We start from the raw sequence: 57,671 nt of genomic DNA on the forward strand, positions 1-57,671 counted from the left end.
AGAAAAAACTTCATTAAACCTTTGGCTGATTTCTTTAGTAGGCTCTTGTGTAGCATTGGTTTTTTCGACTGGTTCACTTTCCCCAGTCAAAATTGATTCGTTTACTGTTAAGTTGTTTGCTGTTAGTAATCGGCCATCAGCCGGGACTTGGTCTCCGGCGCTTAAGACGACGATATCGCCGACGACCAGATCTTTTGATTCAACTGTTTGCCGGATGTTGTCTCGGATCACAGTCGATTCACGAACATTCATGTCTTTTAAAGCGGCCAGTGCTTTTTCAGCACTCTTTTCTTGATAAATACTGATAGAGACATTTAAGACTAGGATACCACCGATAATAAGTGGTTGGCTCCATTTTTCAGAGCCGGTAGCTGCAAGGTAAGTGGATAAAATAACTGCGAAAAGCAATACAAGTGAAGCAACATCTGATAAATGATACACGACCTGTTTAAAGATATTGTCTTTTTTGCCTTCTTGCAGCTCATTGTAGCCTTTTTCTTGGCGCTGTGTTACTTGGTTAGCGCTTAATCCTTTCTCGCTTGTTTGGTACTGAGCAAGTATTTGGTCGTTAGAGGAATTTTGCTTCGTCATAGGATCATCCTTTCAATTTAAATAGTTGTTAAAATTTAAACCTTTCGTAAAGCTGTTAAAGCAAGGTAACAAAACTTGCTGAGCAGTAATAGGATCGGCAAAGTCAATCAGCCATTTTCATAAATTGAAACGGAAATTAAATACGATGAGAGAAATGTACTTGATCAAGTGCAATTAGTGAGCAGATGCTCAATGGTTATCTCAAGTAAAAAATTATGATCTTGGAAACTTGAGAAAAATATAACAGAGTATAAGAGTTGAATTTTTACTGTAGTGACTCCCAAAATTTTATTTTGACATCCAGCCTGATAGGAAGGTAAAATATACAGATTAGTTATTGTACTATTAACTCATTCTTAACCGGATCGCGTAAAAAAGCACACAAAAAATTGCAGGTATCTCATCTATCATTGAGATAAATATCTGTAAAAATAACTCTGTTAGAAAAGTAAACATAGCAAGAATTTGGTTGTAATGTGTGAATATTTACTACAAATTAATAGAAGTGCTATGTGTTATAAGATTACATTGAGATTGATCAATAGAAGTTAAATTGGTGTGATTTAATTCTTTTAATGAAAATGTTGAATCATATAAATGTGATTGGTCATGCATTAAATGCAGTAATCAAATTAGAAATGAAATAATTTCAGAAATGATTTGCAAGTCGTCCAATACTTTGAACAGCTTAGTAGTTGAAAGATACTCAACTTTACATAATTAAGCTTACCATAGTTCAGTGAATTAGGTCAAATTTTATGTTTAAAATTTGAGTCATATTCTCTGTTCTAATGGAATGATGGTAGTGCTGAATGTTGTGAAGATGTAATTTCTTTGAATCAGCAGAGATAAAATTAAACGAATGTATGTCTATAAGAAAATATCCCGTAAATATCAGTTTTTTGTCTGGTAATTACGGGATATTTTATCTCTGTATCCTTTTGATTTTAATTAATGATCACCGTTAAATCATTTCTTAGTTTTTGTCTAGGTCACGCAGTGCTTTTTGGGCGGCAACATTCATAATATTCCATGGACGGTCAAATCCTGGTTGGAAGAAGAAATCAGCATATGCGAGATCTTTCAAGGTCAATTTAGCCTGGATGGCTAAAGAGATGGCATTGATATTTTGCGTTACATCTTGAGTGGACAGGATCTGTGCACCCAAAATGCGAGTAGTTTGCGGATCGTAGGTCAACTTGAACCAAACCTTACCATTACCGTTTTCTGTCGGAACGAATGCTGGACGATAAGTGTCAGTAACTAAAGTGGATTTGGTTTCAATATTGAATTGATCTGCTGTACCTTCCTTGATCCCGGTAGAAGCAAATTTGTATTTGAAAATAGATAAAGCGCTTGAACCTGAAACAGCTGGAGTTTCAGCTTCGATACCGACAGCATTTTTACCGGCGATCCGACCTTGGCGACGAGCGTTTGTAGCCAGTGCGATCGGAGACTTCGTGCCATCTGTTGGTGCAAATTTGGCTAATGTTGCGTCACCAACAGCATAAATATCATCCTCGCTGGTCTTTTGATGGTCATCAACATTGATCATACCATGATCATCTAAATCGACTACGCCGGATAACCATGAAGTGTTTGGTCTGATACCAGTGGCAACTATCACTAGGTCTGCAGGGTAAGTTGCTTGATCGGTAACAACTTCCGTAACTTTACCATCCTGACCGGCAAATTTTTTAATAGCTTGGCCTGGAGCAGCCTTTATATCATGCTGTTCCATTTCTTTAGTAACTATATCTGTTAATTCCTCGTCTAGATATTTGGCCAATAAACGCGGCAGCATATCGACAACGGTTACGTGTTTACCAGCTTTTGCAAAAGTTTCTGCAGCTTCGATACCGATATAGCCTGCACCTATCACTACAACGTTTTGAACCCTTGGATCAACAGTTCTTTCTTTTAATTTAATTGCCCAGTCGCGTCCACGCATAGCATAGATATTCTTCAAGTCATTACCAGCCACTGGTAATGCAGCAGGTGTTGCACCAGAGCTGAGGATCAACTTGTCATAGTGCTCTTCACGTTTTTTACCGTTTGTGTGATCTATGACTTGAACGCTATGCTGTCTTGAATCAATTGAAGTGACTTCAGTTTCAGTAAAGACTGAAACTCCCTGAGCTCTCATACCTTCCGGTGTAGCATAACTAACGTCGTTAACATTTTTAACGACTCCTTCAAGGTAAAGCTGCATGCCACATGAGAGGAATGAAAGAAAGTCCCCTTTTTCATACCATTGAATTTCCGCATCTGGCTGATCTGCCAAGACCTCACGGACAGCTTCATAACCACCATGTGACGAACCTACTACAATAACTTTCATGAATAGAACTTCCTTTCTTTGAAAACAGAGTGAAGCGTGGCGCTCAGAAGACGAGCATTATCGGACTTGGACTTTATAGTGCGCAGTTTGCGCTGTGAAGTCCAAGTTAGATAAGCGAAATCTTCTGCCACGCGGAACTCGACTAAAAACAGAGTGAAATGTGACACAAATACTATTCATCATCTAAAATTCGTTCAAGACAAATTGTCCTTTTCTCACAAAATGATCAGTCTTGGAGAAAACTTAGTACTTTTCAAGAATTAAGCTTATACTCAAATGTTAAATAAACAGTTGCATCAATCACTAAAGGACGTCCAAATAAATAGATCATTAATGCTTTGTATGGTCTAAAAGTAACACATAAAATGTTTTAATTAAAGTAAAATAATCTATTAAATTTAAATTCACAAGTAACAAAATCTGGTTTAAAGTTGCGCGCAATATATTTTAAGGGACAGAAAAAAATTTTTGTGAAAAATAAAAGGCCTGCCGATTTGACAGACCTTTTATAAAATTTATAAGTTTGCAGGATTTTTATCCTGCAATTTTTATATTAGCTTTATCTTCTCGTACAATAACCTTTTCATAAACTAAGCACTCGTCGGTTGGAGTATAGATCCCGACTAATTCTCCAACTTGTGAGAAGCCAGCTTTAGTGATCACATGCTGCATAGCTTCATTTTTTTTATGCGTATCGATCCGGATACTATTGATCTGTGGATAATTGATAGATATTTCTTCGATGACTTTTTCGAAAAGTTGTGTCGCGTAGCCGTGTCCGCCATGGGCTGAATGAATAGCTACTCGATGGATCACTACATACCTATTAGAATCTGTTATCCAATGTCCCAACATATTGTCATAGACATGATCTGGGGCAGGAACTAGTGATAATGCTCCGACTGTTTGATGATCATTTGATTCAGCTAAAAAAGCAAAACCTTGTGCGATATCGTGTTCGATGTGTTCGCGGGAAGGGTATTCGCCTTGCCACTGATCGACACCCTTTTCAGCTAATTGATCACGTCCATCGGCTAAAATATCAACTATTTTGTCTAAGTCCTCCATTTTTGCTTGTCGCAGTTTCAATATTATTCCCTCTTTCTAAAATCGTCAGTCATAAGTCAGTTTAAGGTGAAAAATTTTGCTTATAAAAAATAAACTGTTTTTCGAGCCCGCCAGAGTGAGAGCAGGTAAAAAATGAACTCTTACGACTGCATGTTAAAACGCATAAAAATATTTTACTGAAAAAATGAATAGTTGCAAACAAATTATTACCGTTATTAGAAAAAATTAACGATGGTCTTCTTTTTTTCTATTTTTTTCGAGTAAACAAGGAAAACAGGCTAAAAGATTATAAAAAAATAGTTTTACGGTCTGGAGCAGTAAAAAATAACTAAAATGTGGTAAAATAATGATTGCGGTATCATTAGTGGCGAGTCAATGTTTATCATGAATTTATGAAAAGAGGGACTGGGTTATGGCGAGTAATGTATTTTTAGTGGCCCGTTGTGGTCGATTTAATTTACAATTAGATTTAAACAGCTTGATCCTTTCTCAAAATTTTCTAACTGATATTCATTGTGTTAGAAAGTTCCAACTTTCGATGCTTGAGGTTTTAAGTTTTTTGGACATAGTTGATAAATTTAATACAGAAAAATTTAAGGTCCACCAAGGGAACGGCGATCCTTATTGGTGTCATAGACTGTTAAGTTACATTGAAAAAAGTTATTTAGTCAAAGAAATCGAATTGCCTCAATGATGTAGATATTTTCCGTAAGAATTTTACTTTGCTGCTATTTGCATCATACGCCTTAGATTAATATTTTAAGGTCAATTACATAAAGCACGTCTTTCTTTGAGTGACTTAATTAGGTATTGGTTTGAAAGGGATCTTGATAATGGCTGGAGCGAATTACTTTAATTAAAATTTGCTCCAGTCTTTTTAAAATCTTGTTATCGGTAACATCGTTAATATAACGCTCACGTTGCTAGAATAGGTCGAAAAATAATTGTCCTTGGCTTTTGCCAATGCTATTATAAGCTGGTAAATATAGCGCTAACATGACTGTTTGATAATGATGTGGCAAATGAATAGGTGAGATTCAATTGCTTTTGAAAAAGTTAAAATGAGACAAGGAGGCAGGCGGCATGAAGCGAATTTTTGAAATCGACCCGTGGAAGATCGTTACTCATTCTTTGGATAAAGAAAATAAAAGACTGCAAGAAAGTATTACTAGTATTGGAAATGAATATATGGGAATGCGTGGAATGTTTGAAGAAAATTATTCTGGAGATACCCATCCGGGGATATACTTGGGTGGGATCTGGTATCCTGACAAAACCAGAGTAGGCTGGTGGAAAAACGGCTACCCCAGATATTTTGGCAAGGTGATCAATGCAGTTGATTTTGTCAGTCTCGATATTAAAATCAACGGGGGATCAATAGATTTAGCAAAAGATAAATTTTCGGATTTTTTATTAGAATTGGATATGAAACGTGGTCTGTTGACTCGAAGCTTTATTGTTTATAAAGGATCTGCCAAAGTCCAGGTAAAATCGGAAAGATTTGTTAGTGTGGCTTGTAAAGAGGTGTACGCTAACCGTTTAAAATTTAAAAACTTAGGCAATGAAGCGGTTGACATCAGTATTACTTCATTGATCGACGCCAACGTCTATAATGAGGATGCCAATTACGATGAACAGTTTTGGGGCGTTTTAGCTGCTGGATCTAGCCAAGAAAAGTTACAAATGACCGCACAAACTATTCCAAATGATTATGGGACACCTCGTTTTATGGTTGCTATGACTGCAGTTCACCATACTGACTTGCAGTATCAAACTCAATCAGAAGAAGTAAAAACTGTAAGTGCCAGTTGGGAAGGGCAGCTATCTGTAAATAAAGAGACGAGCTTTGAGAAAAAAGTAGTTGTGACGACTTCGAGAGATCACGCAGGACAAACACAGCTCGAAGAAGCAAATGCTGCTTTGGTTCAAAAACAGTCAAATGCACCATTTGAAAATTTGTTGGCAAAACACGTTGCGATTTGGGCTAAACGTTGGGAAAAATCTGATATTGTGATCGATGGTAATGAAGAGTCACAGCAGGGTATTCGTTTTAACTTATTCCAACTTTTTTCCACATACTATGGTAATGATAGTCGCTTGAATATCGGACCTAAAGGATTTACCGGAGAAAAATATGGCGGTGCAACGTATTGGGATACGGAAGCTTTTGCAGTACCGTTTTATTTAGGCGCAGCTCCTGCGATCGTTACGCGCAATTTGTTACAGTATCGGCATGATCAGTTAGGCGGTGCGTACCATAATGCTCAAGAACAAGGCTTAGAGGGAGCACTTTTCCCGATGGTGACCTTTAACGGGATCGAATGTCACAATGAGTGGGAGATCACATTCGAAGAGATCCACCGAAATGGTTCAGTTGCATATGCCATCTATAATTACACTCGTTATACTGGAGACCAAGAGTATGTTCATAATGATGGTTTTGATGTTTTAGTAGGCATTGCGCGTTTTTGGGCTGGCCGAGTCCACTTTTCTAAACGCCAGCAAAAATATATGATCCATGGCGTTACTGGACCGAACGAGTATGAGAATAACGTTAACAATAATTGGTATACGAATACTTTGGCCAAATGGTGCTTGGAATATACCGAACAAATTGCGCAAGAAGTTGAAGATAGAAAAATCCAAGACTTGCAGTTAACGAATGAAGAACGGCAAAAATGGCAAGAGATCAGTGAAAAGATGTATTTGCCATATGATGAAGAACTGGGGATCTTCGTCCAGCAAGATACATTTTTAGATAAAGATCTAACTCCAGCTAAATATTTACCACAAGAGCAATTGCCGCTTAATCAACATTGGTCTTGGGATCACATTTTGCGGTCACCGTATATTAAGCAAGCTGATGTTTTACAGGGGATCTATTATTTTATTGATCGATTTAGTGAGGACGAAAAAGAAAGGAACTTTGATTTTTATGAACCACTAACGGTTCATGAGTCAAGTTTATCAGCAGCAACTCATGCCGTCTTAGCTGCTGATCTGCACAAAGAAGAGAAAGCCTTTAAGATGTATTCACGAACTGCGCGCCTCGACCTGGACAACTATAATAACGATACTGATGACGGCTTGCACGTGACTTCAATGACCGGCTCATGGCTGGCGATAGTCCAAGGCTTTGCTGGAATGGGCGTTAAAGATGATCAGTTATTTTTTGCCCCATTTGTACCGCAACAGTGGGATGGATATTCCTTCAGACTAAATTTTAGAGGCAGGTTGCTTAGTGTCTCAGTGGACAAGCAGGGGACACACTTGAAATTAATGGCTGGTAAACCACTAGAAGTTATTTTAGCTGGTAAACCTGTGTCAGTTGAGATGGAGGTAGACGCAAAATGAAAGGTGTATTATTTGATTTAGATGGTATCTTGACTGATACTGCTAAATTTCATTTTGCTGCATGGAGCCGTCTTGCAAAAGAACAATTGTCAGTTGACCTGCCGGCAAAGTTTGAACAGGAATTAAAAGGCGTTAGTCGAGTCGATTCACTGGTGAGGATCATGACTTATGCGGGTATTAAAGATCGATATACCGATCAGCAAATCAAAAAGTTGGCTAATAAAAAGAATGGGTATTATGTTCAAGCAATTAGTGAATTAACTAAGACAGAAATTTTGCCGGGGATCGAAGGATTATTACAGGAATTGAAAGAACATCATGTTCTAACGGTGATCGCTTCGGCTTCGAAAAATGCGCCAATTATTTTGACTAAATTAGGGTTGAACGCATATTTCGATACGATAGTTGATCCAGCACAAATAGCTCACGGCAAACCTGCGCCTGATATTTTTTTGGCGGCTGCTGATTCATTAAATTTAGCACCTGATAAGTGTGTGGGGATAGAAGATGCAGTAGCCGGAGTAGCAGCAATTAAAGCAGCAGGATCAGTAGCAGTAGGTGTAGGAGATAAAGATGAACTTGCCCAAGCGGATATAGTTGTTTCTTCGACCACTGCTTTGAATTATTCATTATTAGAGAAAACTTTTTTAAAAAAACAACAAAAGTAATAGAAATTAACGTAGCTGGCAATATATGTTGCCAGCTAGTTTTTAATTTTCCCTTTTCTTATGAAGCTCGACTAAAAAAGGTGCAGCAAGCAGTAAAAAGTGAGAATTATCGTGAACTGGTAAATTAGTGTGGTTAAATCAGGATGGCTGAAACTTTCTGTTTTATGTAACCTGACTAAGAAATGAGATTGAAGAAAATAGCAAAAGAATCTATCATTATGTATGCATATAAGCGGAATTTATTATGGTGAAGAGCTAGGTATGACAGTAGGTGTTTTGAATGACCCGACAGAATTTGAAGATCCAAGTGCTTTAAGTTTCATGAAAACAGGGATAGAAAAAGGATTTGAGCCTGCTAAGTTACTTAAAAGTTTATCCGCAAGTCATAAAATGGGAGCTCGCAGCGTAATGCAGTGGACTGATGGGGTGAATGCCGGCTTTTCAGATCAGACTCCATGGTTAGATGCTAAGGGGAACGGAGTCAACGTTTTATTAGAAAAGAAAGATCCAAATAGTGTGTTGAATTTTTACTCTCAGGTATTGTTGCTTAAGAAAAAACAACTATATACAATCGGTCAAATAGTTTTTGATCTATCTGAGCCGGATGTTTATGTTTATCGGCGCTCTTTTGATACGCATCATGCTTATGTTTTTTGCAACATTTCTTCTAAAGAACAAGGACTAAAACTTCCGTTTACGAATTCAAGTCTACGGATAAAATTAAAAAATCAAGCTGAATTTAACCGTTCTACTGGCAAAATAAAGCTAGCAGCCTATGGTACACTTGTTTTAGAAAAATAGAAGGTATTGTATCGGTTGGAATTTAAAAACTACATTGAAACGGAAAAATTTTTTACTTACTTTTTTGACTAATTATTTTTGGAGGTAAATTATGGAAACTGCTGCATTATATCATCGTCCTGATAGTGAAATGGCTTATTTAAGAGACCACGAGCATTTTCAGATCCGGTTGAAAACAAAACATGATGATGTTAAGAAAGCCGAGTTGTTATATGGGGATCCCTATGGGACAAAAGTCAACGAAAAAGATGAGGGGCTGTGGGAGCATAAGACTGTTGAAATGAATCTTACACATGCCTCTAAGCAGCATGACTATTGGATCACTGAAGTTACGATGCCACTGAGAAGGCTGCAATATGCATTCCACGTTTATGGTAATGATGGGCAAGAATATCTTTACGATGATCGGCGGATTTATCGTTATAGTGAAGTGGGGATAGAAAAGTTATCCTGTTTTCGGATGCCTTATTTACATGAATGTGATCGGATAAAGACTCCAGAGTGGGTTGCTGACACTGTTTGGTATCAAATTTTTCCAGAAAGGTTTGCTAATGGCGATCATGCTAATGACCCAGAAGGAACTTTGAAGTGGGGTAGTACCGAACCGACTCCCGAGAATTTCTTCGGTGGTGATCTGCAAGGTATTATCGACCATTTAGATCACTTAGAAAACCTTGGGATCAATGGATTATATCTGTGCCCAATTTTTACAGCTCATTCTAATTATAAGTATGACACTATCGATTATTTTAACGTTGATCCTAATTTTGGAGATAAGGAGACACTGAAAGAGTTGATCGACAAAGCGCATGAGCGTGGAATGCATGTCATGTTAGATGCTGTTTTTAATCATATGGGCGATTTTTCTATGCAATGGCAGGATGTGCAAGAATATGGCAAAAATTCACGGTTTGCAAGCTGGTTTCACATTCGTGATTTCCCAGTTTCTTACGAAGAAACAGACAATTTTGAGTTTGCTAAAAATTTAAATTACGATGTTTTTGCCAATACACCCCATATGCCCAAAATTAATACGGCAGATCCAGCAGCAAGAGAATACTTACTGAACGTTGCCACTTATTGGATCGAACAATTTGATATTGATGGCTGGCGTCTTGATGTAGCTAATGAGATCGATCATGAATTTTGGCGGGATTTTTACGCAAGAACTCACGCGCTCAAAAATAATTTTTACGTACTGGGTGAAGTCTGGCATTCTGCACAAGAGTGGGTAGGACATAAGGAATTTGACGCTGTCATGAATTATTCCTATACTGAACCGATCATTTCACACTTTGTCAAAAAAGAATTAACTGCGGCTGAAATGGTTGACATATTGCAAGAGCAATTGATGTTGTATCGTGACCAGTCCAACCGTGTAATGTTTAATGCTTTAGATACACACGATACAGAGCGGATCTTAACGCTTTGTCAAGGGAATAAAGAACTCGAAAAACAAGTGTTGACCTTTATGTTTACTCAGGTAGGAGCACCTTGCTTATATTACGGAACAGAAGTAGGTATGGATGGGGGAGCTGATCCAGATTGCCGTAAGTGCATGGTTTGGGATAAACGCCAGCAAGATGAAGAGATGTTTCAGTTTAGCCAAAAGCTGGTAAAAATGCGGCGTGAATATACGCAATTGTGGTCTAAGGGGAGAATTGAATTTAACCCCTTGGATGAAATGTCAGACCTTATTATCTTTAAGCGACATTATCGCGATACTACAGTCACATGTGTTTTTAATACCGGGACACAGCCACAAAAATTCGTTTTAATGGATAGTGACAAAATAATCTTGCAACAAAATGTTACTGAAAGTTGTTATGTCGGACCTGATGGCTTTTGCATAATTCGAGAAAGTTAACGTTAAAAAGTGTTACCGGTAACATCGAGAAGAATGGGCTTTTAATATGGAAAAATGTTGACCTACACGGGATTATGAGAGTTGGACCCGCAAAAGAATTCGTACTATTCGAAAAAATTAAATAAATGAATTAAAATGAAGGTGTAAGGAATTATTAAATGGAAAGGGGTAAGTAGTTATGACAAAAACTGCTGCAGTAATGATAGCAGATGGGTGTGAAGAGGTTGAGGCCTTAAGTCCAGTTGATGTCCTTCGGCGTATAGGTGCGACGGTAGATATGGTCGGCTTAGGTAAATCTCAGATCACTAGTGCGCACGGCGTCACATTAACTTGTGACAAAGTTTTGGACGACAGTTTGTTAGATTATGATATAGTCATCTTCCCTGGTGGAACTACCGGGGCCAAGAATTTGCGTGATAATGATCAGTTGATGGGATTAATGCAAAAACGTGCTCAACAAAAGAAATGGAATGCGGCAATGTGCGCTGCTCCAACGGCATTTTCACGATATGGCTTGTTAGATGGCCATAATTATACGGTTTTTCCAGGACTTGAAGGACAGATCCAAGAAGAAGCTAAAAACGCAACGCATACCGACAATATTGTCGAAATTGACAGGGATGCTAACTTGGTAACGAGTCGTGGACCCGCAACTGCATTTGCTTATAGTTATGCAATTGCCGAAAGCCTTGGGTATGATACTACAGACGTAAGAGAGGCCATGCAATACAATTATTTGGTTGATAATATTAAATAATTATTTGTAAAGACTTTTGTTACCTGGCAAAATTTGGGGGCGTTCTATCATGAAAAAAACGATCCTAAGAGTAACAATTGCTTTCTTTGCCTTATCGCTAGCGGGCTGTGGAACGACGAATGATAATGCTAAAAGCAGCTCGACGACCAGTGTAAAGACAGAGCAAAAGAAAGACAAAAAGTCTGTTTCAAAAAGAAGTGCGCAAAAGAAGTCGGATAAAACAAGCAGTTCGCAAAGTAGTCTAGCTTCGTCTAGTGTGAGTTCGCAAAGTTCATCGTCCAGTAATGGACAACAAAGTGAACCGTCGACCAATGAACCACGCTTAGTTTCGCTTAATGGCGATTTAAATCGGAGTTTAGGCCACGTATTGTTACCTGAAAAAGATGGATTAGGACAAGGAAGCTCCAAGTTAAACATTAGATTTTCGGGAGATAGTGCGAACTATGTTATAAACTACAGTGTTGGTAGTAAGGCACGTCCTTTAAACGATCCAGCTCTTCAAAATGAAGTACCATATGCAACATTTACGAAAAAAACGTATGGTTCTTTTGATGATGCTAAAGCGGCTATCAATTATCATTCAGGTAGCGATGATCAGGGCTTACCCAAAGTTGGTTTAGGTCATAATATTTCTGGGGTGATCGATTCCGGTGCTGGTAATCGTTACTTACATTGGAATGAAGGTCAGTGGTCGTTCGTTGTTCATGCAGCTGCAGTGAATGGTGAAGATCCTACTTCAATGGCAAAACAGGTCGTAGAATTACTTGAAAGCTCATATTTACCAGCACCGAAGTCAGTAGGTGCAGGTGAGTTTGATGTCAGTGGTAACAATAAATTGACCTGGCAAGATGGGCAAACAGTCTATTCATTGACAGGCAAAAGCGCCCGGACGCTTATCACGATGGCTGCAAGTATGCAATAAGTAAATTGAAAGCTCAAAAGGTAGTGAAATTCCTGCCTCTTGAGCTTTTTCGGCATAGATTTAAAGTACAGCGATATAATTTAATAAAATGTGTCAGGTGCTGTTTCGTAATTGTTAAGGCATTAGGGTGCTTAAATTTAGTTGGTACTTTTCAATACTTTGAAGTAGTTACCGCACAGAGTACAAATTGAGAAAGGACACGAAAGCAATGATAGAATTTAGTGACTTTACTAAACAATATATCGCCGGCAAATGGGTCGATGGTAATGACACTGAACATGTCACGATCGATACTGATCCATATAACGGTGAACAATTAACGAAGATCCAAGGAGCTACTAAGGAAGATGTTGATCACGCTTATTCGAGTGCCATCGATGCGCAGACTAAATGGGGTGCATTGACTGCTGCCGAAAGAATAACAGTTTTGGAAAAGGCAATTTCATTTATGACAGAAAAGCATGACGAGATCGTCTCTTTGTTAATTAAGGAATCTGGTAGTACCCGTGTTAAAGCAGAGTTTGAGCTGTTTTCAGCGATCAATATTACCAAAGAGTCCTGTGATATTGCCCGTCACTCAGAAGGTAAAATAATGCAGCCAGCATACCCGGACCAAACGAACCTTGCTTTTCGTGAGCCTTTAGGAGTGATTGGTCTGATCAGTCCGTGGAACTTTCCGTTTCATCTGACAATGAGATCGCTAGCTCCTGCTTTAGCGTTAGGAAATAGTGTGGTCCTTAAACCAGCAAGTGATACCCCTGTTACTGGTGGTTTGATCTTCGGTAAGATTTTTGAGACAGCAGGACTACCTCAAGGAGTGCTTAATGTTACTGTTGGTGCTGGGTCTGTTATCGGTGACTATTTCGTTTTGCATCCAGTTCCAGGGTTAATTTCTTTTACGGGTTCTTCTGCAGTTGGCCGAGGGATCGGTCAAAAAGCAATGCAAGCGCCTGTTATTAAAAAGACTTCCCTCGAGCTCGGAGGGAATGCTCCGATCGTGATTTTAGATGATGCAAACTTAGATGATGCTGCTCATGGAGCCGCTGTTTCTAAGTTTTTGCACCAAGGGCAGATCTGTATGGCCGGCAATCGTTTGATCGTTGAAGAGAAGATATACGGCCAATTTATGTCTCTGTTAAAAAAGTATGTTGAAGATCTTAAGGTCGGTGACCCTAATGATCCACAAACAGTCGTGGGTCCGATCATTAACCAAAAGCAGACAAAAGATATTTTGAATAAGATCGACCAAGGAGTAAAAGACGGTGCAACAGAATTTATCAAGGGAAAACATGACGGAAATTTGATTTGGCCAACCGTTTTGACTGATGTTGATCCAGATTCTAAGTTAGCTCAAGAAGAAATTTTCGGGCCCGTTTTCCCAGTGATCAAAGTTCATGATGACGCTGAAGCATTACGTGTAGCAAACAACACTGAGTATGGTCTTTCAAGTACCGTTTACACTCAAAATATGGAACGTGGGATTAAATTTTCTCGTGAGATCGATGCAGGTATGACCCATATCAACGATGTTTCTACGGATGATCAGTCATATGTGCCATTTGGCGGCGAAAAGAATTCCGGCATTGGCCGTTTCAATGGTGAGTGGGTCTTAGATGAATTCACGCGGATGCATTGGATCACATATCAAAGCAAACCACATGACTATCCGTTTTAGTGTTAGTTAAATGAACACTTTTAGCAGGATTAAGGCTAGTTAAGTTAAAATAATTTTTTCATAGGGGCATCTTACCCCCAGTTTTACATAAAATTAAGGCTTACTGTGATCAGAAAACAGTAAGCTTTTTTGTTGATATCATGATTGTCCGAGGTACAAATTATGTTTCAAGATCATTTAGCGATTTATCTAAAGCTAAGGGATAAATACTTTTCAATTTGTCTCAAAAAAAGTTATAGCTAGTGAGTTTTCTTGGGTCCCTTTCTTGTGGGTAGGTCTAGGAATGACAACTGCTCTCATTTAAATTTAAAATATTAATCATCATCCTTATCTACTAAAACTACTCCTTCAGGGGGATTCTCATCGATGGCGCCCACGATTTTATGTGGGACGTAGAGTTCTTCAAGATAATTGATATCTTCAGCGGCTAATTTTAATTTAAAAGCACCAACTGCGTCATCCAAGTATTTTGCTTTCGTTGCACCAATGATCGGTGAAGTTACGCCTTTAGCCCATTGCCAAGCGATCGCTACCTGTGCCATAGTTACTCCATATTTGCCTGCGATCTCATACACACGTTTGGCAATTTTCTGGTCATTTTCTTGAGTGTGGTCATATTTGCCGCTCGCAACACGATCGGTTTTACTGCGTAACGTATCAGCTAACCAAGTTGGTCTGGCCAATCTGCCAGAGGCTAATGAACTGTATGGCATTAAAGAAACGTCCATTTGCTTGCAAATAGGGATCAACTCATGTTCATCCTCACGGTATAAAAGGTTATAATGATTTTCCATAGCCGAGAAAGGTGTCCACCCGTGGTCACGTGCTGCTAACTGCATGTTGTAAAACTGGTAACCATACATTGCGGATGCACCGATCGCACGAACTTTACCTTCTTTGACTAGTCCGTTTAAAGCTTCCATAGTTTCCTCGATCGGTGTTTCATAATCGAAACGGTGAATAAGATAAAGATCTAAATAATCTGTCCCTAATCGCTTTAAAGTTCCATCTATTTCACGATTAATTGCAGTTTTGGATAGGCGACCTGGATTAAAATATAGTTTAGAAGCGAGCACTACTTGATCACGAGCAACATTATTTTTGAGTGCTTTACCAAGATATTCTTCTCCCGTCCCTTTTGAATAACCATTAGCCGTGTCAAAAAAGTTGAATCCAAGATTTAAAGCATGTCTTACTATTTGGTCAGTTTGTGGTTGGTCTAAACTCCAGTCATGCATTGTTCCAGGTTTGCCGAAACTCATCCCACCAACACAAAGCTTGGACACTTTAAGATCTGTATTGCCGATATTTTCGTATTCCATCATTAACCCAGCTCCTTCTTTTATAATGCTTAGTCTTTTGATCTTAGGATAACTTGAGCGGTCTAATAATCTTTGCCGGCGTTCCTGCTACGATCATATTAGCTGGAACGTCTTTAGTTACGACTGCCCCTGCACCAACGATCGCATTCTCACCGACAGTTATTCCTGGAAGTACCGTAGCTCCTGCGCCGATCCAAGCTCCCTTTTTGATATGAATAGCTTTTAAAATCATATTCTGACGTTGTCCTGGTGCTTTTTCATGGTTAATAGAAAGCAGCGACACACGCGCAGCCAACAAAACGTTATCTTCCAAATAGATCCCGCCAAGGTCCATGAACATACAATCACGGTTAATAAATACATTATCACCAATAAAGGTATGGGCTCCAAGGTCGACTTGAAAAGGAGGATTGATCCTGAAGGACCTTGGGATAGGGTAGCGTAAAATTTTCTCCATTGCTTTGAGTTGTTCTTCTTTAGCAGCAGCTTGGTTAAGTTTCAACAAATTAACTGTTGTTTGTGAAACAATATCATCTACTTGTTTTTGTAGTGAACTCGTGAAAACAACTTTACCCCCATCAATTAGCCCTTTTAAAATAGGTTCTTCCATAATTGTCTGACCACTCCTTTAGTATTATTTTAAGCGGTTACCATCATGATGTCTAATACCTATTATTTATGGTATATTATACTTCAAAAGCATAGGAGTTGATATAATGGAATTACGCGTGTTGCGCTACTTTTTGGCAATTTTAGATTCAGGTAATATTTCGCAAGCTTCAAAGAAGTTACATCTTTCTCAACCAACTATTTCGCGCCAAATTACAAATTTAGAACAGGAGTTAGGAACACTGCTTTTTATTCGGAAGCAACGTACAATGATCTTGACTGCGGCAGGAGAATACTTTGCTAAACAAGCACGTCAGATTTTGGCTTTAGCAGATAAAACTAAGGCAAATATTCATAAAAAGCAGGAGATTTCTGGTACTATCTCGATCGGCTGCGCGGAAACTCCGATGTTTACTACTATCGCACGTTGTATTAAACGACTACGCACTAAATTTCCGAAGGTAAAGGTCACTATTCACGGTACAGATGCTGATTCAACCTATAAATATTTAAAAAATGGGATCTTTGATTTTGGATTGATTATGGAACCTAGCGATAAATCTAACTATAACTTTATGACCTTACCTGGAAAAACTGAGTGGGGTGTGCTAACTCGGAAAGATTCAAATCTTGGGAACAAGGAAACTATAACTGCACAGGACTTGAACCGCCAAGAGATGATTTTACCCCGGCAGCATAGTGAACAACCGCAATTTAGTGATTGGGCAGGAAATAATAAGAGTAAATTCAAACGAGTTGCGACATATAATCTGTTAAATAATGCGGCGCTCCTTGTTCAAGAAAGAGTGGGGCATGCTTTATGTTTGGCTCATGTTGTCAATACCGCTCAGTCAGAGTTAACCTTTGTTCCACTAGCGCCTACTCTAACTGCGAAAGCCAGTTTGATTTGGCCTAAGGAAGTTTTGTTGTCAGATGCAAGTAGGCTTCTTTTACAAGAGCTGCAGGCTAGTGACTAAAAAGTATTTATGAGATCTGAAAATATTATACTTTTAGTCGTGAATTTGGAAGACGATAATAATAGAAAAGCGGTGGTCTGTGTATGAAAATAGCTGTTGTGACTGATTCAGCTAGTTGTTTAACAGATGAGGAAATTCAAAAATATAATATAAGGGTAGTTCCTATCACGGTAATTTTTGAACGACAAACTTACTTAGAAAATGTAGATCTTACGGCGACTGAATTTTATGACAAGATGAAGAATGAAACTACCTTACCGACAACGACCCAAATCACGCCTGCTCAAATGCAGGAAACTTATGATCAGTTAGCTGCTGAGGGGTATGATGCTGTGATCAGTATTCATTTGTCATCAGGAATTACCTCATTTTACGAAAATTTGCTTAATTATTTACCTGAAATAACGAATATTAAAGTATATCCGTTCGATTCACGACTTGCTGCAGCGGCAGAAGGTGGGATGGCAAAATTGGCAGTCCGATTAGCTGGTGCGGGTTATTCACCAGAAGATATTATTCATGAGTTAGAAAAATTTCGTGAAACCACCAAAGCATACTTGGTAGTTGATGACCTTTCACATTTGGTAAGAACTGGGCGTTTGTCTAATGCTTCAAGATTTGTTGGAAGTTTGCTTAAGATCAAACCGGTTTTGACTTTTACAAAAGAAGGACAGATCTTGGCACTTGAAAAAGAACGGACAATGAAAAAAGCCTATGGCTCGATCAAAGATAAATTTGCCAATGCTAATGCAAAAGCACAGATGCCTTTACGGTTAACGGTCATTCACGCGGGTGTTCCGGAGACAGAAAAAAGTTGGTATGATGATATGCGGCAAAGTTTTCCAGACGCAACGATGGAGACAAGTGAATTAGGACCAGTGATCGGTGTTCATGTCGGTCGAGGAACGATGGCTCTTTTATGGTGCTATGATTGGGAGCAGTGGCCGCTTGATCCTGAAAAATCTGAAGGATAAAAATTTGCATAAGAAAATCATTACTGAGCTTGGCGGGCAAAACCGGTAGTAAGGGAATTGTAGTTGAAGGGCGCATTTTCAGTTTAAATTTGATAGAATGTCAATGTAAGTAACTTATAAAAAGTTATTATTAAGGATTATAAAGGAGAAGCAAAATGGACAAAATTATTTCTTCATGTACAACGATCCTTGCTGGAAAAAAAGCAACGATCGATGGTTCTACTTTAGTGGCTCGGACAGAAGACCACAGTGATGACGCAGAACCGCAAAAATTCATCGTGGTTGAACCAAAAGATCAACCGAAACATTATTCTGCAAAACTTTCAAAGTTTGAGATCGACTTGCCTGATGACCCTATGCGCTATACAGCTACACCGGATTCCGATAACTCACATGGTATCTGGGCTGGTGCTGGGATCAACAGTGAAAATGTTGCGATGTCAGCCACTGAAACAATTACAACTAATTCACGTATCTTGGCTGTTGATCCACTGGTCAAAGATGGTTTTGGCGAAGAAGATATGCCAACGCTTGTTCTTCCGTATATCCATTCAGCTCGTGAAGGCGTTAAAAGAATGGGCGAACTCCTGACGCAATATGGAACGTACGAATCGAACGGAATGGCCTTTTCAGATAAGGATGAAATTTGGTATCTAGAAACATATGGTGGACATCATTGGGCTGCCATCCGTATCCCTGACGATGCTTATGTAGTTGCCCCTAATCGTTCAAATATCGATAACTTCGATTTTGGTTCGCCGGACGCAATGTATTCTGAAGATCTCGAACAACTGATCAATGACAACTTTATGAATCCAGATACAGAAGGATACAACTTCCGTCACATCTTTGGTTCAGCAACGGTCAAGGATACCCGTTACAACGACCCGCGTGCATGGTATATTCAATCATACTTTACGCCAAGCGTTGAACAGGACCCGCAAGATCAAGAACTGCCTTTCATTTGCCATGCTGACCGTAAATTGGCTATCGAAGACCTGAAGTGGGCTATGAGTTCTCACTATCAAAACACCGTCTTTGACCGTTATGGTGAAGGCGAATTAGAAGATAAGACACTTTTCCGTCCAGTTGGTATCAACCGGAATGAGGAAAGCCATATTTTGCAGATCAGAAACAATGTTCCTGAAGAAGTTGCAGCTATTCATTGGTTAGGTTTCGGACCGAATATCTTTAACTCATTTGTACCATTTCTGATAAACGTTACTGATACACCAGCTTCCTTCAAGAAAGCAACTGCAGAATATGATCCTAACACAGCTTACTGGTTGTCACGAACTCTGGGAACATTTGGCGATACAGACTTTTCATTATACAGCGATCTTGAATCCGACTTTGAACAAACAACTATGTCGCAGTGCCGTGCAGTTGTTGACCGTGTGACAAAAGAAGCTAAGGACGCTAAAGACATTGATGAATTATCAACTAAGGCTAACCAAGAAATGGCAGATATTTACATCAAGGAAAGTAAAAAACTCCTTGGTAAAATGGTTACAGTTGGTTCAGCACGCATGAAGTTGAAATTTTCCTTGCTTGACTAGTAGAACAAAATAAATAATTTAGAAACCTATCAGCTCCCCCATTTTAGCGAGGTGCCGATAGGTTTTTGTTGCGAAAAGAAGCAGCAAATCATTCCCAGGAGCTGTCACCTTTTTTTCTGTTTCTCAAGTGTTATGATACACATAGGGAGAGTTAAACAGAATAGGAGGCTTGTATCTTGACTAAATCAATCTCAGTAGAAAAATCAAGACAATTGGACCAAAAAACTATTAACGAGGTAGGTATTCCTTCGCTAGTTTTGATGGAACGTGCTGCCTTGAAGATATACGAGGATATGTTAGCAAATGATGCCCTTGATCTAACTAAAGTTCTGGTTATCGCCGGTAGCGGTAATAACGGGGGAGATGCTTTAGTGGTTGCGCGTCTTTTAGAAACACATGGCTTTGATACCAGCGTTTTGTTGGTAGGTAAACCAAAACATCGTAGTGAGCAGATGGAAAAGCAACTCCAGATATGCGATTACTACAACATTAAACATGTGTTTTTGGATGAAGATCTTAGTAAATATACTACGATAGTTGATGGTTTGTTTGGAAGCGGCCTTGCTCGTAATGTTGAAGGTGACTTTGCTACGGTGATAGATCATGCTAACGCTTCTGGCGTTAAGATCCATGCGATCGATATTCCATCAGGTCTAAATGGTGATACCGGTGAGGTGATGGGGACTGCAGTCAAAGCAACTAGTACTTCAACTTTGGCCTATGTAAAAGATGGCATGATCAAAGAAGGAACAAAAGAATATACCGGGCAAATTTTTATTGACGATATTGGCATCTATTTAAATGACCAGTATGACGGATAAAGAGCTCATTTTAAGGCTGTCGATCATTCGACGGTCTTTTTTTGCACTGATCAAAGTCGCTTATGACACAGAATGCAAGAGTGTGAGCTTTATCTAAGTCTTGACTTTTTTGCATCCGTTTAATATGATATATGTAACATACATCATATATATAAAGAACGGAGAATACGCGTGCAAATTAATGAACTTAATGAGAGCGATGCTGCTCGAGCGCAACAAATATTTAAGAGCCTGAGCAATCCAGTTAGAATGAAGCTTTTGTACGCTTTAGAAGAAGGCAAACAAAATGTTTCGACCATTTCAGAGCGCTTAGACCTAGAACAGTCCGTGGTATCACATCAATTGGCAACTCTAAGAAACAATCATTTGGTAGCTAGTGAACGGAGCGGTAAGCAAGTTTTTTATGAACTAGACGACCGCCATGTCCTGAGTATTCTAGATAGTGTTATGGAGCACGTCCAACATATTAAATAAAAGCTTTAGGAAGCCAAAACAGAGCGCAGCAAACCGCCTAGGCCTTGAGCATTATCGGAGGCAGGTACTATAGCGCGATTTTAAGCGATGTAGTACCTGCCTTGGATAAGCGAAAAGGCTTGGTTTGCGGAGCTCGACTATAAAAATAGAACGAAAGCAAGTCGGAAGAAAGTGAGCACTATCGAGTTCTGGCATTATATCACGATCCTCAGCTATGTGATGTCAGAGCTGGATAGACGGAACTTCTTGTCTTGTGTAGCTCGGCTAAAAGGAGTGACAGTTATGCATGAAATTGAGTCAGAAAAGCCGAAATTAACTAGTCGCAAATATCAAATCGGTATCTTCATCAATTTTGCTTTTATTATCATAGAGTTTATTTTTGGTGGGGTCGCAAATTCAATAGCCTTAGTTACTGATGCGGTACACAATATGGCGGATGTTTTATCTTTAGTGATATCTTTGGTCGCCATTTATTTGATGAAGAAAAAGCCAACAAAGCGGCATACTTATGGTTTTTATAACACAACGATCATGTCGGCTTTGACCAATTCGCTGATCTTATTTGTCAGTTTAGGGATCGTGATTTGGGAATCAATAGTTCGTCTAACCACTCAAGAAACTGGTGGTCAGCCTGTCGGGTGGTTAGTAGCAGTAGTTGCTATGAGTGGTGTAGTGATCAATGGATTGACAGCATTTTTAATGAATGGCAGTCAGGAGTTGAATGACCGTTCTAACTTTTGGCATTTCTTCGGAGATACTTTGTTGAGTTTGGTTGTTTTTGCTGCAGGTCTGGTCATAAGTTTCACTAGTTGGAGTTGGTTGGACCCGACGACTTCCATTCTCGCAGCTTCTTTTATTTTATTTAAATCCTGGAGCGTTTTGAAGGAATCTTTTGAAATGTCAACTAATGCTGTTCCTCAACGTTTAGAGAGTGCAGATATAGAAGGATATTTATTAAGGATCACACACGTGGTAGCGATCAACGACTTACACATTTGGCCATTGTCGACGACTGAAACTGCTTTGTCTGCACATATTGAGATCGATCAAAAGTCTGATTATTTTGAGACATTAGATCAAATAACAAATGGTATCAAAGAAAATTTTGCAATTGGCCATGTAACAATTCAATTGGAGACATGTGATAAAGAACATTGTGAGGCCAAAATTTAACAAGCACAGCAAGTTGGATAATTTGGTCAAAATAAAGTAGAAGTAAGCATGTAGGCAAAAAGATGCTCCTAGTTCCTCTAAAAATTTGGGACAGAAGTTTTACTGAATTTTAAGTCGAAATTTGCATAAATCAGTGTGGAATTTTTCTTAACTTTTTTTCAATTTTAGAAGAGTAGAAACATAAGTATTGGTTTTTTGTAAAAAATGATATATTTTATAAGGATGGATATTTGAAAAAGAGATTTTAATATACCATTATTTTGAGTTAAGAAGGTGCGGGCACTTTTATGGGCGCTAAAAAAAGAATACTATGGGTCGACTATGCAAAATGCATCGGTATTATCGCAGTGGTTGCTGGACATGCGATCAATAATGTTTCTGGAAAATCCTTAGATGTGGCCTATAATGCGATCTATTGGTGGCACATGCCATTGTTTTTCATGATGGGCGGCTTTTTTTTGAAGAAGATCTCCCTTGATCGAGATGGCTGGAGTTATTTGCTTGGACATCGAATCAGGCCCCTAGTTAAAGCGTATTTTTTAAATGGTGCAATTTTGATTCTTTTGAGCCATTTTTTTCGGCAACAATCCTGGGATTATACATTTTTATATTTTGCCAGGTTGATATACGGTGGCAGCACTTTAAATAATTATTTAAGTGTTTTTTGGTATATGACCACTTATGCTATTGCAGTTTTTTTGACGATCTTGTTGATCTCATGCGTAAAGCAGGTCTGGTTACAGTTCGTAATTGCAATAGCCAGCTTCTTTTTAGGGATAGCAGTTCAAGATGTGACGTTCTTTGGACGGGATTCTTTTCCTTGGAATGCCCAAATCGGACTATTAGCTGTTTTTTGGATGTTGTTAGGATATTATTTATTTAAGTTATTTCCGAAGATCCACTGGAATCATAAATTGGTTTATGCTGGGCTAGGTTTGATGTTCTTTGTTTTTCTGATATATTTGTATGCTAAAGGAAAGCTGGATTTCGTGTTGTGGCTTAAGTCCTCAACAGTCCACAGTGGGCTCCAAGCGTTTGCTATCCCACCGTTGTTATGTTTAGTCGTTTTTATTGTTTCTGAAGGGATCGAACGAGTCGGTGGTTTTATTCCAATGAAGTTTATTGGTCAAAATACCGATATTATCATGTTTTATCATAGAGCTGCGTTTGATATAACCACTTTAGCCTCTTTTATGGATAATTGGTATTTTAGGATCATAGTTGGATTAGCTACTCCGATCCTTTTAGCTTGGATAGTCCAGTGGTTTAAAAACAACAGGTTCAAAAAGAAGTCAACATCTGAGACGTAAAGTAGTCGTCGAAGTTATAAAGCACAAGTGGTTCACAATTTGTAAAAAGCAGTTAGGAAGGAAGAGTTATTCATTAGCAAGTGTAGTCAGTGGAGCAAAATCGGAATACTTGTAGGTGTGGGGCTCTTGTTTGCTGGTGCATTAGTTTGGTTTGGACATACTTATTCTGAAAGACAGAAATTAAGCAATTATAATATGTCATCTACACCAACTATTTTTATGCATGGTTGGTCCAGCAGTATTCGAGCTGAAGAACCATTAGTGAAGACAGCCGCAGAAAATCGGATCGTAACTGAAGAAGTAGTTGTGCATGTCACTAAGAACAATAAACTAAAGGTTGAGGGCAAACTGAAGAACAAAAAAAACAATCCCCTTATTTTAGTTCAATTTGATAATAATCGCGTGGGAGAATTTCGTTATGCGCGTGGTCTCCATCGGATAGTTATGTATTTGCAAAAGAAGTATGACCTTAAAGAATTTAATGTCGTGGGCCATTCTATGGGAGCTTATGCCTGGGTCTATTATGCGTTAAACTGGGGCAAAGACCCCAACTTGCCGCGCCTTAACAAAATGGTTGTGCTGGCAGGACCGTATGACGGGATCATAAACAAAGGACACGCCAATCAACCTGAGAATGGTGAACTAGCAGGTTTATGGGATGATTCACCGCGAGCAAACACGTTGAAGAAGAATGGTGAACCCAAAATAATTCATGATGAATATAAGACTTTGTTGAAACGGCGGAACGATTTTCCTAAAAATACAGAAGTGTTAAATATATATGGTGATCTAGGAGATGGGACTAAGTCCGATGGGTTGGTATCTGTGCCATCTGTCAGGTCATTACGGTACTTAGTCAATGGCCGTGCTAAATCATATGAGGAATATAAGGTCAAGGGTAAGCAAGGCCAACATAGTCGGTTGCACATTGACAACCCGGATGTCAGTGATAAATTAACTGATTATTTGTGGAAGAAAAAATAAGACACTAGTATTTGAGCGACAGCAAGCAAGAGAAAAATAAAAAATACCACCAGATTTCCAAAAAATACTGGAAATTTGGTGGTATTTTTTCAGGTTAAGTGACTTTTTGTCTCAGAATCATTTAGCAGCTATTTTAGATAATTAAATAGAGCAACGATTTTTCCAACTAGTAAAGCAGCTAGTATTGTTCCTTCACGAATTCCTGTAAGTGAATGAAAAACAATTAGAGAAATAGGCAAAGCAATCAGGACCATTCCGCTATCTACCCATATTTTAGTCGACGAAAAGGGCTTTTTTAGCCCAAGAGAGGTTGCTTTTGCTAGTCCTTCACCTGGTAAAACAATTGAGTGAGAAGAAATTTCTAGGTAAACACCAAAAGCTAAAATAACAACACTTAGTAGAGTTAGAACTAATTTTATTAAGTAGCTTTGTGCACTAACGAAAGAAAAAATTTGCATAAAAAGGTCGATAAAAAAACCAAATAGACAGCCAGGGATGATTTGCAAGAGATTAAGCAGGGAAAAATCTCTCCTTAAAAAAAGCGGTTCGATTGCAACAATGACTATCATAAAAAGAATTGTTAGAGTTCCGATCGAAATTGGAAAAATAAGGCTTAGGACATTAGGTATGCTAGCAATGGGGGAAGTACCCAAGCCAGCTATTTTGGATAAAGAAACTCCTGCTGCCATGAAAAATAAACCACTAATTAAAATGCAGATATTTTTAATTTTAAAAGCTTGTCGTAATTGAGTTTGCATAAATATGGCTGCACTTTATTTCACTGAGAAATTTTGTGGTGTTTGACCACCGTCTTTAATTGCAACGGGTTTTGACCTTTGACCCCTGGCCTCAATTATGCCGTCAATATTTAAATTGTGGACGATCCCTGTTTCTTCTACGATATAAGAGGTTACGGCTTCACCTAAAGTAGTAACATTATCTCCAATGTCTAACTGCTCGACCTCTCCGCCATTTTTAATGCTGAGTGCATAGGCTGGTAGTGAAACATTTACTCCCTTGACTAGAGAATTACCAATACTACCATGAGTAGTGATCCCCTTTTTGATTAAAATATCACCAACTTTTTTAGAGATCTGGACCCCCACAGAACCATCACCATAGGTAATGATCGAGTCAAAGACACCGTGTTTTAAAGTTCCGTCGTATTGATTATAACCACGTGCGCCTAAACCGAATGTTTTTAATGGGGCATGCATGATAAAGTTATTGACTACACCAAAATTAACAAAACCTACACCAGAAGGTCCATAAGAAATTATGGGAGCATTACTTATCCATGTATCCACTTCCCCCCAAGTATCTAAGACCATGTCGTTGACTCCATAAGTGACGACCTCACCATTATGCTTGATCGTTTTAGCATACGAACCGTTTAAGGTGAAAATCCCTGCAGTAATGATATCCGAAACTCCAAATGGAATTTTCCCGTTAGAATAAACGGAATTAGTCTCCAATTGCTCTATCAGAGTGCGCCCTCCTTCATCACCAAAGCCAGCAATAAAAATGCCTGAGCCGGTCACAGGTGAATTTCTGCGCCCTACTGAGATCCCAGTGGCATTGACGACAATTTTACTATGTGGCGAGGCGTTAAAATTGTAAATGGTAAGTGCGCCTTGTAAAGCATTGACTCCGTATTTTTGTGGCTATTCTAAAAAGGGGCGTGTATCAGCATTAACGATGTCGATATTTTGCAAAGATAAATTAGCAGTTTTACTTCCCGTACGCATAATAAATGAAAATTGTCCGGTTAAAGTTAAATTTTCGAAGCTAAAGTGGCCTAAATCGCCGCCTTGGTTAGAAAGAAAGAGAGCTCGGCTGCTAACCGGAGCCTGGATCGCTAAATCACGAACTGTGTTGTTTTTAGTTAGGCCTATGCCGTCACTATCTTGAAATGCGATCATTGGCAAGGAATCGTCCCCTTGCCTTTTACCTGTAAGTGAAGTGTTTTCGGGTAAAATAAGAGGGTAGTAAGCTAGAAAGCTACGAGTGATAATAATCTCTTTTTGTTGTTCTCTAACGGCTTGATATAATTCAGAAAAATTTTCAACATTAACCATAAAGTTATCTCCTTTGGTAAAATAATAATTGTAAACAATTATATTATAAACAAATTAATGGAGTTGTCCACTAAATTGTTTAAGGAGGTGTTAAAAATGAACTACTATTATCTCAGTAAGTTTATTGCCGGCATTTATCGCCGATCGAAAAATGAGTTTAACAAAGAGATCATTGATTTAAACGTTCGTGCAACTGAAAGTGATTTATTATTGTTTATTGCTGAAAACCCAAATTTAATGCAGCAAGAAATTGCTATAAAAATGGTTATTGACCCAAGCCTTTTAGCGAAAGATTTAAGGGGATTACAGCAAAAGGGAATGGTTACACGGAATGTCGATGTGGAGGATCGTCGTGTCAAGCGAATTACGACTACCGATAAAGGTGAAGAAACAGTGAAAAAGCTACAAGAAACTATGGAGCAATGGTGGCGCAAATTATTCATTAAAAATTCTGAATTGGATCCCCAAATATTTTATGATCAGTTATTAGCTGGGTATAACGCAATTACATTCGGAAAAGACAAACAAAAATAATTTGTTGATGTGTTTAAGTCTTTGTAAGGTAAGAGTTTAAAGCGTTTGCTAAATAGTAAAAACTGCGGTGTAATGAAAATCCATTATGCCGCAGTTTTTAACGTTATCACTAAGGTTTTTAAATGTTACGAGTTTTACCCAGTTTCTTTTTTGTCGTAGTGTTATTTTGTTTTATAAACAAGTGCTTCGTAAGGCTTAAGCTTTAAGTTTTCCGGTAATTCAAGTGATTTTGAACTTTGGACATAATTACTTAAGAAGACAGTTCCTTCTTGACCTACTAGTTCTTGGGGAAGTGTCACATGAGCAGTTTGTCCATAAAAGTTAATTAAGACTATTAGCTTGGCAGAAGTGTCGTCAAGCCATCTTTCATAGGCAAATACTTGCGGGTGGTCTGACAGTAATTGTTTAAAGTGACCATCAGAAATAAGTTTTTCTGACTTGCGAAGTTTTATCAACTGCTGATAATAATTAAAGATCACCCCATTAGCTAGTTCTTTTTTGACGTTGATCTGTTCCTGGTAAGTTGGTTTCAACCAAGGTGTTCCGGTTGAAAAGCCAGCATTTTTTGAAGCGTCCCAGTGCATTGGAACTCGTGAATTATCGCGAGCCTTTTTTTTGACACTTTCGAGTGCTTGTTCCGGAGTAAGACCCTGATCTTGTAAAGTATAATAAGCATTTAAAGCTTCAATGTCAACATAGTCTTCGATAGAGTCATAGTCTGGATCGATCATACCGATCTCTTCGCCCATGTAAATGTATGGAGTCCCACGAAGCAAATGCATGGCTGTTGCCAAAGCAGTAGCTGATTTTTCGCGATATTTGCCAGTATCCCCAAAACGATTCAAAGCCCAGGGTTGGTCATGGTTATTCCAAAATAAAGCATTCCAGCCGCCTTTTTGATCCATTGCCTCTTGCCATTCACATAATGTTTGTTTGAGTTTAGTGAAATCAAACGGAATGGTATCCCATTTATTGCCGTTTTTATAATCGACCTTTAAGTGATGGAAAGTGAAGATCATCGACAATTCATTTTCAGCTGGGATCGAATACCCAGCCGCAGTTTTGACATTAGCGGAAGACATTTCTCCAACTGTCACATTATTTTGGTCTTGACCAAAGCTGTTTTTATTAAGTTCTTTTAGATAATTATGAACTACTGGAGTATCAGTATATAATGCTTTTTCTTCATCAATATCGGTAGAGTCCACTAAATGTTCACTCTTACCGGTGACATTAATGACATCGAAACGAAAACCATGTACCCCCTTAGCTCGCCAAAAGTTGACGATTTTAGCCGCCTCTTGTCTGACTGCAGGATTGTGCCAATCAAGATCGGCCTGAGTTGGATCATACAAATGGAGATAGTACAGCCCAGTATCGCCAAATTTACTCCAAGCGGGACCACCAAATTTAGAACTCCAGTTAGTTGGCAGATCTCCGTTTGCTTTTGGAGGGCGCAGATAGAAATAATCTTGATATTTTTGTTCACCTGCTAGTGCTTTTTTAAACCATTCATTTTCTGTGGAACAGTGGTTTAAAACCATGTCTAGCATGACGTCAATTCCCATGTCTTTGAGCTTTGCGACTAGTTCTTCAAAGTCGGCCATTGTTCCGAATTGTGGGTCGATATGATAGTAATCAGCAATATCATAACCGTTGTCATTTTGAGGTGAAATAAAAAATGGGTTAAACCAGATCATATCAATATTTAATTTTGCGATATAGGGCAGCTTGTCAATGATCCCCCGCAAGTCGCCGATCCCGTCACCGTTACTATCATAAAATGACTTCGGGTAGATCTGATAGATCACTTGTTTTCCTAAGTCTGTCATAAATAAGACTCCTTTCAATAAAAATTCAGTAGTTATTTTTATATACGCTTTCTTCGTGCAAAGTCGATGAATTTAAATTTATCAGGCCGGTGGTAAGATTCTGTCAGTTGAATCAGCGTCGTGTCGTCTAGGTAAGTCATGCTGCGAACGGCAACAACCATTTCTTGGTCCGTTAAATTTAGCAACTTTTTTTGCTCAATGGTCGGCTTTTCAACGGTCACTTCTTTGGTTGCGTAAGAGATCTGCAGGTCAAGGTTGCCCTCAAGATATTCATATAATGAATCTTCAGCTTCTTTAGTAGGGATCCCATGGATCGGCGGGTCAAGCAGGTAATCTTTATCTAATACGGATGGTTCACCGTTGACAATACGTAAACGTTCCAAAAATGTCGCTCGCTGGTCTTTTTCAACTCCGCGAGCAAGAAAATATTCTGGGATCCGACTGGGTTTATTTTGCAAAACTTTAGTTTGGGCGTTCATTTCCTGCGAACTATTTAGTTCTTTAAAACTAGTGATCCCTGAGATAGGGAAGGTGTAGCGTTGAATATCTAGTACTATCGACCCTTTGCCTTTGATTTTCTGGATCAAGCCCAAGTCATTGAGCCCATTTAATGCTTTACGGATCGTTTCACGCGAGACCCCATACAGTTCCGTCAATTGATTTTCGCTGGGTAAGTATGTTCCAGGTCGATACTGCCCATATTTGATCTTAGAGATAATATCTCTAGCGATGATCAATTGCTTATTACGATTTGTTTTCAAAAATCACCACTTCCACTCTCCATTACTTGAGTTAAGCTAAAAGTTTTTAAGCTCTTGGTAAAATTATACACAAACTATTTCATTGCTAATTATATCAAATATGTATATACAAGCAATCATTTTAATGAATACGCTTAAAATAATTTAAAAATGTGGATAATAACTAGTTCTTGGGGTTATGATTTGCTTTCCTTGACACATGTATATACAAGCTGTAGTATTAACCTGACAATAAGAAAGCGATTTAATTTAGGAGGCGTTTTACGTGTTCGGATTCAAAAAGAAAAATTCTAATATAGAACTTTTAGCACCAGCAGCTGGTGAAGTTATGGATCTGTCTGACACTAAGGATCCTGTATTTTCTACTGGAGCAATGGGGATCGGTTTTGGCCTTGAGCCCACTGATTGCCAGATATACGCACCAGTTTCAGGTAAGGTGACTCTTTTGGCAGAAACTAAACATGCTATCGGATTTGAAACCAACGATGGATTGCAAGTGTTAGTACACTTAGGGATCGATACCGTAGAAATGAAGGGAGCGGGTTTTCGGCTTGATGTAGAACAAGGACAAAAAGTTAAAGCTCACGATAAATTAGGGATGATGGATCTGCAAAAAGTAAACGATGCAGGATATCAGTCGACGATCTTGACAGTGATCACTAATTCAGGCGATTTAGATCTTGATTTTGATCTGACGACTGGCGATACCCAAGATGGCCAGTCAGTTGCAGAGGTCACAAAAAAGTAGGAAGGTGATTAAATGGCAAAAAAAGATTATTCAAAATTAGCTGAAACGATCGTTGAAAATGTTGGTGGGCCAGCCAATATTAAAAGTTTGATCCATTGTATTTCACGGATACGCTTTTATTTGAAAGATGAATCAAAGGCTAATGATGATGTCTTAAAGAATACTCCTGGAGTGATCGATGTACTCCATGCTTCTGGCCAGTATCAAGTTGTGATCGGGACTGAGGTCGCCCACGTTTATGATGCTGTTATGAAAATTTTAGGTCCTGACTTTGCTGGAGATAGTGATGATTCGACCCAAGATTCAGAAACAACAGAGCAAGAGGGTACAAAACAGGGAAATGTGGTTAGTCGCGCACTCTCTAACTTGATCGGTTTTATCACGGGTTCAATGAGCCCAGTGATCGGTGTGATCGCTGCATCAGGTATTATTAAAGGATTACTATCATTACTGACCATGCCGCAGTTAGGTGAATTGCTTGATTCGTCCGGCACAGTCTACCAAACGATCAATGCGATGGCTGATTCAGCCTTTTATTTCTTACCGATCTTAGTCGGTTTTGCGGCTGCCAAAAAGTTGAATAGTGACCCAATAGTGACAGCGGTTATCGGTGGGGTATTAGCTTACCCGCAGATCGTTGATTGGGGTGGAAAATTCAAGACGATGTTCTCCATTGGCGGTTTCGATTTTCAATTTTTGAACTACACTTATTCGATTTTTCCGATGATCTTAGCTGCTTGGTTGGCAAAGCTGCTAGGCGATTGGCTCAATGATAACTTGCCAAGTTATTTGCAGATGATCTTCACTCCACTGATCACTATTTTAGTTGTGGCAACGATCACTTTGGTAGTTACTGGACCGATAATTCAAGGACTCGCTAATGGGTTGGCTGAATTGATCAATTGGTTAGTCAAAGCATCCGGCTGGGTCGGAGGCTTGATCATTGGTGGATTTTACCAGTTACTGGTTATTTTTGGACTCCATTGGGGCGTTGTTCCTTTGGTCACACAACAAATTTCTGGCAGTGGTCAAAGTATGTTGAACGCTATTATATCTGTAACGATGGTTTCTCAGGGTGCTGCTGTTTTGGCCGTTGCTGTCAAGTCTAAGAAAGAGGATCGTAAGACTTTGGGTATAGCAGCTGCAATTTCAGCATTCTGTGGTGTCACAGAACCAGCTATTTACGGTATTAACTTAAGATTCCGGCGCGTCTTTATTTCCGGTTTGATCGGGTCAGCATTCGGTGGCTTGATCACTGGACTAATGCACGGATCGATGTATGGTTTTACTGGATCTCTGATCGGGTTTTCGTCATTCTTCAACACGAAAAACCCTGGTGATCTGACCAGTTTCTATGCTTTCTTGATCTCAAGTGCAGTGGCGCTTGTTATTTCCTTCCTTGTAACCTGGTTCTGGGGTTACAACGACCAGATGGAAATGGACAAAAAGGTCGCTAAAAAGCAACGTCCGGGTTCAGCTAAGAAAGCTTAATTTAAATAAAATAAATACACTAGTGGCGATACAAAAAGGTCACTAGTGTATTTTTTGTCCCCCAATAGCTAATACAACTGATTTTCTATCAACTAATATGCGCCTGCAAACGCGCTATATAGCAAAATTATACCTGCAATGAGCATAATGATACCTAAGCAGATCCGTAACCAACTAACTGAAGCAGCCGGCTCGTTTGGACGCGGCTCATTATGAAACCTGCGTATTAGGCTGGTAAACCCCTTGAGGATCTGCCAACAACCGTCAACTATAAAAATCAGTGCGATCACGAATAACAGTATTTTGTGCGAAGTGTTTGAACTTTGCTCTTTCACTATTTGTTCTCCTTAGTTGTTTTAGAATAAATATTTATCAAACCTTGCGTTCCTTGATCACCCAAACCGTATACATCGACCATCACTTCATACAAACGTTTGGCATTGGCTGTCGCGGCGAGATCAAGTCCCATGCGGTCAGCTTCTTGTAAGGCGATCCGCAGATCTTTTAAGAAATGACGGGAAAAGAAGCCAGGTGTATAGTCGTCTTTAAGGACACGAGGACCATAGTTGGATAAGCTCCAATTTTGAGCTCCGCCCGCACTTAAAGCATCGAATACCTTATGAGGATCTAGACCGGCCGCTTTAGTATAAAGCAACGTTTCGGTTAGACCAGTCATGGTCCCGGCTATCATGATCTGATTAGCCATCTTTGCATGTTGGCCTGAACCTGCTGGTCCAAAAAGAGTAACTTTTTTGCTGATTTTTTCGAAAAGAGGTTTTACTTGTTGATAGGCCTCTTCACTTCCGCCGACCATGACGGTCAAAGTCGCATTTTTAGCACCGATATCACCGCCTGAAACAGGCGCATCTAAGACTTTGATGCCTCTTTTTTCACCATCATCAGCAATTTTTTGAGCTAGCGATGGTTGACTCGTCGTCATATCGATCAGGATCGTTTTATCATCACTCCCAGCGAATATTCCATCATCAGCAAAGTAAATTTGCTTAACGTCGCTTGGAAAACCGACCATCGAAAAAACTATGTCACTTACTTCGGCAACTTTTTTTGGAGTGGCGGCCCAAGTTGCGCCGCTTGCGACCAAGTCATCAGTTTTTGATTTTGTACGGTTAAATACAGTTAACTCATTTCCGGCTTTCATTAAGTTTGCAGCAATAGCAGCGCCCATGACGCCAGTTCCGATAAATCCAATTTTCATTTGTATATCCCACCTTATTTATCTAAGCTTTAAATGGTAACTAACACTATCATATACCGACGAACAGGACGCAAGCAAAAATTTTGCAGATGAAGCTGAATTTTCTTTGTGGACTTTCATCTTCTTTTGTTGTTATACTATTATGGTTAAACTTTCGGAAAGAATCATAAAAAAGTTAAAGGTTTATTTGTGTGTTAATGCACTTTGAAAAAATGAGATAGGAAATAAGTTCCTATCTATATTAATTACATTTAAGGGGGAGATCAGTTGTCAAAGACAGTCAAAAAAGCTATTTTTATTTTGATTTTTAGTGAATTCTTAATTTGTTTAGGGATCAGTATTGTAATTCCGGTTATGCCTTTTTTACGTAATGAATTGCATCTATCCGCTTTCAGTATGGGCGTTATGAATGCATTATTTGCTTTCGCACAATTTGTTGCTTCTCCTATCATCGGGCGTATATCTGATCGTATTGGACGTAAACCGATTTTAGTTTTAGGATTGCTGTTGTTTACAGTTTCAGAATACCTTTTTGCAGTTACTGATCAATTGGTTTTGTTCGATGTCTCTCGTGTGATCGGCGGGATCTCAGCAGCAATGGTCGTCCCGACTGAAATGGCTTTGGCGGCTGACATTACTACTAAAAAATACCGGGCAAGAGTCATTGGCTGGTTGTCTGCTGCTTTTTCGGGTGGCTTGATCCTTGGTCCTGGCCTAGGTGGTCTTTTGGCTAATGTAGATTATAAACTCCCATTTTGGACTGCTGGTACTTTGGGTATCGTTAGCATGGTTGCAATGTATTTTATGTTGCCTAAAAAACTGGAAGAACAAAATGCGGCCGAACAAGAACCAGTTACCGGTGTCGAAGGCGTGCTTGACCAGGACAATGATATGATGCAGATCCTTGGTAAATCGGGGATCATCTTATTCGTTTTGATCTTCATCTCCTCATTTGGTCTTCAAGGATTTGAAAGTATCTACAGCTTGTTTGTTAATCAGGTTTATCACTTTAGTTTGAATAACATTGCCTTAGTCCTGACTTTAAATGGGATCTTATCCTTATTTTTACAGGTCGCAATGTTTGACTGGCTAGTTTCTAAATTTAATGAAAAACGGTTGATCCGGTATTGTTTTTTGATCTCTTTGATCGGGACAATTTGGATATTACTGGCTAAGACAAAAGTTGGAGTTATTTTGGCAACATTGCTGGTTTTTGAAGCATTTGATCTGATCCGACCGGCAATTACGACTATGTTGACTAAGATCAGTCCTAAAAACCAGGGCTTTATTAATGGACTCAACATGTCTTTGACAAGTGTTGGCAATGTGATCGGGCCTTTAGTCGCAGGTGCCTTACTGGATCTGCACCCGAGTTATCCATATATGATCGTCGCTGTTTTCTTGGCGGCTTCGTATATTCTGACTTTCATGATCAGCTCACCGAAGGGCGGAGATGCCTTGGTTCGCTAACAAAAAATATCGTTAGTTATTAAAACGTTGGGTTCAAACCCAGCGTTTTTTGTTTTCACAAGTCTTTTATTTGAGTTTAGTAAGTTTCAAATGTAGTCTTGAATTGAGTACTGATTTCAGTCAAGAAAGGAGTCAATGTGATGAAGATGGATGAACATAACGAACATATGGGCATGGATAATTCACAGATGAATATGAACGAAGGAGAAATGGATCACAACGATATGATGATGCACGGCGGACATATGATGCATATGGGTAATTTGAAACAAAAGTTTTGGATATCACTCGTTTTAACTGTCCCTTTATTATTGATGTCTTCAATGATGGGAATGACACATCCTTTAATTGATTTTAAGGGTAGTGATTGGGTAGTTGCCATTATAGGGACTGCTATTTTCTTTTATGGTGGCAAGCCATTCTTTTCTGGAGCAAAAGGCGAACTAGCTGAAAAAAAGCCGGCAATGATGACTTTGATCACAATGGGGATTTCTGTGGCGTATGTTTATAGTATTTATTCTGTAATAGCTAATAATATTTTTAATGTAACTCCAAGTGTGATGGATTTTTTCTGGGAACTGGCTACTTTAGTTGATATTATGCTACTCGGTCATTGGATCGAAATGAATGCCGTGATGAACGCCGGATCGGCTTTGAATGAATTAGCTGAGCTGTTACCTAGTCAGGCACATTTGCTCGATGAACAGGGCCAAGTAAATGATGTTAAGCTGCAAGACGTTACTGAAGGAGACAATTTACTTGTCAGGGGTGGTGAAAAAATGCCCGCAGATGGCCAAGTGGTAGATGGAGAAACTGCCGTCAATGAGGCAATGGTCACGGGTGAATCTAGACTGGTGCAAAAAAAGACATCATCCAAGGTGTTTGGTGGATCAGTTAATGGTGATGGGACTATCAAGATCAAGGTTACCGGGACTGGTGAGAATGGCTTTTTGGCACAAGTGACCAAGATGGTACAGTCGGCTCAAAATGAAAGTTCAGGTCGTGAAAATTTAGCAGATAAAGTGGCGTCATGGTTATTTTATATCGCATTGACTATTGCTGTGGTCAGTTTTATTGCTTGGTGGCTTACCAATGATCTAGCAACTGCCTTACCTAGAGCAGTGACCGTATTGATCATAGCTTGTCCACACGCACTTGGCTTGGCCATTCCGTTAGTTGTTGCTAGAAGTACTTCTTTGGGAGCTAAGCAAGGTCTGTTGGTCCGTGACAGAAATGCCATGGAACAAGTTACAAACCTCAAATATGCTTTAATGGATAAGACAGGTACTTTGACGGAAGGTAATTTTAAAGTTACTGAATACGGCAGTCTAACGAAAGAAAAAAGCGATACGGAAATATTAAAAATTATGGCAAGTTTAGAATCCGGTTCGTCCCATCCTTTGGCAGCTGGGATCACACAGAAAGCGAAAGATGAAAAGATCTCATACAAAAGTATAAATAGTAGTCAAATTAAGGGGGTCGGCTTGAAAGGCGAGATCGCGGATACTAATTATTTGATCGTTTCTCCGCGTTACGTGGAGGAAAAAGGGTTTAGTATCGATAAGAAACGTTTTGATGCACTTGCTGGCGAAGGAAGATCATTGAGTTTTCTGGTAGAAAATGAGCAAGTTATCGGCTTTATTGCTCAGGGCGATCAAGTCAAGCCAGCGGCTAAAGAAATGATAAAAACCTTGCTACAACAAGGGATAACACCTGTTATGCTGACAGGTGATAATAAGCAAGCAGCAAAGGGAGTCGCTGATAAATTAGGGATCACGGAATTTCAGGCACAACTATTGCCTGCAGACAAAGAAAAGGCTGTACAACAGTACCAAAAACAGGGGAAAGTTATGATGATCGGCGATGGTGTTAATGATGCACCGAGTTTGGCACGAGCCGATGTTGGAGTGGCGATCGGCAGTGGAACAGATGTTGCGATCGAATCAGCTGATCTAGTTTTGGTTAAGAGTGATCCGCATGATATTATTGATTTTATTGAGTTAGCACGCAAGACAACTAACAAAATGACTCAAAACCTTTGGTGGGGTGCAGGTTACAATATTATTGCTCTACCACTGGCTGCAGGTGTCTTAGCTCCATTTGGTTTTGTTTTGAGCCCGATGGCCGGTGCAGTTTTAATGTCGTTGAGTACGGTCATAGTTGCGATCAACGCATTGACTTTGAAAATTTAAGCAAAATTAGAGATAATGGATAAGAAATAAAATGAGAAGACTAAAAGGTAAGCTGTATTGGATATTAACAAACTGTTGAGCTTGAATCGACTGACCTTTGACCATTGTTTTTCTCGCTGGACAAATATTTGGTGAATTTGTTTCACTTAGTAATTATTGCCCAGACCAATTAATTATAGACGAGGAGCGAAATAAATGTCACAAAAGATCGAAGAATTTGCAGCTGATCTGGCTTCAGCAACACCGACTCCAGGTGGAGGTTCTACGGCAGCTTTAGTAGGGGCTTTAAGTAGTGCTTTGGGGGAAATGGTAGGCCATATTCGGCAGGATAAACTTGACGAACCGCGTTTGACTGAATTAATAGCAGAGATGACCGTCAGTCGGACCAAAATGATCTCATTGATCCAAGAGGACGAAAATGCCTTTCAAACTTTTACGCAGGCTTTAAAACTCCCCAAAGAAACTGAGGAACAAAAAGATAAACGGGCAGCTGAGATGCTGCACGGTCTCATTGTTGCAGCTCAGCCACCATTAAAGATCGCGCAAACAGCAACTAAGATCTTACAACAACTTGATGAAATGAAGAGCTTCTCTTCCAAGTCTTTATTAAGTGATATCGGTAGTGGGACTGCCTTAGCTGAGGCAGCACTTAAAGCTTCTGTTTTAAATGTTTATGAAAACACTAGGATGATGAAAGATAAGGACCAGGCTGCTAGTTTGAACAAAATGACGGATGAAACTTTAGCTGAGGGGCTAAAGTTAAGTGAAAATTTGTATCCAGCTATGCAAAAAGCAGCTCGGGGTGAAAGTGCGTGAGCAAACTACTAAAGGGCAAACCGGTAGCAAACGATATCTTGCAACGGACCCAAAAGATAGTTGATTCGTTATTAGCCGTTCCACAGGTGACATTGGTCAGGGTGGGAGATGACCCAGCAGCTAAGGGTTACCAGAGAAGTGCAACTAAGGTTTTGCAACAAGCGAAAATAAAAGTTGAACCAGTAGTGCTTGATGATCAGCTAACTTTTAATGAGCTTAAAAGTCAAATAACGCGTTTGAATGAAAATACTCAAGTTGATGCTGTCTTATTGCTGGAGCCATTACCTGCAAATTTGCCTTTGAATGCTGTTCAAGATCTACTTGACCCAAAAAAAGATATAGATGGCATGACACGGACTAATCTGGGGCTGACTTTGTCTCCAAGGGCTAACGACCTAGTTCCATTGACAGCAGCAGCGGTGATGGAATTACTGAAGTTTTACGGAATTAAACTGCAAGGGACAAAAGTGGCTTTAGTCGGTGCTAGTCTGACTGTTGGACGGCCGTTGGCAAATTTGTTGTTAGCGCAAAATGCGACATTGATCATCTGTGACAAATATACTCAGGATCTTTCACAATTTACTGCTCAGTCTAAGATCGTGATCACAGCTGTAGGACAACCGGATTTGTTAACAGCTGAAATGGTCAACGAAAATGCAATAATTGTGGACGTTGGTACTAACTATGATGAATATGATCAACTTGTAGGTGATGCAGATTTTACGTCGCTTGCAAATAAAGTTCAGGCGATCACACCTGTCCCTGGTGGTGTTGGCGCGATCACGACTGCATTGTTGGCTTATCGAACGGCACAGATCGCCGCTGCTAATAAACAATAAAGAAAACTCTCGTAAAGTAGTGCAAATTAATTGCCATACTTTACGGGAGTTTTTAGTTTTTAGAAAAAATTCTATTAACGTGTAAGCACGATCTTACCGATACTGTGTCCTTCTTCGATCAGTGCATGTGCTTCCTTCAATTTATCTGCATTTATTCCTTGGAGTGTTTGGTACAATGTACTGCGCAACAGACCACTATCAAATAACTTGGCTGCCTGAGTTAAGATCTCATGTTGACTGTTCATATCGTATGTATGGTAAAAAGCTTTAGTAAACATCCATTCCCATGCGAAAGTCACACGTTTACGTTTCAGAACTGCCAAATCTAATGGCTTTGAATTACTGGTAATGGAGCACATTTTGCCATTAGGGCCGATCAATTCGACCATTTCGTCCCAGTGATTATCTAAGTTATTTAATTCAAAGACATAATCGACGTTCTCGTGACCTAACTGATGGACTTCATCTACTAAGTTTTTATGGTGATCGGCTACTTGATCGGCACCATGTTGCAATGCCCACTGTTTAGTTTCTTGACGAGATGCAGTAGCGATCACATGAAGACCAGCGTAATGTGCCAATTGGGTCGCGATCGAGCCAACACCTCCGGCACCGTTAATGATCAAGATAGTTTTGTCCGCATTAGCAGCATTGTTATCTGGGTTGATACCTAACTGTTCAAATAATGCTTCCCAGGCAGTCAAGGTCGTTAGCGGCATAGCTGCAGCATGAGCATCATCCAGTTTAGTTGGAGCAAGCGCTATGAGCCTTTCATCGACAAGTTCATAATCACTATAGCTTCCAGGACGGCTAAATGAACCGGCATAAAACACTCTGTCACCATTGTTGAATAATGTGACCTCTGAGCCAGTCTCAACGACAGTACCAACGGCATCAAAACCAAGTATTCGTGGCGTTTCGCTTTTACCACTACCATTTTTTCGCGTAGCAATATCGACCGGATTCACAGCGATTGCAGAAATTTTGACTAAAATGTCGTGTCCTTCAGCAACTGGACGATCAAGAGTAAGGTCGATAAGACTTTGCGAGTCATCAAGTGGCAAATGTTCATAAAAACCAACAGCATTCATTTTTTCAGACATGATAACATCTCCTTTTAACAAAGAGCGAAGTGTGGCGCTTAGAAGGTGAGCACTAGCAGATCTCTCCACAATATTGCGTTTTGGGCAATGTGATGGAGAAATTAACTAGGCGGAACCTTATGCCACACGAAACCCGACTACAAACACAGGGCGAAAGCAAGCGGGAAGAGCCCGATAGACGAAACTTCTTGCTTGCTGGAGCTCGACTACAAACACAGAGCGAAGAAACTCGGGAGACAACGAGCATTATCGGACTTAGACCTTATAGTGCGGTCTTGGCACTATGAGATCTGAGTTGATAAGCGGAGTTGTCTGAGTTTCGTAGCTCGACTAAACAAAGGGCGAGCTACGACGTTTAAAGCCCGATAAGGTTCGGGCTTTGCTGTATGGGTCTCACCTATAAAAGTAAATTTTTCCGTTTACTGCAACTCATTAACATGTCCCTTAGTTAATGATTCTCTTAGCTTGAAACGTTGTAATTTGCCGCTACTATTGTGTGGAAAACTTGTGATCAAGTAAAAGTTTTTAGGGACCTTGTAATGAGCCAGACGTTGGCGACCATAATCTATTAGGTCTTGAGCTAATAGGGTTTGTTCGTTTGGTACAATAAAAGCCACAGGTCGTTGTCCCCACTTATCATCGGTAATACCTAAAACAGCGATCTCTTCAACGAAAGGGCATGTAGCATAAGCAGCTTCGACTTCATCCGGAAAAATATTCTCCCCTCCTGAGATTATCATATCATCGCTGCGACCATTTACATACAAAAAACCATCGTCATCTAGTTGGCCAACATCGCCAGTTTTAAACCAACCATCTTCTGTTATTTTGGACGCATATTTTTTCGGTCGGCCAAGATAACCGGGGCTTAGAGCAGGAGTTTTAAGCTGAATCTCTCTTGTATTTGTGTCCAGCCGTAATTGCGTCAAGAAAAGCGGTTTCCCAGAAGAACCAATATGTTTTGCAGCATCGTCAAATGAAAGTGCTACTATCTGTGAACATGTTTCAGTCATTCCATATGACTGAACGACTGGCAAATAAAGCTCTTGGCATTGTTTTAAGGTCACGCGATCGATCGGACCACCTCCTAATAACATGCCGCGAAACTTATTCTGATAGACAGCACCAGTTTTTTGTTTGACAGCCAATAATTTTTTTAACATAAACGGCACGACTGAGATCATTGTGATCGGCTCATTTACTAGTATCTGCTGGATTTTTTGTGCATCGAACTGACTTACTAATCGAACGGTCATTCCATAGATCAAACCGCGCATCATAATTGAAAATCCGCTGATATGAAAGATCGGTACAATACATAACCACTCATCAGCGGGTGTGACACCTAAATTTAAGGCAGAAGCTGTGGCAGAACTAAAATGATTGCCAAATGTTTGAATAACACCTTTTGGGTCTCCGGTTGTGCCTGAAGTGTACATGATACTTGCCGCGTCTTTTGTGTTAAATGTTTGTTGACTGACAGATTCTTTTTCTGTAACTGAATCAAGTTTATCAAAAGATATCGTCCGGCATTTTAACTGGGAAACATCAAGCTTGTCTTCATATAAGCAGATGTCAACTTGACTATCTTCCAGCTGATAATTTAATTCGTGTGATGATAAACGACGATTCAACCAGACGATCGTACAGCCAGCGTTTAATACACCCATTGCTGCCAAATATCCGGCTAATGAATTGTTAGTCAAAATTGCGATCCGCTGATTTTTCAAAGCATCTAAACTGGCTAATTTATTGCTGAGACTATCGGCGTGAGCAGCGAGTTGTGCAAATGTGAGAGTTTCTTTCCCATCTGTGACAGCAGCCTTAGCTGGGGCTAAGGCTGCTTGTTTTTTTATCCAATTATCCATGATCATAACTGATATCGCTTATGGGAACTTAGGATATTTGTCAAAATCAGGTTTACGTTTTTCGTTGAAAGCGTTACGTCCCTCTTTACCTTCATCAGTTTGGTAAAATAACATCGTTGCGTCTCCGCCGAGTTGCTGGATCCCAGCTAATCCATCGGTATCGGCGTTCATTGCAGCCTTGATAAAACGTAGAGCTGTTGGTGATTTTTCAAGGATCTCATTACACCAGTCAAGGGTAACTGATTCAACATCTGCCAAAGGAACAACTTTGTTGATCCAATTCATTTGGTAGGCTTCATCTGCTGAATAAAAGTGATCAAGGAACCAGACTTCTTTAGCACGTTTGTGGCCGATCACGCGAGCAAGGTAACCTGAACCATAGCCGGCGTCGAAACTGCCTACTTTAGGGCCTGTTTGACCAAATTTAGCGTTATCAGCAGCGATAGTTAAATCACAAACCAGTTGCAAAATGTTCCCGCCACCGACAGACCAGCCTTTAACCATTGCGATCACTGGCTTAGGAATGATCCGGATCAGGTGTTGGAGATCCAAAACGTTTAAACGTGCTACTTTGTCTTTACCGACATAACCGCCGTTGCCACGCACACCTTGGTCACCACCGGATGAAAAGGCTAGGTCTCCAGCTCCAGTTAGAATTATTACCCCAATTGTGCTATCATCACGGCAGATAGTAAAAGCATCGATCATTTCTTCAACAGTAGTTGGGGTAAAAGCATTGCGCTTTTCTGGACGATTCATTGTGATTTTTGCAATTTTGTCGGCCCTTTCAAAGATTATTTCTTCATAATCTTTAACATTTTCCCAATTTACAGATGTCATTTAATTCAATCCTTTCGAAAGTTGGTAATTTTTATGTCAGATTTAGTGAATACTCTTGGAATCAAAGTTGTTTCTCTCTCATCTAACGAATCTATTATATCACTTGAGGTCTCTGATGAAATCAAACAGCCTCATGGAATTGTTCATGGTGGGATCAACGCAGTTTTGGCGGAAACAGCGGCTAGTTTAGCTGGAGAACAAAATGTACCAGAAGGGTCAGCTGTAGTTGGTGTTGATCTGACGACACATCATTTGCGGGCAGCCAAAAGGGGGACTTTGATCGCTAAGGCAACCCCTTTACATATTGGGGCCAATATCCAAACGTGGCAAGTGGAAATTCACAATGAAAAACGACTCACAAGTGTGAGCCAGGTAACCTTAAGTCGAGTGGGCGGTAACGGGTATCGTCATGAAAGTTAAATAAATAACACAGAATTAGTAATTTACCTAAAAAACAAAATACCGTCTACACTAAAGTTGGCAGCAACCTAGTGCAGGCGGTATTTTTTACTTATCATCATGTTCTTCATGCCATTTTTGAATATAAGCTAAACGTTTTTTAAAGCGCGTTTCGTTTCCTTGTTCAGTTGGTTCATAGTATTCATGTCCCTTTATTTCAGGTGGGGCGGTTTCCATGGAAGTTAGTTTGTCATTGCTTTTATGAGCATATTGATAGTTTTCGCCATACCCTAGGTCATCCATTAACTTAGTTGGGGCATTCCTGATCTGTAAAGGTACAGGAAGATTTCCAAAAGAACGAACATCTTTTTTTGCGGACAAGCGTGCCTTATATGCTGCGTTTGACTTAGGGGCGAGTGCCAGATAAATAACAGCCTCTGTCAGATGAACATCACATTCTGGCAAACCGATGAACTGACAAGCCTGAAAGACATTTACTGCTACATTTAAAGCATTAGTATCGGCTAGACCGATATCTTCACTGGCGAAACGGACTAACCGGCGAGCAATATAAAGAGGATCTTCACCGCCATCGATCATTCGCGACAACCAGTAAACGGCCGCGTCAACATCGCTGTTGCGCATTGATTTATGCAGGGCAGAAATAATATTATAATGCTCTTCGCCTTTTTTATCATAACGTAATGATTTTTTGCCTAGTAATTGGTGCAATGTCTGCTGGCCGATCGTAACTTCTTTATCTTTTCGTTCGCCATTAAGGACTGCCATTTCGAGCGTATTTAGTGCGTTACGTCCGTCACCATTAGCGAAGGTCGCAATTTCTTGCAGAGTATCGTTTGAAATGTGGATCGTTAGGTCTGGGAAACCTTGAGATGAGTGTAAAGCGTGTTTTAACAAAGCGACCAGTTCGTCTTGCTGTAATTCGTGTAAAACAAAGACTTTGCAACGAGAAAGCAGGGCGGAGTTTAACTCAAATGACGGATTTTCTGTCGTGGCACCGATCAAAATGATGCTGCCTTTTTCGACATAAGGTAAGAAAGCATCTTGTTGTGCCTTATTGAACCGATGGATCTCATCGACAAAAACGATCGTTCTTTCTCCCATTTCCCGGGCATCTTCTGCATCTTTCATGATCGATTTGATTTCTTTGATACTCGTAGTTACTGCACTAAAAGTTAGAAAATGGGCTTGGGTTTGTGCAGCAATTATTCGCGCTAAAGTGGTTTTACCGACTCCTGGCGGCCCCCAAAAGATCATGGACGAAAGCTGGTCGTTATCGATCAGCTCCTGTAAGACTTTGCCGTGACCTAACAGGTGAGTTTGTCCAAAGAACTCAGCTAAATTTTGCGGCCGTACCCGGTAGGCCAGTGGTGTATTGTTACTTTCATCTTGATCAAAAATAGAAGTTTGTTTCAAATGTTCTCCTCCTTTCATTATTAGGGTAACCACTATTTAAACACATTATGTAACGTAATTGCCGAAAAAGCAAACATATGTTTCAAAAGAGACAACAAAAGAGTCTGAAACAAATCACATTCATTTGTTTCAGACTCCTAGGTTACTGCCTGTGTTTCATTAAAATATAAACTCATCTAATTACCTAATTTTCCTTTGAAGTCAACTTAATTTTCCAACGTTTCGGGCGAATACTTTTAAGGTTCAGCCCCGCGATCTCACTCATACATATCATCTTGGAGGTTCACATGTTTCTCCTAAGATATTCACACATTAGGGGGTGCTGAACTTTGTTTTCTGTAAGGAAAGACCACATTTCAGCAACCCTAGTTGAGCAACCATCTTTTGCATTTTTTTCACTGAACTGCAACTGCTCCCTCACCTAGGCTTTGGTCAACACCAGTTTTTGAGATCTCATGACCAGCCTTTTGCGGGTTAACGGACCTAAAACGATTCATGTTGACTTCATCACTTCCGATCGACTAAATTTTCTGTGGTTGAAGCGCATCTCATGTTGGTTCAATCACCCTCTAAAGAAGAAATATTCTGTGTTTGGAACTTTTTTCATGTTGGTTCCGACACCTTCTATCATATCCTCTATTTTGATTAGATCTAGCGGATTTAATACGTTTGAAACTTTAATTATTTTGTTGCTATATTCAATTGTCTAACTCACTAACTGAGTCTTGATCTTTCCTTACACTTACTTTATAACACATCTCCAAGCTTAATGCAACCGTTTTCTCTTGGCAAAATTCACAAATTAGATGGGCTTACTTCCATCTCTTAAATCCTATTGTAGCAATGTTTTGAAGAAAAATAGTAAATTCAAATGCCAATTTGTACATAAAAAGCCTCGTATTCGAATTAAGGAATACGAGACGTATATTATTTAATTACTGAATTTCTATTTTATGAGTTTTACTTTGACCTTCAGTCGTCTTAGGCAAAGTAATTTCTAAAACGCCATCTTCATATTTAGCACCGATCTTCTCATGGTCTACATCAGGAAAATTATATTGACGAGTGAATCTGCCAGAGCTGCGTTCGCTGGAGATCATATTGCCGTCTTTGTCGCTTTGATCACTGAATGATTGACGTTTGGCAGAAACGGTCAATGTGTTGTCTTTGAAGTCGATCGAAATATCTTTCTTGTCAACACCAGGCACATCGATCGCCACGGTATAATCTGTATCAGTTTCTTGCACATCACTACGTAATTCTTTAAAAGAATCACTCATGTTCATAAACGGACGGCCAAAGTTTTTGAAAAATTCATCTCCTGAATCCATCAAATCATTGAAGCGATTAGAAATATCGTTAGCCATAACACCAAAACTTCCTTTCTATAATTGATAATTCGTTACCTACTTTGATGATAGTGTTAGGAATTACCTTCCTTCACTATTAATTTTATACGTTTTTAAAGTAGATGCAAAGAAAAACTACTGGAAAGGTCAAAAAAGGTCAAAATTTTATTGCCGACCGTTAAAGGTCTTTATTTCCTACGTTTAAACCGGGTCCACAAAGAGTTGAAGATCATAAAAACGATCACGATAAACGAAATAATGTAACCGGCAACTCCTAGTTTGAAAATTGCTGGATGCTCAGCGCTGCCTTGAACTAATAATGACGAGCCTAATATCAACGCGGCTAAAATGATCGAGATGACCAGCCTGTCGATTATCTTAGCAAAATTAACAAAAAGAGATTCTTGCCCCTTCAAAGCAATATTGATCTTAGTTTGTCCTGTCGTGAACAAATTGATCAGCTGCTCAATTTTTAACGGGATCTTTGGCACAGATCGCAGTGACTGTGCAAGGTCTAGGGCGCTATCCTCTATTTGGCTTCTCCAGCTGAAGTGGTTGATCAGATATTCTTTGGCAAAGGGACGAACAACATCCATTACTTTCATTTCAGGATCAAGTTCCGCCACAAGCCCTTCTAAAGAAGCAAAAGATTTGACTAAAAGAGTGATTTCCGACTTGGCTTGTAAATTGTTATTTCGACAAAGGCTAATGATCTCAAATAACAAGCTGGGTAAGTCGAGTTGGCCTAAGCCCATTTGTAGATAGGGTTGTAAAAATAATCCCAATTCTTCATAAAATTTTTCTTGGTCTACTTTACCGGTCCGATTACAAATGGAAAGTATCGCCTGACCGATCGACCGTGTATCCTTAGTGTTTAACGCTAAAATAATTTGAATGATCCCGTCGACAATATTGGGCGTTAAGCGGCCCATCATTCCAAAATCAAGATAGGTAATACGATAGTCAGGTAAGTCATCTTGAGCTTTTAAAGTGGTTTTCTTTCCTCTGACCTTACGTTCAAATTGAGTGACGTGGTTTTGATTTTTACTTTCTTGCGGATCAAGTCGCTGAAATAAAATATTGCCCGGATGCGGGTCAGCGTGAAAAAAATTATCTACAAAGACTTGCTTGACAAAGTTTTTAACCAAAACTTGTGCGATTTGTTTACGTTCGGCTTTTTGTTGTTCGGCGTGACGCTCATCTTTACTGTAGGGCTCTTGGATATAATACTTAATACTTTTGCCAGGCATATAACTGGTAACTAGGATCTTTTGTGCTGAGACATCAGCATAAGTCCAAGGAACCGTGATAACACCATCATTATTATTTAATTCATAAAATTCCTGACCGTTTTTGATCTCGATCTCTGTGTTGATCTCTGTAAAAAGAGCATTTTTTATTTCATTAAATATTTCTTCTGGGTCAATTACACCGATCTCTGGGCCGATTTTGGAGATGTTTACTGCTCTCTTAAAGAGTGACATGTCAGTTTCTACTAGGTCTTGAACTTTTGGATGCTGAAATTTGACCACTACAGGAGTTCCATCTTTTAAAAGTGCATGGTGTGTTTGTCCGATCGAGGCAGAAGCAAATGGTTCTTTATCGAATTTGGCAAAAACCGCTTCGATCTCTTTTCCAGTCTGTTCTTTAAAAGTCTTTTCCACTGTAGTATAAGGATCTATTTGAACATTGTCTTGTAGGTGACTGAATTCTTTCGTGTAAGCGGGGGATACCAAGTCTGGACGCGTTGATAAAATTTGGCCGATCTTAATAAAGGTCGGACCAAGCTCCTCAAACCCCAAACGGATCTCAGTCGGATTTGTTTGCCTGACAAAATTTTGGAGCATGTCGTGTTCTCTCATAACATGAACGATCTCAAGTAAGCGTTCGCGCTTCGTTGGTCGCTCTGATTCGTTTTGATCATTTGACATTTTTGTGGTCATAGGAACGCATCCTTTCTAAAAATTACCTCAATGTAATTTTATCATTTTTTGACAAGAAGACCTACAGATCATCTTATAAAAAAATGTGTAGTGACCAGTTATTCTCATATTAAGAAACCTAAAAATTATAAAATACTTACTTTTTTATGTTGTTTACCTGCGAATCATATTGAAAGCTTGCATTTATTATATTACTGAAAAATTAGTTTTTAACAGGGGGGTTTATCTAGAAAAAATAGTTGCAATTCGTGTAAAATGCTGTATAATTTTATAAAAATTATAAAATGGTTAGAAGAAAAGGAGAGTGCGTATGAGTTTTCGAAAAGTGTTTTCTACAGGCGTGGCTGTTGTTGTAGCTGGTTTAGCTTTAACGGCGTGTGGTTCTGGATCGAATTCATCTTCTGGGAAAGACAAACTTGCCGAAAAACAGGTTTTAAACTGGGATGAACCTTCAGAACTTCCAACGATGGATCCTTCTAAGGCTACCGATACTATCAGTTTTGACATGATGAATAATAGTATGGAAGGACTTTATCGGATCGGTAAAAAATCCAAGGTCGAACCGGGGATCGCTAAATCTACCAAAGTTTCAAAAGATGGGCTGACATATACATTCACGTTACGTAAAGATGATAAGTGGTCAAACGGTGATCCGGTAGTAGCTAAAGATTTCGTTTACTCATGGCGGCGGACATTGGATCCAAAAACCGGATCCGAATATGCTTATTTATTTGATGGAATAAAGAATGCTAATGATGTTATGGACGGTAAGAAACCAGGAAGTGCGCTGGGGATAAAAGCTGAAGGAAAACATAAATTAGTGGTTTCTTTAGATAAGGAGATCCCTTACTTCAAGTTATTGATGGGTTTCCCATCATTCTTTCCGCAAAATAAGAATGCAGTGGACAAATATGGTTCTAAATATGGGACGGCTTCTAAGTACATGGTTTATAATGGTCCGTTTAAAATGACTGATTGGACTGGTTCTAATTTAAGCTGGTCATTGGCTAAAAACAGTAATTATTGGGATAAGAAGTCAGTCAAATTGAGCAAGATCAACTTCAAAGTTAATAAAGATACATCAACTGCCTATAATCTCTATCAGTCTAAAAAATTGGACGAAACATTCTTGAGTACTGAACAGGCAAAACAATTGTCAAGCAAACCTGACTATCAAGTCTTGAAGCAGGCAAGGACAAGTTATCTTGAATTTAATCAAACACAAAAAGTTTTCCAAAACAAGAAGATCAGACAGGCTATTTCATACGCTATCGATCGCAAGCAACTCGCAAATAAAGTATTGGGTTCTGGAACAAGAGCCTCACAGGGGATCGTTTCCTTGGGACTTCAATCGTATAAAGGAAAAGACTTTGCTGATGCTGCTAAGACGACTGAAGGTGTAACATATAATAAGAAAAAAGCAAAACAACTTTTAAAAGAAGGCTTGAAAGAAACTGGGCAAGATAAGTTGACCTTTACGTTGTTAGGCGATGATACTGATGTTGTTAAAAAAGTGACAGCCTTTATCCAAAGCCAGTTGGGTGAAAATTTGGGGATCGATGTTAAAGTACAAAACGTACCGTTCAAGACAAGACTGGATCGTGCTAAGACACAACAATTTGATGTCGTAGTTGGTTCATGGGGTGCTGATTTCTCGGATCCGATCAGCTTTATCGATCTATTTACCTCGGATAACTCATATAACGACGGTAAGTGGAAAAACGCAGAATATGATCGCTTAGTCAAGGCATCTAAAACAACGGATGCTGCTGATAAACAGAAACGCTGGGATGACTTAGTCAAAGCATCTAAGATCCTAAGTAAAGATCAAGGTGTAGCACCATTGTATCAATTAAATCAGCCGACTATGGTCAGAGAAAATGTCAAAGGTTTGGTCCAAAACACAGCCGGTGTTGTTAATAATTGGAAAGATACGTATATTGCGCAATAAGATAGTAGGGCATAACGGTCAAGTTGTAGTTAAGCAGATTATTGCAACGTAAGCTCTATTTAAATAAGGGAGAACTCAGAAATGAAGTTTTTGGTTTCTGAATTCTCCTTTTGTATCTTATTCATGAATTTTTATTGGGAAATGAAGATGAAAACAACGAAACTATTTTGTTAGAACTCAGCGTTGAAAGACCTGCTTTGAATTAAATCTTTTTGGCCCCACATTAGTTCTATTTGGGTCCGTTTAATTCTTTTTCGGACCTACATCAGCCCGACGTGAGTCCAATTAAGTTCGTTTTGGCCCCATATCGACTTCACTTGCAACTGATCAGTGTTTTTTGATTTATATCAATTTTGGTACAGGACTAACTTTATAGATCGCTGCGGTAAGTACTTTTTAAATTTTTTCTTCTTATTCGTAATAAATTGGCTTTCTACCGTTAAGAGGCTGTATTTCACGATGGCTATCGGGATAATCATTATGCAGAGCCTCTTTTGAGTCTGGCGAAATGAAATGAGATTCTGTTAAAACTATCCAAGTTATATCTGATTTTAAAGGCGGTGTGGTTAATGAACCGACATAAGTAACATGTGATAAATTGGCGGGCAGCAACAAATTTAAATCTTCACCATGAGCTTGTTCGTTGTAAATAGCAGTCAAGGGCAGTTTTTCAGCGTGTTCTTTATCAACTTGGCATAAGATCGCCAGGACTAAATTAGAGTTGTTTTCACCTTGAAACACTAGATGGATCTCACCGTCAAGTCGCCGTCCGTTTATGGTATGCTCACTTCCGTCATGAAAGTGAAGCCGCTGGAGCTGATATTTTTGTTTTCCGACTACCAATTTTCCAGCGACCAAAAATTGATCTCCATTGGACTGAATTTTTTTAGTTATTCGATCGCCAGGGGTAAAAGCGAAAGTTAGCGGTTGTTGCTTCAAGGGTTTGTTTTCGATTTGAGACAAGTTAATGTCGATGGGTGATTCGAAATTTGAGTAAGATTCCCATAAGTCTTGGGATGCATAGTCTAAGTATTCCATATTATTCCTCTTTTTTATTAAGTTTCTCAGAAAGTCGATACTGAAAATAGTTTACCAAAAATTAATGTATTTCGCATGAAACGTGTAACTTAAATAAAATTGTAGATCTAGCATTTCTTCTGTATTAGTGTGTTACAATTGATACAGTAATTTAGTCGTTATGCATTTCGGAAGTGAGGAAAAATATGACACGCCGGGAAAAAATTTTAGCTTACTTGAAAAGCCATGATAGTTCTGTCTCTTTGGGGCTGACAACTCTTGCTATTTCTGAAGCTTTGGGCTTGGTACGTTCTAATGTTAGTAAAGAATTGAACACATTAGTACGTGAGAATATTTTACAAAAATCAGATGGGCGGCCTGTCCGTTACTTCTTGAGAGTAGAAGATAGGGTAACTCAACAGCAAGTTAGTAAAAAAAGAAAGGAGCTTGGCACAAAGCGTGACCTAGATCGAAAAGTGGTGGATCGTTCAAACTTTGAAGCAAACCAAGGATCCAATGACACTGATTTTTTTGAAACTATGATCGGACGTAATGACAGCTTGAAAAATCAGGTCGAACAGGCAAAAGCCGCGATCTTATACCCTCCACATGGATTAAATGTGTTGATCACAGGGCCTACTGGTTCTGGGAAAACCTATTTTGCAAATGCCATGTATCAGTTTGCTTGGGAAAAAAATGTTTTGTCTCATGAAGGAATCACAGTTTTTAATTGTGCCGATTATGCGCATAACCCCCAATTATTGATGTCCCAATTATTTGGTTACACTAAGGGAGCATTTACTGGCGCAAATGAAGAAAAGGATGGTTTGATCCAGCAATCGGATGGCGGCATGCTGTTTTTGGATGAAGTGCACCGTTTGCCGCCTGAAGGTCAAGAAATGATCTTTTATTTTATGGATCATGGTACCTATAGCAAGATGGGTGAGTCAGGAAAAACGCATCATGCGGATGTTCGCTTGATTTGTGCTACGACGGAAGATCCCGAAAGTTCTTTATTGCAAACTTTTATCAGACGGATACCTATCATGATCAAAATGCCTGCCTTCAAAGAACGGACGATGCGTGAAAGAGTTGCTATGTTGAAACGCCTCCTAACAATAGAGGCAAATCGGATCCAACGAAATATAAGATTAAATGAAGACGTTGTTCAGGCTTTGATAGGTAGTGTCACGTATGGGAACGTCGGTCAGCTGAAATCCAACATCCAACTGGTTTGTGCTCAGGGATTTTTAGGCAGTATTAACAACGAAACAGAAATCAGTTTGGATTTTGACAGCATGGCGACTAGTATCAAGGACGGTTTGCCCCGTTTAGCTTCAGATCGTGAAGAACAACGACAACTAACTAAACTTTTGGATCCAACTATGATAATTCAGCCTGATAATTCTACTATTGCACCGACACCACGAGATAACTATGAACTACCGTATAACTTGTATGAAGTTATCGGTGAAAAAGCACAAGTTTTGCAGGATGAGGGACTTGATCATGCTGCCATCAATAATTTTATTATGACTGACATTAATGTCCACCTGAAGTCGTTTTATAAAAATGCTAAATTTGACCGGACCGAAAAAAGTTTCAATGAGATCATCGATCAAGACATAATCGACGTAACTAATGAGATCGGCCGATTTTTGAAAGCCGAACGCTACGATGTTGGCGAAAATTATCTTTATGGAATGAGTCTGCACATCAGTTCGTTTATCAAACGTGTACAGTCTGGTAAGCCGTTACGCCGAGTCGCTAATAACATTATTTCTATGGTCAATGATTACCCGCGTGAATTTGACCTTGCAAAAAAAGTGAAGAAGATGCTCGAGGAACATTATGGTATGCCTGTGCCAGATTCAGAGTTGTATTACTTGGCAATACTTTTAGCTTCATTAAAAGCTGAACCTGAGATCGGTAAAGTTGGGATCGTAGTGGCCGCCCATGGCAATAGTACCGCTTCTTCGATGGTCCATGTCGTCAAGCAGCTTTTATCTGCTGACAATTTAGAGTCATTTGATATGGCTTTGGAAATGGATCCGCAGTCTGCATTGAAGGGGATCGCGCATAAAGTTAAACGAGTTGATCATGGCAATGGTGTCTTACTGATGGTCGACATGGGTTCTTTAAGTACTTTTAATGGTAAACTTGAGGAAATGACAGGTGCAATGGTTAAAACGATCGATATGGTGACGACTGCAATGGTATTAGAAGCTGCGCGGAAGTCTTCTTTAATAGATAGTGATTTAGACCTGATATATAATGAGCTAACGGATTTTAATGGTTATTCACGTCCTGTTATGAACCAAGAACAAAATGTCGATGGGTTAGAAGTTGGAGATTCAAGACATCGAGCAATTGTTGCTTTGTGTGCGACAGGACAAGGGACTGCCGAAAAAATCAAGAAGATCTTAGACAGCATTTTGGTCGACCATTTGATCGATGATATAGTGGTGATCCCGATCTCAGTCGTCGGAATGAGTCAAACTCTGGAAGGCTTGAAGCGAAATTATCGTATTATTGCAACGACTGGTGTGACACGTCCAAAGATCCCTGTTCCGTTTATCTCTTTAGAGGACCTATTACAAGGCGGCGGTGAAAAGTTTGTTGATATGATCCAGCAGGTGGAAGATATTCCGAAGCAAGAAGATGTACAAGTGGACCTCGAAAAGTCTGAAGATCTAACAGAACAAAAAGCCCAACAGTATCTGGGACAGTATTTTACTTTTATTAACCCGCAAAAATTGATCGGTGTTTTATGGAACTATTGCGACTATATTGCGGAGCGAGTAGATTTTGCGTTTACCAGTTCTTTACGGATCAGCGTTGTAATGCATCTTGCCGGAGCTATTGAACGTTGTTTGACTAACTCGCCGATCACAGCTTCAAGAAAAGAGATGCAAAGCGTTCAAGAGGAAAACCTTTATCAAATAGTGATCCAAGCTAATAAAGTGATCGAGACTACCTTGAACTTAAAACTACCAGAAGAGGAATTGTATTATATTGTAAAATTGTTTGATACAGAAACTGCTCAATAATATACACTAATAACCTGGTACACTAATTTTGTGTATCAGGTTATTTTAGTATCTGCAAAATATATTGTTAAATCAAAGAATGTCAGTGATACACAAAAGTTGGCACGAAAATTGCTTTATGTATTAGTGGATTATTCTGATTCGGTTTTCCTATTATGGTCGTTTTGCTTGCTGAATGAATTTGTTATCATTTTTTACTTTTTATTTGAGCGGCTATCGATTTGCTTAAGGGAACTGACTTAGGATCTCCACAGTATATTTTTAATTTGACTTATTATTAGGTCTTACAATGTGAAGGTGATCAACATGGACGTCCGGTTATTACGCATTGACAGTCGGCTGTTACACGGACAAGTTGCTACTAATTGGGCTAAAGTTTTAAAGGTCGACCGGATCTTAGTTGTTTCGGATCAAGTTGCCCGAGATAACATCCGAAAAACTTTGATCAGGCAGGCCAGTCCTCCCGGTGTCAAAGTTCATGTAATTCCACTGATGAAAATGCTCAGGATATATTTTGATCCGCGCTTTAATAGTTTTAAAGCATTGATCTTGGTGGAAGACCCTCAGAATGCAAAAATTTTAGTTGAAAATGGAGTCCGTGTTAATTTGGTCAACATCGGGGCAGTGAGCTTTAATAGTTCACGTAAGATGGTGACGGATACGATCGCAGTTGGCAAGGACGATATTGACGCATTCACTTGGTTACATGAGCAAGGGATCAAGCTCGATGTCCGTAAGGTTTCCGGAGACACTTCTAAAGATCTCTGGAAGGTCCTGACGGAGAAGGGGTTGGTCGATCGAACTTCAAAGAAAGTTGATCAGTAATAAGTTAAGTTGAAATTTTTTATAACTACTCCGGTTTTCCGGAAAAATTTTATTGTGGGAGGTATACAAAATGGTAGGTATTATCCTCGCGAGTCATGGTAGTTTCGCGGAAGGCATTTTTCAATCTGCTGAAATGATTTTTGGCAAGCAAGAAAATGTCCAAACGGTTACTTTACAGCCGAGTGAAGGTCCGGATGATGTTCATACGAAAATGGAAAAGGCTATTGCCACGTTTGATGACCCAGAACAAGTTTTGTTTTTGATCGATCTTTGGGGCGGTACACCATTTAACCAAGCAAGTAACATCTTTGAAGAACACAAAGACACTTGGGGTATTGTAGCCGGTATGAACTTGCCGATGGTTATTGAGGCCTATGCATCTCGTTTGTCGATGGATTCAGCACAAGAAATTGCTGCTCATATCATTGAAACGGCAAAAGATGGCGTAAAAGTTAAACCAGAATCATTGCAACCAGAGGAAGCCGAAGCACCGGCTGCCGTTGCTGATGATGGTCAGCCTAAAGGTGGTTCTATTCCAGAAGGGACAGTGGTTGGTGACGGCAAGATCAAGTATGTTTTGGCACGTGTTGATTCACGTCTGTTGCATGGACAAGTTGCAACGTCGTGGACGAAGACTACTGCCCCAAATCGGATCATTGTTGTTTCAGACACCGTAGCGCACGATAAGATGCGTAAGAGCATGATCATGCAGGCAGCTCCTCCTGGTGTTAAGGCTAATGTAGTTCCTGTTGAAAAAATGGAGGAAGTTGCTAAAGATCCTCGTTTTGGAAAAACAAAAGCCTTGATCTTGTTTGAAAATCCAGAAGATGCTTTACGTGCTATCCAAGGTGGAATGGATCTTGCTGAGTTAAACATTGGATCGATGTCGCATTCTACTGGAAAAGTGGCCGTTAACAATGTTTTGTCAATGGGACCAGAAGATGTAAAAACCTTTGATGAATTGAAGAAGATCGGCGTGAAGTTTGATTTGCGCAAGGTTCCTTCTGATAAAAGGGGTAACTTTGATGAATTAGTTGAAAAAGCCCGCAAAGAATTAGGCTTGTAAGTTTTGTAAAAAGGAAAAGGAGGGTATTTCATGTCTGCTATTTCGATGATATTAGTAGTGATCGTGGCGTTTTTCGCCGGCATGGAAGGTATCTTGGACGAATGGCAATTTCACCAACCATTGGTGGCATGTACATTGATCGGGTTGGTCACTGGTCATTTGACCGAAGGAATTATGCTAGGCGGTGCATTGCAAATGGTCGCTTTAGGTTGGGCAAACGTTGGTGCTGCTGTTGCTCCTGACGTTGCTTTGGCTTCAATTGCTTCAGCTATTATTTTAGTTCAGGGTGGACAAGGCGTTAAAGGTGTTGGTTCAGCCGTAGCTATTGCTATTCCTTTGGCAGTTGCCGGTTTATTCTTGACAATGATCGTCCGGACCATCACAGTTGCTATTGTTCATTTGATGGATAAGGCAGCTAAAGAAGGCAATTCGAAGATGATCGATTTCTGGCATTACGTATGTATTTGTTTGCAAGGATTACGTATTGCATTGCCTGCAGCTCTTTTGTTAGTTATCCCAGCTTCATCAGTACGTTCAATGTTAGAAGCAATGCCAGATTGGTTGAATGATGGTATGTCAATTGGTGGCGGAATGGTCGTTGCCGTTGGTTATGCAATGGTTATTAATATGATGGCTTCACGAGAAGTTTGGCCGTTCTTCATTATTGGTTTCGTAATTGCTGCCATTTCCGATCTGACCTTGATTGCTATCGGTGCCTTGGGTATCGCACTTGCATTGATGTACTTGACTCTTGATAAGAGTGGGTCAAATAGCGGTGGCGACAATGGTGGTAACAGTAATACTGGCGACCCATTGGGCGACATTCTCGATGATTATTAGAATTGAAGGAGGGAAATACAATGGCTGAACCGGTAGTAAGTGAAAAGAAAATCGTTTTAAGCAAACGTGATCGTTTGAAAGTTGCATGGCGGACACAGTTCCTGCAAGGTTCTTGGAACTACGAGCGTATGCAAAATGGTGGCTGGTGTTATTCAATGATCCCCGCTATCAATAAATTGTATCAGAAAAAAGAGGATCGAGCCGCTGCATATCAACGGCATTTGGAATTCTTTAATACTCATCCATACGTAACTTCACCGATCATTGGTGTTTCGTTGGCTTTGGAAGAAGAACGTGCTAATGGTGCACCGATCGATGATGCTGCTATCCAGGGTGTTAAGGTCGGAATGATGGGACCTTTAGCTGGTGTTGGTGACCCTGTATTTTGGTTTACGATCCGTCCAATGATAGGGGCTTTAGGAGCTTCGCTTGCAATTGGTGGAAACATTATGGGCCCTATCTTGTTCTTTGTTTTATGGAATATTATTCGTTTAGGAACTATCTGGTATACACAAGAATTTGGCTATAAAACAGGTAATGCCATTACTGAAGACTTGTCTGGCGGTCTATTACAAATGATCACCCGTGGAGCTTCTATGATGGGTATGTTTGTTATTGGTGCGTTGATCGAACGGTGGGTCGACATCAAGTTTACTCCGGCTGTTTCGAAGATCCAGCAACAAAAAGGTGCTTACATCGATTGGGATAAATTGCCTTCTGGAAAAGCTGGTATCCACGATGCATTGCAGCAACAAGCTGATGGACGCACTTTAGACAAAGTTAAGGTTACAACTTTGCAAGATAACTTGGACGATTTGATCCCTGGTTTAGTTCCTTTGCTGCTGACATTCCTTTGTATGTGGCTGCTTAAGAAGAACGTTTCCCCAATTGTGATCATTTTAGGTATCTTTATTGTAGGTGTTGTTGGTCACGTTATTGGACTTCTTTAATTTTTGAGTAGGAATATAGTTAATAAGACGGTCTCGTTGCAATTGCACAGTGAGATCGTTTTTGCTATAACCAACAGAGCAGTATTAAACGCAAACAGTTTTGGAGGAATTGATCTATGTTTGGCAAAAAGAAGAAGAGAGAAAATGATCGAGTCAATTCGATGAATACTCAATTAGACCTGGTTATACCAGGTACATCTCACATAGGCCTAAACAGTTATGGACAGATCATGGTTGGTGATAAGGCTTTTGAGTTTTATGACGAGCGTGATCCTAATAATTACGTTCAGATCCCTTGGGAAGAAGTTGATCTGGTCGTAGCCTCAATTTATTTTGGCGGTAAGTGGATTCCACGATACGGCTTTCAAACCAAGAAGAATGGTATGCTAAATTTTTCTTCTAAAAATCCTAAGAAAGTATTACGGGCTGTGCGACTTTATATTGCCCCTGAGCGGATCGTTCGTTCGTTGACCTTCTTTCAGGTTTTAAAACGAGGAGTTAAAACCATGTTTACGAAAAAAGATGAACTTTAGTAGTTTTTAATTAGATGCAGAACTAGATTGCTGACGTGGCAGTCTAGTTTTTTTGTAGCGTAAAATTAAATAATTAATATGCATTCTCGCTTTAATACTTGCGTAAAGTTTTCATATATATTTGTTGTTACTTTTGTGTGAAACCGGTATTTTAAAAAAGATCAAAAAAGTTGTTGACGCCGACTTGTTTTGGCGGTATATTATTAAACGTTGTCGCAAGGAGAGAATTGCTGCAATGCTTTAGTTAAAAAAGTTGTTGACTTTCTTATTGATAGT

At 39.5% G+C, this 57,671-nt stretch carries 50 protein-coding genes (1 of these 50 running past the window's edge); 31 read left to right on the top strand and 19 right to left on the bottom strand.

What is annotated here, in order from left to right:
- The 3 genes from AC3XNE_RS06145 to AC3XNE_RS06155 form a co-directional block, all read right to left on the bottom strand.
- A protein-coding gene (locus AC3XNE_RS06145) for a cation-translocating P-type ATPase (RefSeq protein WP_489831233.1) crosses the window boundary here: on the bottom strand, positions 1 to 591 show its 5' end (the start). The gene continues 2,040 nt to the left of window position 1, outside the view; the window shows 591 of its 2,631 coding nt (coding positions 1-591); its start codon is at positions 589 to 591; the stop codon falls past the left edge of the window.
- 976 nt (positions 592 to 1,567) lie between these two features.
- Entirely contained in the window at positions 1,568 to 2,932 is a 1,365-nt protein-coding gene (locus AC3XNE_RS06150) for an FAD-dependent oxidoreductase (RefSeq protein WP_489831234.1), read from the bottom strand.
- Positions 2,933 to 3,466: 534 nt separating this feature from the next.
- Positions 3,467 to 4,021 (bottom strand): GNAT family N-acetyltransferase, encoded by a 555-nt coding sequence (locus AC3XNE_RS06155; protein WP_489831235.1) that lies wholly within the window; start codon positions 4,019 to 4,021, stop codon positions 3,467 to 3,469.
- 391 nt (positions 4,022 to 4,412) lie between these two features.
- On the opposite strand from AC3XNE_RS06155, the gene AC3XNE_RS06160 reads away from it, so the two are divergent.
- The 8 genes from AC3XNE_RS06160 to AC3XNE_RS06195 all read left to right on the top strand — a co-directional run bounded on the left by AC3XNE_RS06160 (position 4,413) and on the right by AC3XNE_RS06195 (position 14,044).
- The gene (locus AC3XNE_RS06160; protein WP_489831236.1) at positions 4,413 to 4,694 is read left to right on the top strand and encodes a hypothetical protein; all 282 of its coding nucleotides are present in this window, start codon (positions 4,413 to 4,415) and stop codon (positions 4,692 to 4,694) included.
- Positions 4,695 to 5,083: 389 nt separating this feature from the next.
- On the top strand, positions 5,084 to 7,354 hold the full coding sequence (locus tag AC3XNE_RS06165; protein WP_489831237.1) for a glycoside hydrolase family 65 protein: 2,271 nt from the start codon (positions 5,084 to 5,086) through the stop codon (positions 7,352 to 7,354).
- On the top strand, positions 7,351 to 8,022 hold the full coding sequence (pgmB, locus tag AC3XNE_RS06170; protein ID WP_489831238.1) for a beta-phosphoglucomutase: 672 nt from the start codon (positions 7,351 to 7,353) through the stop codon (positions 8,020 to 8,022). The genes AC3XNE_RS06165 and pgmB overlap by 4 nt, the downstream gene beginning before the upstream one ends.
- A gap of 222 nt (positions 8,023 to 8,244) precedes the next feature.
- Positions 8,245 to 8,823: an alpha-amylase family glycosyl hydrolase gene (locus AC3XNE_RS06175; RefSeq protein ID WP_489831239.1), complete on the top strand. Its 579-nt coding sequence runs from the start codon at positions 8,245 to 8,247 to the stop codon at positions 8,821 to 8,823.
- 91 nt (positions 8,824 to 8,914) lie between these two features.
- Positions 8,915 to 10,690, top strand: coding sequence for a glycoside hydrolase family 13 protein (locus AC3XNE_RS06180; RefSeq protein ID WP_489831240.1), 1,776 nt, complete (start codon positions 8,915 to 8,917; stop codon positions 10,688 to 10,690).
- Between the two features lie 178 nt (positions 10,691 to 10,868).
- The gene (locus AC3XNE_RS06185) at positions 10,869 to 11,447 is read left to right on the top strand and encodes a DJ-1 family glyoxalase III (protein ID WP_489831241.1); all 579 of its coding nucleotides are present in this window, start codon (positions 10,869 to 10,871) and stop codon (positions 11,445 to 11,447) included.
- A 49-nt stretch (positions 11,448 to 11,496) separates the two neighbouring features.
- On the top strand, positions 11,497 to 12,369 hold the full coding sequence (locus AC3XNE_RS06190; RefSeq protein WP_489831242.1) for a hypothetical protein: 873 nt from the start codon (positions 11,497 to 11,499) through the stop codon (positions 12,367 to 12,369).
- Positions 12,370 to 12,577: 208 nt separating this feature from the next.
- On the top strand, positions 12,578 to 14,044 hold the full coding sequence (locus tag AC3XNE_RS06195) for an aldehyde dehydrogenase family protein (RefSeq protein WP_489831243.1): 1,467 nt from the start codon (positions 12,578 to 12,580) through the stop codon (positions 14,042 to 14,044).
- Positions 14,045 to 14,358: 314 nt separating this feature from the next.
- Here AC3XNE_RS06195 and AC3XNE_RS06200 read toward each other — a convergent pair whose 3' ends face one another.
- Together AC3XNE_RS06200 and AC3XNE_RS06205 are read right to left on the bottom strand one after the other, a co-directional pair.
- Positions 14,359 to 15,366, bottom strand: a complete 1,008-nt coding sequence (locus AC3XNE_RS06200) for an aldo/keto reductase (protein ID WP_489833380.1) — start codon at positions 15,364 to 15,366, stop codon at positions 14,359 to 14,361.
- 43 nt (positions 15,367 to 15,409) lie between these two features.
- Positions 15,410 to 15,976: a DapH/DapD/GlmU-related protein gene (locus tag AC3XNE_RS06205; protein WP_489831244.1), complete on the bottom strand. Its 567-nt coding sequence runs from the start codon at positions 15,974 to 15,976 to the stop codon at positions 15,410 to 15,412.
- A gap of 106 nt (positions 15,977 to 16,082) precedes the next feature.
- Here AC3XNE_RS06205 and AC3XNE_RS06210 point away from each other — a divergent pair, with 106 nt between their 5' ends.
- From AC3XNE_RS06210 to AC3XNE_RS06245, 8 genes are all read left to right on the top strand, one after another.
- A complete protein-coding gene (locus AC3XNE_RS06210; RefSeq protein WP_489831245.1) occupies positions 16,083 to 16,952 on the top strand; it encodes a LysR family transcriptional regulator in 870 nt (289 codons plus the stop codon).
- 83 nt (positions 16,953 to 17,035) lie between these two features.
- Positions 17,036 to 17,926 (top strand): DegV family protein, encoded by an 891-nt coding sequence (locus AC3XNE_RS06215; protein WP_489831246.1) that lies wholly within the window; start codon positions 17,036 to 17,038, stop codon positions 17,924 to 17,926.
- 155 nt (positions 17,927 to 18,081) lie between these two features.
- On the top strand, positions 18,082 to 19,485 hold the full coding sequence (locus AC3XNE_RS06220) for a C69 family dipeptidase (RefSeq protein ID WP_489831247.1): 1,404 nt from the start codon (positions 18,082 to 18,084) through the stop codon (positions 19,483 to 19,485).
- A 176-nt stretch (positions 19,486 to 19,661) separates the two neighbouring features.
- Entirely contained in the window at positions 19,662 to 20,306 is a 645-nt protein-coding gene (locus AC3XNE_RS06225) for an NAD(P)H-hydrate epimerase (RefSeq protein ID WP_489831248.1), read from the top strand.
- A 171-nt stretch (positions 20,307 to 20,477) separates the two neighbouring features.
- Entirely contained in the window at positions 20,478 to 20,780 is a 303-nt protein-coding gene (locus AC3XNE_RS06230) for an ArsR/SmtB family transcription factor (RefSeq protein WP_489831249.1), read from the top strand.
- A 282-nt stretch (positions 20,781 to 21,062) separates the two neighbouring features.
- Complete coding sequence (locus tag AC3XNE_RS06235; protein ID WP_489831250.1) at positions 21,063 to 21,953, top strand: cation diffusion facilitator family transporter; 891 nt, start codon at positions 21,063 to 21,065, stop codon at positions 21,951 to 21,953.
- Positions 21,954 to 22,240: 287 nt separating this feature from the next.
- Positions 22,241 to 23,263, top strand: a complete 1,023-nt coding sequence (locus tag AC3XNE_RS06240) for an acyltransferase family protein (RefSeq protein ID WP_489831251.1) — start codon at positions 22,241 to 22,243, stop codon at positions 23,261 to 23,263.
- Positions 23,264 to 23,380: 117 nt separating this feature from the next.
- Complete coding sequence (locus AC3XNE_RS06245) at positions 23,381 to 24,247, top strand: alpha/beta hydrolase (RefSeq protein ID WP_489831252.1); 867 nt, start codon at positions 23,381 to 23,383, stop codon at positions 24,245 to 24,247.
- A 128-nt stretch (positions 24,248 to 24,375) separates the two neighbouring features.
- Here the strand turns inward: AC3XNE_RS06245 and AC3XNE_RS06250 are convergent, their stop codons facing one another.
- The 3 genes from AC3XNE_RS06250 to AC3XNE_RS06260 form a co-directional block, all read right to left on the bottom strand.
- Complete coding sequence (locus tag AC3XNE_RS06250) at positions 24,376 to 25,005, bottom strand: YczE/YyaS/YitT family protein (protein ID WP_489831253.1); 630 nt, start codon at positions 25,003 to 25,005, stop codon at positions 24,376 to 24,378.
- Positions 25,006 to 25,020: 15 nt separating this feature from the next.
- Positions 25,021 to 25,788, bottom strand: coding sequence for a hypothetical protein (locus AC3XNE_RS06255; protein WP_489831254.1), 768 nt, complete (start codon positions 25,786 to 25,788; stop codon positions 25,021 to 25,023).
- A gap of 123 nt (positions 25,789 to 25,911) precedes the next feature.
- Positions 25,912 to 26,325, bottom strand: coding sequence for a hypothetical protein (locus tag AC3XNE_RS06260; RefSeq protein ID WP_489831255.1), 414 nt, complete (start codon positions 26,323 to 26,325; stop codon positions 25,912 to 25,914).
- A gap of 96 nt (positions 26,326 to 26,421) precedes the next feature.
- On the opposite strand from AC3XNE_RS06260, the gene AC3XNE_RS06265 reads away from it, so the two are divergent.
- Positions 26,422 to 26,859, top strand: coding sequence for a MarR family winged helix-turn-helix transcriptional regulator (locus AC3XNE_RS06265; RefSeq protein ID WP_489831256.1), 438 nt, complete (start codon positions 26,422 to 26,424; stop codon positions 26,857 to 26,859).
- A 161-nt stretch (positions 26,860 to 27,020) separates the two neighbouring features.
- On the opposite strand, the gene treC is transcribed toward AC3XNE_RS06265, so the two are convergent.
- Together treC and treR are read right to left on the bottom strand one after the other, a co-directional pair.
- Positions 27,021 to 28,691 carry an alpha,alpha-phosphotrehalase gene (gene treC, locus AC3XNE_RS06270; protein WP_489831257.1) on the bottom strand — a complete coding sequence of 557 codons (1,671 nt, stop codon included), beginning with the start codon at positions 28,689 to 28,691 and terminating at the stop codon, positions 27,021 to 27,023.
- A gap of 38 nt (positions 28,692 to 28,729) precedes the next feature.
- Entirely contained in the window at positions 28,730 to 29,452 is a 723-nt protein-coding gene (gene treR, locus AC3XNE_RS06275; protein ID WP_489831258.1) for a trehalose operon repressor, read from the bottom strand.
- A 265-nt stretch (positions 29,453 to 29,717) separates the two neighbouring features.
- Here treR and AC3XNE_RS06280 point away from each other — a divergent pair, with 265 nt between their 5' ends.
- Complete coding sequence (locus AC3XNE_RS06280; protein WP_489831259.1) at positions 29,718 to 30,200, top strand: PTS sugar transporter subunit IIA; 483 nt, start codon at positions 29,718 to 29,720, stop codon at positions 30,198 to 30,200.
- 12 nt (positions 30,201 to 30,212) lie between these two features.
- The gene (locus AC3XNE_RS06285; protein ID WP_489831260.1) at positions 30,213 to 31,691 is read left to right on the top strand and encodes a PTS transporter subunit EIIC; all 1,479 of its coding nucleotides are present in this window, start codon (positions 30,213 to 30,215) and stop codon (positions 31,689 to 31,691) included.
- Positions 31,692 to 31,783: 92 nt separating this feature from the next.
- On the opposite strand, the gene AC3XNE_RS06290 is transcribed toward AC3XNE_RS06285, so the two are convergent.
- A complete protein-coding gene (locus AC3XNE_RS06290; protein ID WP_489831261.1) occupies positions 31,784 to 32,026 on the bottom strand; it encodes a DUF308 domain-containing protein in 243 nt (80 codons plus the stop codon).
- A complete protein-coding gene (locus AC3XNE_RS06295; RefSeq protein ID WP_489831262.1) occupies positions 32,026 to 32,907 on the bottom strand; it encodes an NAD(P)-dependent oxidoreductase in 882 nt (293 codons plus the stop codon). Before AC3XNE_RS06295 ends, AC3XNE_RS06290 begins: the two co-directional genes overlap by 1 nt.
- A 267-nt stretch (positions 32,908 to 33,174) precedes the next feature.
- Between AC3XNE_RS06295 and AC3XNE_RS06300 the strand changes: the two genes are divergently transcribed.
- The 4 genes from AC3XNE_RS06300 to AC3XNE_RS06315 all read left to right on the top strand — a co-directional run bounded on the left by AC3XNE_RS06300 (position 33,175) and on the right by AC3XNE_RS06315 (position 38,224).
- Positions 33,175 to 34,377, top strand: a complete 1,203-nt coding sequence (locus tag AC3XNE_RS06300) for an MFS transporter (protein ID WP_489831263.1) — start codon at positions 33,175 to 33,177, stop codon at positions 34,375 to 34,377.
- Positions 34,378 to 34,517: 140 nt separating this feature from the next.
- Positions 34,518 to 36,569, top strand: a complete 2,052-nt coding sequence (locus tag AC3XNE_RS06305) for a heavy metal translocating P-type ATPase (RefSeq protein WP_489831264.1) — start codon at positions 34,518 to 34,520, stop codon at positions 36,567 to 36,569.
- 195 nt (positions 36,570 to 36,764) lie between these two features.
- Positions 36,765 to 37,385 (top strand): cyclodeaminase/cyclohydrolase family protein, encoded by a 621-nt coding sequence (locus tag AC3XNE_RS06310; protein ID WP_489831265.1) that lies wholly within the window; start codon positions 36,765 to 36,767, stop codon positions 37,383 to 37,385.
- Positions 37,382 to 38,224 (top strand): bifunctional 5,10-methylenetetrahydrofolate dehydrogenase/5,10-methenyltetrahydrofolate cyclohydrolase, encoded by an 843-nt coding sequence (locus AC3XNE_RS06315; RefSeq protein WP_489831266.1) that lies wholly within the window; start codon positions 37,382 to 37,384, stop codon positions 38,222 to 38,224. The genes AC3XNE_RS06310 and AC3XNE_RS06315 overlap by 4 nt, the downstream gene beginning before the upstream one ends.
- Positions 38,225 to 38,298: 74 nt before the next feature.
- Here the strand turns inward: AC3XNE_RS06315 and AC3XNE_RS06320 are convergent, their stop codons facing one another.
- The 3 genes from AC3XNE_RS06320 to menB all read right to left on the bottom strand — a co-directional run bounded on the left by AC3XNE_RS06320 (position 38,299) and on the right by menB (position 42,035).
- On the bottom strand, positions 38,299 to 39,327 hold the full coding sequence (locus tag AC3XNE_RS06320; protein ID WP_489831267.1) for a zinc-binding alcohol dehydrogenase family protein: 1,029 nt from the start codon (positions 39,325 to 39,327) through the stop codon (positions 38,299 to 38,301).
- 419 nt (positions 39,328 to 39,746) lie between these two features.
- Positions 39,747 to 41,195, bottom strand: a complete 1,449-nt coding sequence (locus tag AC3XNE_RS06325; protein ID WP_489831268.1) for an o-succinylbenzoate--CoA ligase — start codon at positions 41,193 to 41,195, stop codon at positions 39,747 to 39,749.
- Positions 41,196 to 41,213: 18 nt separating this feature from the next.
- Complete coding sequence (gene menB / locus AC3XNE_RS06330; protein WP_489831269.1) at positions 41,214 to 42,035, bottom strand: 1,4-dihydroxy-2-naphthoyl-CoA synthase; 822 nt, start codon at positions 42,033 to 42,035, stop codon at positions 41,214 to 41,216.
- Between the two features lie 33 nt (positions 42,036 to 42,068).
- Between menB and AC3XNE_RS06335 the strand changes: the two genes are divergently transcribed.
- Positions 42,069 to 42,455 (top strand): PaaI family thioesterase, encoded by a 387-nt coding sequence (locus AC3XNE_RS06335; protein ID WP_489831270.1) that lies wholly within the window; start codon positions 42,069 to 42,071, stop codon positions 42,453 to 42,455.
- Between the two features lie 87 nt (positions 42,456 to 42,542).
- Here the strand turns inward: AC3XNE_RS06335 and AC3XNE_RS06340 are convergent, their stop codons facing one another.
- From AC3XNE_RS06340 to AC3XNE_RS06350, 3 genes are all read right to left on the bottom strand, one after another.
- Entirely contained in the window at positions 42,543 to 43,871 is a 1,329-nt protein-coding gene (locus AC3XNE_RS06340; protein ID WP_489831271.1) for a replication-associated recombination protein A, read from the bottom strand.
- Between the two features lie 935 nt (positions 43,872 to 44,806).
- Positions 44,807 to 45,238 carry an Hsp20/alpha crystallin family protein gene (locus tag AC3XNE_RS06345; protein WP_489831272.1) on the bottom strand — a complete coding sequence of 144 codons (432 nt, stop codon included), beginning with the start codon at positions 45,236 to 45,238 and terminating at the stop codon, positions 44,807 to 44,809.
- A 170-nt stretch (positions 45,239 to 45,408) separates the two neighbouring features.
- Positions 45,409 to 47,163, bottom strand: a complete 1,755-nt coding sequence (locus tag AC3XNE_RS06350) for an AarF/UbiB family protein (RefSeq protein ID WP_489831273.1) — start codon at positions 47,161 to 47,163, stop codon at positions 45,409 to 45,411.
- Between the two features lie 310 nt (positions 47,164 to 47,473).
- Between AC3XNE_RS06350 and AC3XNE_RS06355 the strand changes: the two genes are divergently transcribed.
- The gene (locus AC3XNE_RS06355; protein WP_489831274.1) at positions 47,474 to 49,114 is read left to right on the top strand and encodes a peptide ABC transporter substrate-binding protein; all 1,641 of its coding nucleotides are present in this window, start codon (positions 47,474 to 47,476) and stop codon (positions 49,112 to 49,114) included.
- A 411-nt stretch (positions 49,115 to 49,525) separates the two neighbouring features.
- Here the strand turns inward: AC3XNE_RS06355 and AC3XNE_RS06360 are convergent, their stop codons facing one another.
- Complete coding sequence (locus AC3XNE_RS06360) at positions 49,526 to 50,152, bottom strand: carbonic anhydrase family protein (RefSeq protein WP_489831275.1); 627 nt, start codon at positions 50,150 to 50,152, stop codon at positions 49,526 to 49,528.
- Positions 50,153 to 50,337: 185 nt separating this feature from the next.
- On the opposite strand from AC3XNE_RS06360, the gene AC3XNE_RS06365 reads away from it, so the two are divergent.
- The 6 genes from AC3XNE_RS06365 (at position 50,338) to AC3XNE_RS06390 (ending at position 57,395) form a co-directional block, all read left to right on the top strand.
- Positions 50,338 to 53,181, top strand: a complete 2,844-nt coding sequence (locus tag AC3XNE_RS06365) for a sigma-54-dependent transcriptional regulator (protein WP_489831276.1) — start codon at positions 50,338 to 50,340, stop codon at positions 53,179 to 53,181.
- Between the two features lie 306 nt (positions 53,182 to 53,487).
- The gene (locus tag AC3XNE_RS06370; RefSeq protein WP_489831277.1) at positions 53,488 to 54,006 is read left to right on the top strand and encodes a PTS sugar transporter subunit IIB; all 519 of its coding nucleotides are present in this window, start codon (positions 53,488 to 53,490) and stop codon (positions 54,004 to 54,006) included.
- Between the two features lie 70 nt (positions 54,007 to 54,076).
- Positions 54,077 to 55,072 carry a PTS sugar transporter subunit IIB gene (locus AC3XNE_RS06375; protein WP_489831278.1) on the top strand — a complete coding sequence of 332 codons (996 nt, stop codon included), beginning with the start codon at positions 54,077 to 54,079 and terminating at the stop codon, positions 55,070 to 55,072.
- 30 nt (positions 55,073 to 55,102) lie between these two features.
- Entirely contained in the window at positions 55,103 to 55,912 is an 810-nt protein-coding gene (locus AC3XNE_RS06380) for a PTS mannose/fructose/sorbose transporter subunit IIC (RefSeq protein WP_489831279.1), read from the top strand.
- 20 nt (positions 55,913 to 55,932) lie between these two features.
- Positions 55,933 to 56,862 (top strand): PTS system mannose/fructose/sorbose family transporter subunit IID, encoded by a 930-nt coding sequence (locus tag AC3XNE_RS06385; RefSeq protein ID WP_489831280.1) that lies wholly within the window; start codon positions 55,933 to 55,935, stop codon positions 56,860 to 56,862.
- A 116-nt stretch (positions 56,863 to 56,978) separates the two neighbouring features.
- Positions 56,979 to 57,395 (top strand): DUF956 family protein, encoded by a 417-nt coding sequence (locus tag AC3XNE_RS06390; RefSeq protein ID WP_489831281.1) that lies wholly within the window; start codon positions 56,979 to 56,981, stop codon positions 57,393 to 57,395.
- Positions 57,396 to 57,671 lie beyond the last annotated feature (276 nt).

Source organism: Ligilactobacillus sp. JN-6 (Y).1, assembly GCF_058111525.1.

Bases quoted from the DNA above. Each gene is read 5' to 3' on its own strand.
- AC3XNE_RS06150 (WP_489831234.1), bottom strand. From the start codon at position 2,932: ATGAAAGTTATTGTAGTAGGTTCGTCACATGGTGGTTATGAAGCTGTC.
- AC3XNE_RS06160 (WP_489831236.1), top strand. From the start codon at position 4,413: ATGGCGAGTAATGTATTTTTAGTGGCCCGTTGTGGTCGATTTAATTTA.
- AC3XNE_RS06165 (WP_489831237.1), top strand. From the start codon at position 5,084: ATGAAGCGAATTTTTGAAATCGACCCGTGGAAGATCGTTACTCATTCT.
- pgmB (WP_489831238.1), top strand. From the start codon at position 7,351: ATGAAAGGTGTATTATTTGATTTAGATGGTATCTTGACTGATACTGCT.
- AC3XNE_RS06175 (WP_489831239.1), top strand. From the start codon at position 8,245: ATGCATATAAGCGGAATTTATTATGGTGAAGAGCTAGGTATGACAGTA.
- AC3XNE_RS06180 (WP_489831240.1), top strand. From the start codon at position 8,915: ATGGAAACTGCTGCATTATATCATCGTCCTGATAGTGAAATGGCTTAT.
- AC3XNE_RS06185 (WP_489831241.1), top strand. From the start codon at position 10,869: ATGACAAAAACTGCTGCAGTAATGATAGCAGATGGGTGTGAAGAGGTT.
- AC3XNE_RS06190 (WP_489831242.1), top strand. From the start codon at position 11,497: ATGAAAAAAACGATCCTAAGAGTAACAATTGCTTTCTTTGCCTTATCG.
- AC3XNE_RS06195 (WP_489831243.1), top strand. From the start codon at position 12,578: ATGATAGAATTTAGTGACTTTACTAAACAATATATCGCCGGCAAATGG.
- AC3XNE_RS06200 (WP_489833380.1), bottom strand. From the start codon at position 15,366: ATGGAATACGAAAATATCGGCAATACAGATCTTAAAGTGTCCAAGCTT.
- AC3XNE_RS06205 (WP_489831244.1), bottom strand. From the start codon at position 15,976: ATGGAAGAACCTATTTTAAAAGGGCTAATTGATGGGGGTAAAGTTGTT.
- AC3XNE_RS06210 (WP_489831245.1), top strand. From the start codon at position 16,083: ATGGAATTACGCGTGTTGCGCTACTTTTTGGCAATTTTAGATTCAGGT.
- AC3XNE_RS06215 (WP_489831246.1), top strand. From the start codon at position 17,036: ATGAAAATAGCTGTTGTGACTGATTCAGCTAGTTGTTTAACAGATGAG.
- AC3XNE_RS06220 (WP_489831247.1), top strand. From the start codon at position 18,082: ATGGACAAAATTATTTCTTCATGTACAACGATCCTTGCTGGAAAAAAA.
- AC3XNE_RS06235 (WP_489831250.1), top strand. From the start codon at position 21,063: ATGCATGAAATTGAGTCAGAAAAGCCGAAATTAACTAGTCGCAAATAT.
- AC3XNE_RS06240 (WP_489831251.1), top strand. From the start codon at position 22,241: ATGGGCGCTAAAAAAAGAATACTATGGGTCGACTATGCAAAATGCATC.
- AC3XNE_RS06250 (WP_489831253.1), bottom strand. From the start codon at position 25,005: ATGCAAACTCAATTACGACAAGCTTTTAAAATTAAAAATATCTGCATT.
- AC3XNE_RS06260 (WP_489831255.1), bottom strand. From the start codon at position 26,325: ATGGTTAATGTTGAAAATTTTTCTGAATTATATCAAGCCGTTAGAGAA.
- AC3XNE_RS06265 (WP_489831256.1), top strand. From the start codon at position 26,422: ATGAACTACTATTATCTCAGTAAGTTTATTGCCGGCATTTATCGCCGA.
- treC (WP_489831257.1), bottom strand. From the start codon at position 28,691: ATGACAGACTTAGGAAAACAAGTGATCTATCAGATCTACCCGAAGTCA.
- AC3XNE_RS06285 (WP_489831260.1), top strand. From the start codon at position 30,213: ATGGCAAAAAAAGATTATTCAAAATTAGCTGAAACGATCGTTGAAAAT.
- AC3XNE_RS06295 (WP_489831262.1), bottom strand. From the start codon at position 32,907: ATGAAAATTGGATTTATCGGAACTGGCGTCATGGGCGCTGCTATTGCT.
- AC3XNE_RS06305 (WP_489831264.1), top strand. From the start codon at position 34,518: ATGAAGATGGATGAACATAACGAACATATGGGCATGGATAATTCACAG.
- AC3XNE_RS06310 (WP_489831265.1), top strand. From the start codon at position 36,765: ATGTCACAAAAGATCGAAGAATTTGCAGCTGATCTGGCTTCAGCAACA.
- AC3XNE_RS06320 (WP_489831267.1), bottom strand. From the start codon at position 39,327: ATGTCTGAAAAAATGAATGCTGTTGGTTTTTATGAACATTTGCCACTT.
- AC3XNE_RS06325 (WP_489831268.1), bottom strand. From the start codon at position 41,195: ATGGATAATTGGATAAAAAAACAAGCAGCCTTAGCCCCAGCTAAGGCT.
- menB (WP_489831269.1), bottom strand. From the start codon at position 42,035: ATGACATCTGTAAATTGGGAAAATGTTAAAGATTATGAAGAAATAATC.
- AC3XNE_RS06335 (WP_489831270.1), top strand. From the start codon at position 42,069: ATGTCAGATTTAGTGAATACTCTTGGAATCAAAGTTGTTTCTCTCTCA.
- AC3XNE_RS06345 (WP_489831272.1), bottom strand. From the start codon at position 45,238: ATGGCTAACGATATTTCTAATCGCTTCAATGATTTGATGGATTCAGGA.
- AC3XNE_RS06350 (WP_489831273.1), bottom strand. From the start codon at position 47,163: ATGACCACAAAAATGTCAAATGATCAAAACGAATCAGAGCGACCAACG.
- AC3XNE_RS06355 (WP_489831274.1), top strand. From the start codon at position 47,474: ATGAGTTTTCGAAAAGTGTTTTCTACAGGCGTGGCTGTTGTTGTAGCT.
- AC3XNE_RS06360 (WP_489831275.1), bottom strand. From the start codon at position 50,152: ATGGAATACTTAGACTATGCATCCCAAGACTTATGGGAATCTTACTCA.
- AC3XNE_RS06365 (WP_489831276.1), top strand. From the start codon at position 50,338: ATGACACGCCGGGAAAAAATTTTAGCTTACTTGAAAAGCCATGATAGT.
- AC3XNE_RS06370 (WP_489831277.1), top strand. From the start codon at position 53,488: ATGGACGTCCGGTTATTACGCATTGACAGTCGGCTGTTACACGGACAA.
- AC3XNE_RS06375 (WP_489831278.1), top strand. From the start codon at position 54,077: ATGGTAGGTATTATCCTCGCGAGTCATGGTAGTTTCGCGGAAGGCATT.
- AC3XNE_RS06380 (WP_489831279.1), top strand. From the start codon at position 55,103: ATGTCTGCTATTTCGATGATATTAGTAGTGATCGTGGCGTTTTTCGCC.
- AC3XNE_RS06385 (WP_489831280.1), top strand. From the start codon at position 55,933: ATGGCTGAACCGGTAGTAAGTGAAAAGAAAATCGTTTTAAGCAAACGT.
- AC3XNE_RS06390 (WP_489831281.1), top strand. From the start codon at position 56,979: ATGTTTGGCAAAAAGAAGAAGAGAGAAAATGATCGAGTCAATTCGATG.